This window comes from Streptomyces sp. NPDC006743, assembly GCF_040703815.1.
GTDB lineage: Bacteria > Actinomycetota > Actinomycetes > Streptomycetales > Streptomycetaceae > Streptomyces.
The window spans coordinates 1-46,016 of record NZ_JBEYJA010000056.1 but is presented as its reverse complement, the minus strand read 5'-3'; the positions used below and the strand labels follow the sequence as shown (position 1 = coordinate 46,016).

Annotated in this window: 37 protein-coding genes, 1 tRNA gene and 2 pseudogenes; 20 read left to right on the top strand and 20 right to left on the bottom strand. The window is 71.4% G+C overall.

The window, feature by feature from the left end:
- Both ABZ719_RS31750 and ABZ719_RS31745 read right to left on the bottom strand, forming a co-directional pair.
- Positions 1-230, bottom strand: a pseudogene (locus tag ABZ719_RS31750) (ATP-dependent helicase); the annotation flags it as partial.
- A gap of 196 nt (positions 231-426) precedes the next feature.
- Entirely contained in the window at positions 427-630 is a 204-nt protein-coding gene (locus ABZ719_RS31745; protein ID WP_366728601.1) for a cold-shock protein, read from the bottom strand.
- A gap of 328 nt (positions 631-958) precedes the next feature.
- On the opposite strand from ABZ719_RS31745, the gene ABZ719_RS31740 reads away from it, so the two are divergent.
- Together ABZ719_RS31740 and ABZ719_RS31735 are read left to right on the top strand one after the other, a co-directional pair.
- Complete coding sequence (locus tag ABZ719_RS31740) at positions 959-1,903, top strand: RNA polymerase sigma-70 factor (protein ID WP_366728600.1); 945 nt, start codon at positions 959-961, stop codon at positions 1,901-1,903.
- 123 nt (positions 1,904-2,026) lie between these two features.
- Positions 2,027-3,265 carry an FAD-dependent oxidoreductase gene (locus ABZ719_RS31735; RefSeq protein ID WP_366728599.1) on the top strand — a complete coding sequence of 413 codons (1,239 nt, stop codon included), beginning with the start codon at positions 2,027-2,029 and terminating at the stop codon, positions 3,263-3,265.
- A gap of 121 nt (positions 3,266-3,386) precedes the next feature.
- Here the strand turns inward: ABZ719_RS31735 and ABZ719_RS31730 are convergent, their stop codons facing one another.
- The 5 genes from ABZ719_RS31730 to map all read right to left on the bottom strand — a co-directional run bounded on the left by ABZ719_RS31730 (position 3,387) and on the right by map (position 11,223).
- A complete protein-coding gene (locus tag ABZ719_RS31730) occupies positions 3,387-4,466 on the bottom strand; it encodes an ABC transporter ATP-binding protein (protein ID WP_366728598.1) in 1,080 nt (359 codons plus the stop codon).
- Positions 4,463-5,311 (bottom strand): molybdate ABC transporter permease subunit, encoded by an 849-nt coding sequence (gene modB / locus ABZ719_RS31725; RefSeq protein ID WP_366728597.1) that lies wholly within the window; start codon positions 5,309-5,311, stop codon positions 4,463-4,465. Before modB ends, ABZ719_RS31730 begins: the two co-directional genes overlap by 4 nt.
- The gene (modA, locus tag ABZ719_RS31720; RefSeq protein WP_366728596.1) at positions 5,308-6,132 is read right to left on the bottom strand and encodes a molybdate ABC transporter substrate-binding protein; all 825 of its coding nucleotides are present in this window, start codon (positions 6,130-6,132) and stop codon (positions 5,308-5,310) included. The genes modB and modA overlap by 4 nt, the downstream gene beginning before the upstream one ends.
- Before the next feature lie 657 nt (positions 6,133-6,789).
- A complete protein-coding gene (locus ABZ719_RS31715; RefSeq protein WP_366728594.1) occupies positions 6,790-10,023 on the bottom strand; it encodes an FG-GAP-like repeat-containing protein in 3,234 nt (1,077 codons plus the stop codon).
- 417 nt (positions 10,024-10,440) lie between these two features.
- A complete protein-coding gene (gene map / locus ABZ719_RS31710; protein ID WP_366728593.1) occupies positions 10,441-11,223 on the bottom strand; it encodes a type I methionyl aminopeptidase in 783 nt (260 codons plus the stop codon).
- A 66-nt stretch (positions 11,224-11,289) separates the two neighbouring features.
- On the opposite strand from map, the gene ABZ719_RS31705 reads away from it, so the two are divergent.
- Positions 11,290-11,592, top strand: a complete 303-nt coding sequence (locus tag ABZ719_RS31705) for a helix-turn-helix transcriptional regulator (RefSeq protein WP_366728592.1) — start codon at positions 11,290-11,292, stop codon at positions 11,590-11,592.
- 547 nt (positions 11,593-12,139) lie between these two features.
- Here ABZ719_RS31705 and ABZ719_RS31700 read toward each other — a convergent pair.
- Positions 12,140-12,361 (bottom strand): hypothetical protein, encoded by a 222-nt coding sequence (locus ABZ719_RS31700; RefSeq protein WP_037850865.1) that lies wholly within the window; start codon positions 12,359-12,361, stop codon positions 12,140-12,142.
- A 535-nt stretch (positions 12,362-12,896) separates the two neighbouring features.
- Here ABZ719_RS31700 and ABZ719_RS31695 point away from each other — a divergent pair.
- Entirely contained in the window at positions 12,897-13,193 is a 297-nt protein-coding gene (locus ABZ719_RS31695; protein WP_366728591.1) for a hypothetical protein, read from the top strand.
- A gap of 268 nt (positions 13,194-13,461) precedes the next feature.
- Here the strand turns inward: ABZ719_RS31695 and ABZ719_RS31690 are convergent, their stop codons facing one another.
- Positions 13,462-14,010 carry a DUF4232 domain-containing protein gene (locus ABZ719_RS31690; RefSeq protein WP_366728590.1) on the bottom strand — a complete coding sequence of 183 codons (549 nt, stop codon included), beginning with the start codon at positions 14,008-14,010 and terminating at the stop codon, positions 13,462-13,464.
- A 419-nt stretch (positions 14,011-14,429) separates the two neighbouring features.
- Complete coding sequence (locus ABZ719_RS31685) at positions 14,430-15,191, bottom strand: MBL fold metallo-hydrolase (RefSeq protein WP_366728588.1); 762 nt, start codon at positions 15,189-15,191, stop codon at positions 14,430-14,432.
- A gap of 723 nt (positions 15,192-15,914) precedes the next feature.
- Between ABZ719_RS31685 and ABZ719_RS31680 the strand changes: the two genes are divergently transcribed.
- Together ABZ719_RS31680 and ABZ719_RS31675 are read left to right on the top strand one after the other, a co-directional pair.
- Positions 15,915-18,221, top strand: coding sequence for an N-6 DNA methylase (locus tag ABZ719_RS31680; protein WP_366728587.1), 2,307 nt, complete (start codon positions 15,915-15,917; stop codon positions 18,219-18,221).
- A 71-nt stretch (positions 18,222-18,292) separates the two neighbouring features.
- Positions 18,293-18,517 (top strand): hypothetical protein, encoded by a 225-nt coding sequence (locus tag ABZ719_RS31675; RefSeq protein ID WP_366728586.1) that lies wholly within the window; start codon positions 18,293-18,295, stop codon positions 18,515-18,517.
- Positions 18,518-18,589: 72 nt separating this feature from the next.
- Here ABZ719_RS31675 and ABZ719_RS31670 read toward each other — a convergent pair.
- Positions 18,590-18,663, bottom strand: a tRNA-Gly gene (locus ABZ719_RS31670).
- Positions 18,664-19,168: 505 nt separating this feature from the next.
- Between ABZ719_RS31670 and dcd the strand changes: the two genes are divergently transcribed.
- Together dcd and ABZ719_RS31660 are read left to right on the top strand one after the other, a co-directional pair.
- Positions 19,169-19,744, top strand: coding sequence for a dCTP deaminase (gene dcd, locus ABZ719_RS31665; RefSeq protein ID WP_037850835.1), 576 nt, complete (start codon positions 19,169-19,171; stop codon positions 19,742-19,744).
- A 17-nt stretch (positions 19,745-19,761) separates the two neighbouring features.
- A complete protein-coding gene (locus ABZ719_RS31660; protein ID WP_366728585.1) occupies positions 19,762-20,271 on the top strand; it encodes a phosphoribosyltransferase in 510 nt (169 codons plus the stop codon).
- 102 nt (positions 20,272-20,373) lie between these two features.
- Here the strand turns inward: ABZ719_RS31660 and ABZ719_RS31655 are convergent, their stop codons facing one another.
- Positions 20,374-20,676 (bottom strand): STAS domain-containing protein, encoded by a 303-nt coding sequence (locus tag ABZ719_RS31655; protein WP_366728584.1) that lies wholly within the window; start codon positions 20,674-20,676, stop codon positions 20,374-20,376.
- 354 nt (positions 20,677-21,030) lie between these two features.
- Here ABZ719_RS31655 and ABZ719_RS31650 point away from each other — a divergent pair, with 354 nt between their 5' ends.
- Positions 21,031-21,360, top strand: a complete 330-nt coding sequence (locus tag ABZ719_RS31650; protein ID WP_366728583.1) for a helix-turn-helix domain-containing protein — start codon at positions 21,031-21,033, stop codon at positions 21,358-21,360.
- Positions 21,361-21,448: 88 nt separating this feature from the next.
- Here ABZ719_RS31650 and ABZ719_RS31645 read toward each other — a convergent pair whose 3' ends face one another.
- The gene (locus tag ABZ719_RS31645; RefSeq protein ID WP_366728582.1) at positions 21,449-22,513 is read right to left on the bottom strand and encodes a YIP1 family protein; all 1,065 of its coding nucleotides are present in this window, start codon (positions 22,511-22,513) and stop codon (positions 21,449-21,451) included.
- Positions 22,514-22,655: 142 nt separating this feature from the next.
- Here ABZ719_RS31645 and ABZ719_RS31640 point away from each other — a divergent pair, with 142 nt between their 5' ends.
- A complete protein-coding gene (locus tag ABZ719_RS31640) occupies positions 22,656-22,997 on the top strand; it encodes an antibiotic biosynthesis monooxygenase (RefSeq protein ID WP_366728581.1) in 342 nt (113 codons plus the stop codon).
- Between the two features lie 273 nt (positions 22,998-23,270).
- On the opposite strand, the gene ABZ719_RS31635 is transcribed toward ABZ719_RS31640, so the two are convergent.
- Positions 23,271-25,559: a (Fe-S)-binding protein gene (locus ABZ719_RS31635; RefSeq protein ID WP_366728580.1), complete on the bottom strand. Its 2,289-nt coding sequence runs from the start codon at positions 25,557-25,559 to the stop codon at positions 23,271-23,273.
- Positions 25,560-25,905: 346 nt separating this feature from the next.
- Between ABZ719_RS31635 and ABZ719_RS31630 the strand changes: the two are divergent.
- The 7 genes and pseudogenes from ABZ719_RS31630 to ABZ719_RS31600 all read left to right on the top strand — a co-directional run.
- A pseudogene (locus ABZ719_RS31630) lies at positions 25,906-26,874 on the top strand (MraY family glycosyltransferase); the annotation flags it as partial.
- A gap of 739 nt (positions 26,875-27,613) precedes the next feature.
- The gene (gene dnaK, locus ABZ719_RS31625) at positions 27,614-29,461 is read left to right on the top strand and encodes a molecular chaperone DnaK (protein WP_037850817.1); all 1,848 of its coding nucleotides are present in this window, start codon (positions 27,614-27,616) and stop codon (positions 29,459-29,461) included.
- Positions 29,458-30,135: a nucleotide exchange factor GrpE gene (gene grpE / locus ABZ719_RS31620; protein WP_037850814.1), complete on the top strand. Its 678-nt coding sequence runs from the start codon at positions 29,458-29,460 to the stop codon at positions 30,133-30,135. The genes dnaK and grpE overlap by 4 nt, the downstream gene beginning before the upstream one ends.
- Positions 30,136-30,174: 39 nt before the next feature.
- On the top strand, positions 30,175-31,356 hold the full coding sequence (dnaJ, locus tag ABZ719_RS31615; protein WP_366728579.1) for a molecular chaperone DnaJ: 1,182 nt from the start codon (positions 30,175-30,177) through the stop codon (positions 31,354-31,356).
- 5 nt (positions 31,357-31,361) lie between these two features.
- Positions 31,362-31,814: a helix-turn-helix domain-containing protein gene (locus tag ABZ719_RS31610; RefSeq protein ID WP_037850809.1), complete on the top strand. Its 453-nt coding sequence runs from the start codon at positions 31,362-31,364 to the stop codon at positions 31,812-31,814.
- Positions 31,815-32,775: 961 nt separating this feature from the next.
- Complete coding sequence (locus ABZ719_RS31605) at positions 32,776-33,882, top strand: substrate-binding domain-containing protein (protein ID WP_366728603.1); 1,107 nt, start codon at positions 32,776-32,778, stop codon at positions 33,880-33,882.
- Positions 33,883-34,218: 336 nt separating this feature from the next.
- Positions 34,219-35,136 carry a helix-turn-helix transcriptional regulator gene (locus ABZ719_RS31600; protein WP_234438337.1) on the top strand — a complete coding sequence of 306 codons (918 nt, stop codon included), beginning with the start codon at positions 34,219-34,221 and terminating at the stop codon, positions 35,134-35,136.
- A gap of 107 nt (positions 35,137-35,243) precedes the next feature.
- Here ABZ719_RS31600 and ABZ719_RS31595 read toward each other — a convergent pair whose 3' ends face one another.
- Positions 35,244-36,188: a hypothetical protein gene (locus ABZ719_RS31595; protein WP_051812196.1), complete on the bottom strand. Its 945-nt coding sequence runs from the start codon at positions 36,186-36,188 to the stop codon at positions 35,244-35,246.
- Between the two features lie 357 nt (positions 36,189-36,545).
- Between ABZ719_RS31595 and ABZ719_RS31590 the strand changes: the two genes are divergently transcribed.
- On the top strand, positions 36,546-36,881 hold the full coding sequence (locus ABZ719_RS31590) for a hypothetical protein (RefSeq protein ID WP_026252727.1): 336 nt from the start codon (positions 36,546-36,548) through the stop codon (positions 36,879-36,881).
- A 192-nt stretch (positions 36,882-37,073) separates the two neighbouring features.
- Here ABZ719_RS31590 and ABZ719_RS31585 read toward each other — a convergent pair whose 3' ends face one another.
- Complete coding sequence (locus tag ABZ719_RS31585) at positions 37,074-37,493, bottom strand: TIGR03618 family F420-dependent PPOX class oxidoreductase (RefSeq protein WP_366728578.1); 420 nt, start codon at positions 37,491-37,493, stop codon at positions 37,074-37,076.
- Between the two features lie 133 nt (positions 37,494-37,626).
- Between ABZ719_RS31585 and clpB the strand changes: the two genes are divergently transcribed.
- Entirely contained in the window at positions 37,627-40,224 is a 2,598-nt protein-coding gene (gene clpB / locus ABZ719_RS31580) for an ATP-dependent chaperone ClpB (protein ID WP_366728577.1), read from the top strand.
- A gap of 31 nt (positions 40,225-40,255) precedes the next feature.
- Here the strand turns inward: clpB and ABZ719_RS31575 are convergent, their stop codons facing one another.
- Entirely contained in the window at positions 40,256-40,795 is a 540-nt protein-coding gene (locus tag ABZ719_RS31575) for a hypothetical protein (RefSeq protein WP_366728576.1), read from the bottom strand.
- A gap of 138 nt (positions 40,796-40,933) precedes the next feature.
- Between ABZ719_RS31575 and ABZ719_RS31570 the strand changes: the two genes are divergently transcribed.
- Positions 40,934-41,470, top strand: coding sequence for a YbjN domain-containing protein (locus ABZ719_RS31570; RefSeq protein ID WP_366728575.1), 537 nt, complete (start codon positions 40,934-40,936; stop codon positions 41,468-41,470).
- 21 nt (positions 41,471-41,491) lie between these two features.
- Here the strand turns inward: ABZ719_RS31570 and ABZ719_RS31565 are convergent, their stop codons facing one another.
- From ABZ719_RS31565 to ABZ719_RS31555, 3 genes are all read right to left on the bottom strand, one after another.
- The gene (locus tag ABZ719_RS31565; RefSeq protein WP_366728602.1) at positions 41,492-42,550 is read right to left on the bottom strand and encodes a hypothetical protein; all 1,059 of its coding nucleotides are present in this window, start codon (positions 42,548-42,550) and stop codon (positions 41,492-41,494) included.
- Between the two features lie 212 nt (positions 42,551-42,762).
- Positions 42,763-43,950 carry a pyridoxal phosphate-dependent aminotransferase gene (locus ABZ719_RS31560; protein WP_366728574.1) on the bottom strand — a complete coding sequence of 396 codons (1,188 nt, stop codon included), beginning with the start codon at positions 43,948-43,950 and terminating at the stop codon, positions 42,763-42,765.
- A 525-nt stretch (positions 43,951-44,475) separates the two neighbouring features.
- Entirely contained in the window at positions 44,476-45,390 is a 915-nt protein-coding gene (locus ABZ719_RS31555; RefSeq protein ID WP_366728573.1) for an HNH endonuclease signature motif containing protein, read from the bottom strand.
- Between the last annotated feature and the right edge of the window lie 626 nt (positions 45,391-46,016).

Below are 46,016 nucleotides of genomic sequence, written 5' to 3'. Positions count from 1 at the left end.
CCGAGGGTGGCCAGCAGCGGTGCGGGCAGCGCGAGGTCGGCGAACGACTCCACGGCCGGCAACGCGGGCGTCACCGTCTCCGGCAACGCGAACTCCCCCTGGACAGCGGCGGCCTGCTTGCGCCCGCTCGACGAGGAGCGGGGCGGGCGGCGCGGAGCGGTGGAGCGGCCGGCGGCGAAGTCGCCGGAGCGGCCGTGGGCGCGGGGGGTGCGGGCACGGTCACGATTCATGCGGATCCTTCCTTGATGCGACGCGTATCAAGGAATTCCCGCAGTGATCGAACAGCGCAGAGAATCGCGAGAACGAGCCGGAGAGTCCTGTTCGGTCGGCAATTCCGGCCTGGCCGGGGCCCTGAAAAGCGGCGAGCTGGGGCCCGCACCCAAGGTGCGGGCCCCAGCCGAGAATGTGCGCCGGTGTGGGTCGGCGTCAGGCGGGAACGATGTTCTCCGCCGTCGGGCCCTTCTGGCCCTGACCGATGTCGAAGGACACCTTCTGACCCTCCAGCAGCTCACGGAAGCCCTGGGTGGCGATGTTCGAGTAGTGGGCGAAGACGTCGGGGCCGCCGCCGTCCTGCTCGATGAAGCCGAAGCCCTTTTCCGAGTTGAACCACTTCACGGTGCCGGTAGCCATTTTCTTCTCCTTCGGGACGGTGCACGGAGGCCGCCCTGTGCGGACTCCGGTCGCCGCGATGATCACCCCGACGGAAAAAATCCCAGGCAACCACAACTGCAACTGACGTCGACCCTAGCACGCCGGGATCGGAGCTGCGGGGTGAATAATTTTCGTACCGGCCCCCGGCCAGGGAATATTCCCGCCGGGACGTACGGATTTTCCCCGCCGTACCACGGAAATTCTCCCCCGCGCACGGGGGCGAGGCGCGCATGCGGGCAGGCGGGCAGGCGGGGACGGGCCCGCCGGCCGGGGTGGAACGGGGGCGGCAGGGCCTAGGATCCGGGCCATGGCCCTGACCATGAAGGACGTGGAACGGTTCGAGGCGTCCAGGCCGCGCCTGGAAGCCATCGCCTACCGCCTCCTCGGCTCCGCGAGCGAGGCCGAGGACGCCGTGCAGGACACGTTCCTGCGCTGGCAGGCGGCCGACGTCACCCAGGTCGAGGTGCCCGAGGCCTGGTTGACGAAAGTCCTCACCAACCTGTGCCTGAACCAGCTCGCTTCGGCCCGCGTCCGGCGGGAGACCTACGTCGGTCAGTGGCTCCCCGAGCCGCTGCTCGCCGGGGACCCGATGCTCGGGCCGGCCGACACCGCCGAACAGCGCGAGTCCGTCTCGTACGCGGTGCTCGCCGTGCTGGAGCGGCTCACGCCGGCCGAGCGGGCGGTGTACGTCCTGCGGGAGGCCTTCGGCTATCCGCACCGGGAGATCGCCGAGATCCTCGGCATCAGCGAGGCCGCGGGCCAGCAGCTCTACCACCGTGCCAGGAAACACGTCGCGGACGGCAGGGCCCGTACGGAGGTCGACGAGGCCGCCGCCCGGCGGGTGGTCGAGGAGTTCCTCGCCGCCGCCACCAGCGGCCGGACCGAGCCGCTGGTGCGGCTGCTCACGCAGGACGCCGTCGCGGTCGGCGACGGCGGCGGGAAGGTCCCCGCCCGCACCAAGGCGTTCGAGGGCGCCCGCGCCGTCGCGACGTTCATGCGCGGTCTGTTCAAGCCCGGCAGGAGCAGGCGTGCCCTGGTCGGCGGCTCGCCCGGGATCTACGCGGCGACCGCCAACGGCGGACCGGCCGTCGTCGCGGTCCTCGACGGCCGCGTCGTCGGCATCCTGTGTCTGGAGCTCACGGACGGGGGCATCGCCGCGTTCCGCGCCCAGGCCAACCCCGACAAGCTCGTCCGCGCGAGCCGGCGGTGGGCGTCCGAGGACCACGGCGAGCCGCTCTTCCACGCCTTCTGAGGCGAGGCGGGCGAGGCGGCGAGGCACGGGACCGGGTGTGAGGTGCTTCACACCCGGGTTCTGTCAGGAAACGGCGGGCCGTCCGGTTCAAGGTGCGAACCCGCTCAAGACAGGAGCCAGGAGATGCAGCACCGCATCATCGTCCTCGGAGCCGGATACACCGGAGCCGTCGCCGCCGGACGCCTCGCCAGGCGGCTGCACCGCGAGGACGCCGCCATCACCCTCGTCAACGCCGAACCCGACTTCGTCGAGCGCGTCCGCCTGCACCAGCTCGCGGCCGGCGGCCACCTCGCGCCCCGCCTCTTCAGCGAGATGTTCGCGGGGACCGGCGTCGTCCTCAAGCACGCGCAGGTCACCGGCATCGACGCCGACCGCAGGACCGTCACCGTCCGCACCGCCGCCGGCACCGACGGCGGGCGGCGCACGGACCCCTCCATCGGCACCGACGGCACCGAGGAACTGGAGTACGACACCCTCGTCTACGCCCTCGGCAGCGGCTGGGACACCCAGGGCGTCCCCGGCGCTGCCGAGCACGCCCACGAGATCGCGAGCCGTCCCGGGGCGCTCCGGCTGCGCGAGCGCCTGGCCCGCCTGGACGCCGGAGCGCACGTGCTCGTGGTCGGCGGCGGCCTCACCGGCCTGGAGGCCGCCACCGAGATCGCGGAGTCCCGCCCGGACCTCGACGTCGCCCTCGCCGTCCGCGGTGACCTCGGCGACCGGCTCTCGCCCAAGGGCCGCCGGCACCTGCGGAAGGTCCTCGGCCGGCTCGGCGTCACCGTGCACGAGCACACCGCCGTCACCGGTGTCGGGGCCGACCACGTCAGCACCGCCGACGGCACCCGCCTGCCGGCCGACGTCACCGTGTGGACCACCGGTTTCGCGGTGCACCCGATCGCGCGGGCCACCACGCTGGAGGTCACCGGCACGGGCCGGATCGTGGTCGACCGCACCATGCGCTCGCTCTCGCACCCGGACGTGTACGCCATCGGCGACGCGGCCATGGCGGCGGGCCCCGGCGGCAAGCCGCTGCGCATGTCGTGCGCCTCGGGCATCCCCACCGCCTGGCAGGCCGCCGACGCCCTCGCGGCCCGGCTGACCGGCCAGAAGATCCCGGCCGTCCCGCTGCGCTACTTCAACCAGTGCGTCTCGCTGGGCCGCAGGGACGGCCTGATCCAGTACGTCACCGCCGACGACCGCGCGGTCCGGGCGGCCCTGACGGGCCGGTTCGCCGCCCTCTACAAGGAGGTCGTCTGCAAGGGCGCGGCCTGGGGCGCAGCGAACCCGACGCTCGGGATCCCGTCCCGGCGCCGCCGCATCGTGCGCGAGCGGTCCCGTCCGAGCGAGTCGGTCGCGGCCGTCTGACGGCACATCCCGGCCGCACCACCTCACCGGTAGCGCCCGACCGGTCCGCAGGGGAGGAAGGGGCCCGCCGCCGTCCCTCCCGCCGGGACAGGAGGATGCCCGCTCCGTCCCCTCCCCGCTCTCAGGCCAGGTACGCGTGCGTCTGGGTGGCCTTGACCGTCGCCCATGCCGTGGCCCCGGGGTGGAGTCCGAGTTCGGCGGCGGCGATCGTCGTCAGGTCGGCGGTCAGGGGGAGTTCGCCGGTGAGGTCGGCGCGGACCAGATCGCCGTGGGTCTCCAGGCCGGCCACCTCGCAGCGCCAGAGGTTGCGGGCGCTGGAGCCGGTGGGGCGGTCCCGGTGCAGGGTGACCGCGCTGGGCGGGAAGGCCACGAAGGCCGGGCCGGTGAGGTCCTCGGCGGTCGTGATGCCGACGCCGCCTCGGACGTGCACCGTGTGGCCCTCGGCCCGCCCCTGGTAGAGGTTGAGGCCGACCAGCCGGGCGATGTAGTCGGTCCGCGGGTGGCGGGCGATGCCGGCGGGGGTGCCCTCCTGCACGATGCGGCCGTCCTCGACGACGACGAGCCGGTCGGCCAGGACCATCGCGTCCAGCGGGTCGTGCGTGACGAGTACGGCGACCGCCTCGAAGCCGGCCAGGTGGTGGCGGAGCTGGGCGCGGACGTCGAGGCGGGTGCGCGCGTCCAGGGCGGCGAGCGGTTCGTCCAGGAGCAGCAGGCGCGGCCGGGTGGCCAGGGCGCGGGCGAGGGCGACGCGCTGGGCCTGGCCGCCGGACAGCCGGCGGGGTCTGGCGGACGCGTGCGCGGCCAGGCCCATGCGCTCCAGCAGGGCACCGGCCTGGGCGCGGGCCTCCGCCTTGCCGACGCCGTGGCAGCGCGGCCCGAACGCCACGTTGTCCAGGGCGGACAGGTGCGGGAAGAGCAGGTAGTCCTGGAAGACGACACCGACCGGGCGGGACTCGGGCGGCGTACGGTCCAACTCGGCCCCGTCCAGCCGCAGATGGCCCTCGGTGAGGGGGACGAGTCCGGCGAGGGCGCGCAGGGCGGTGGTCTTGCCGGCGCCGTTGGGGCCGAGGAGCGCGACCACCTCGCCGGGTTCGGCGGTCAGCGCCACGTCGAGGCGGAAGGCGCCACGGTCGACCACCAGGCGGGCGTCGAGCCCCTCCCCGGTGGCGGCGGGCGGCGCGGGGCGCGCGGTGCCGGTCATGAGACGGTCATCCAGCGGTCCCGCAGCCCCGCCAGCACGGCGACCGACACGGCCAGCAGGACCAGGCTGAGGGCGATGGCCGACTCCGGGTCGTTCTGGAGGGCGAGGTAGACGGCCAGCGGCATGGTCTGGGTGCGGCCGGGGAAGTTCCCGGCGAAGGTGATCGTCGCGCCGAACTCGCCGAGCGCGCGGGCCCAGGCCAGTACGGCACCGGCGGCGATGCCCGGGGCGATCAGCGGCAGGGTGACCCGGCGGAACGCGGTGAAGCGGGAGGCGCCCAGGGTCTGGGCGGCCTCCTCGTAGCGCGGGTCGGCGGCCCGCAGCGTGCCCTCGACGCTGATGACGAGGAACGGCATCGCCACGAACGCCTCGGCCAGGATCACGCCCGGGGTGGTGAACGGCAGGGTGATCCCGAACCAGGAGTCCAGCCACTGCCCGACGACGCCGTTGCGCCCCAGCGCCATCAGCAGGGCCACGCCGCCCACCACCGGCGGCAGGACCAGCGGCAGCGTCACCAGGGCACGCACGAGCCCGCGCCCCGGGAACTCGACCCGGGCCAGCAGCCAGGCCAGCGGCACCCCGACCACCAGGCTGACCGCGGTCGCCGCCGTGGCGCAGACCAGGGACAGCTGGAGCGCCTGCCACACCTCGGTGCTGGTCAGCAGGGCGGGCATGCCCCGCCAGGGAGCCCGGACCAGCAGGGCGAGCAGCGGCAGGACCAGGAAGGCCAGGCCGGCCACGGCGGGCAGCAGGAGCGTCAGGGGCGCGCCGCCGCGGACACGGCGGCGCCGCGACCCACCCGTGCGGGGGCGGGCCGCGGCGCCGGGCTCGTCGTGCGCGGTCACGGTTCGAGGAACCCGGCCCGGGTGAGGACCTGCCGCCCTTCGGCGGACCGCACCAGTTCGATGAACGCCTGCGCGGCGCCGGTGTTCTTCGAGCCCTTGAGCAGGGTGATCGGGTAGTCGTTGACGGCCTTGGCCGATTCGGGGAACTCCACGCCGTCCACCTTGCCACCGGCGGCCTTCACATCGGTCTCGTAGACGACCGCGGCGTCGGCCTCCTTCAGGACCACCTTGTTCAGGGCGGACTTGACGTCCTGCTCGTAGGAGACGGGAGTGAGGCCGAGACCGCTGGCGTCCAGCGCCTTCTGCGCGGCGGCGCCGCACGGCACCGTCTTCGCGCACAGGACGACCTTCAGGCCGGACTTCGTGAGGTCCTTCAGGGAGGCGACCTTGTCCGGGTTGCCCGGCAGGGTGGCGATCTCCAGCTGGTTGCGCACGAAGGTGACGGGCGTGCCGGCCGCGTCGCCGTGGTCCGTGACGACCTTCATCGTCCTGGGGCTGGCGGAGGCGAACACGTCAGCCGGGGCGCCGCTGGTGATGCCGGCCGCGAGGGAGTCGCTGCCGCCGAAACTGAAGGTCACCTTCGTGCCGGGGTGCTCCTTCTCGAACTGCCTGCCCAGCGTCGTGAACGACTCCTTGAGCGAGGCCGCGGCGAAGACGGTCACGTCACCGGACACCTTGCCCGCCGCGGAGGCGTCCGGCTTCCCCGAGGAGCCGGCGGAGTCCGAGCCGGAGGACGAACAGGCGCTCAGGGCCAGCAGCGCGGCGGCGCCCGCACCGGTCACCTGAAGCATCCGTCGGGTCCGGCGCGCGGAACGGGTCATCACGGGGCTACTCCCTCAAGGTCCTGAACGGCCGCGTCCACGGCCTCGCGGCCACCGGCCGCACGGCCCGTGGTCTTCCGGCCACCGGTCCGCCGACGGCCACGCCGTTCGATGTACCCGGGGAAGCTGGGATGCTCCGGCGGCCCGTCCCCGGTGGGTGCGCAACGCCGATGATACTGCCGCAGATGCGAGCCATACGTCACTAGTCGCATCGCATCAGCCGGATCATGGATCCGTAAGGCTGGTATGTGCGTTTGTACGGAGGTGCTGCGCGGGTACGGTCCCGGCTTCGGCCGCGCCCCCGTCCTGCTCGCGGTCGCCCTCGACGGCACCCCGCTCCGCAGCACCGGAACCCAGCCGGTCCTGCCGCAGGACCGCTGCGGGGGCCGCTACGTCAGCGGCGTCGCGGCTACAGGGCGTGGTGCGACGGGCCGAGGCACGGCCTGCCCGCCGCGTCGTTCTGGCCGCCTGGCCGCCTGGCCGCCTGCCCGCCTGGCCGCCTGCCCGCCTGTCCTCGTGCCCGCCTGACCCACCGTGCCGACGGCCGTGGGCCGCCGCCGGCACGGTCACCGCACCGACGGCGGCCCACCGCCACCTCACTCGCGGACCGGGCCCGCGACCTCACGCGCGGGCCGGACCCGTCCCCTCACGCGCGGGTCAGAACAGCCCCGTGAAGCCGTTCCAGCCACCCGTGCCGATCAGCACCCGGGAGCTGTAGTTGCCGGTGCCCGTGGAGGAGTACCGCCACAGCTTCCCGGCGGTGTCCCGTGCCACCAGATCGGCGCGGCCGTCACCGGTCAGGTCGCCGGTGCCGACGAGGGCGGAGTACGTGTTCCAGCCGCCGCCGACCCGTGCCCGCGGGGTCACGCCGCCGGTGGCGGTGCCGTAGTACCGCCACAGCACCCCGGCGGAGTCGACGCCGAGCAGGTCGCCGCGCCCGTCCCCGTTCAGGTCACCGGCGCCGACGATCCGCTGGTACAGCTTCCAGTCCGTGCCGATGCGCACCCGGGCCTTCAGCCGGTGGTCGGCCGAACCGGCGTAGAAGTACATGTCCCCGGTCGACGCCTGACGGGCGATCAGGTCGGCGTAGCCGTCCCCGTTCACGTCCCCGGGCGAGGTGAGCCGGTCGTACTGGCCCCAGCCGGTGCCGATCGCCGTGTACGGCGAGGAGGCGCCGACGACCTTCCCGCACCCCGGCCGGTACGCGCGCAGCTGGTCGCCCACCCGTACGAGCACATCGGCGCACCGGTCCCCGTCCACGTCCCCGAAGGGCACGAGCACCGAGCCGGCGGCGAACCTGTCGCCGGACCCGGGGATCCGGGACGACAGCCCGCCGGTCCCGGTGCCCCTGTACAGCGTCACGGCCCCGGCGCTGTCCGTCGCCAGCAGGTCGCCGAACCCGTCGTCACCGGCCAGGTCCCGCCACACGGCGGCACCGCCCGTCACCGGCACCGTCCCGGTGACGGAGAGGTCCGCCTGGACGCCGTCGGCGGGCTTCGCGGTCAGGGTCCAGGTGTACGCCCCGTTGGGGACATACGTCCCGGCCGCGTCCTTGCCGTCCCAGGCCGGTGCGACCAGCCCGCGGGCCTCTCCGCCGGAGAGCGTCCGCACGGTCTTCCCGCTCGCCTTGTTCCGCAGCGTCAGCGACCACGTCGCGGCGGGCTTCGACAGCCACCAACGCGGTGACCACGTCCCGGACTTGAGGTCCAGGGCGGGCGTGTCGGAGTCGATGACGGAGATCGAGGAGGCCGGGACGCCCGACGGGACGATCCGCACCCGGCGGTCCTCGCCCGTGTAGGCGAGGTGGCCGCCGAAGCGGTCGACGGTCCACCCGGAGCGGCGCGCGGTCCGGTCCCCGAGCTGGGCGGCGGTGACGACCACCCGCTGGGGCAGGTCCGCCTCCCCGGCACCGGCCGGGAAGCCGTTGTGCAGGTCGAGGAGGGTGAGGCCGGCCGCGTCCGAGCGGTGGACCAGGTAGCCGTCGCCGAGCAGCGCCTCCTCGCGCCCGAGCTTCAGGGAGCGCTTGGTCTGCCGGTCGTAGACGCCGGCACCCTTGAAGGAGTTCCAGACGGAGTCGTCGCACCGCCAGTACACCCAGCGGCCCACGGCCTGCAGCTCGTCGGGGACGCACCCCGCGTCGAAGGAGTCACCGGCGGCGCCCGTCACCAGGTTCCTGGCCGCCACCCCGGTCGGCCGGCCCGAGGGGCCGGGGCCGAACCGTCCGAGGGCGCTCCACAGGGTGTCGCCCCAGACGGAGGCCGCGACCGGGTCCCGCTCCTGGAGCACCTTGCCGGTGTCCGCGTCCCCGAAGCGCAGGACGGCCTGCTCGTTGAGTGCGGCCGAGTCGACCACGCCGAACCGGCCGGAGAGGTCGACCAGTTGCGGGTTCTGGACTCCGGAGGACACCCGCGGACCCCAGGACGCGGCACCGTTGCGGTAGAGCATGGTGAGGCCCTGCTCGGTGGACGCCTTGCGGCCGTGCTGCCCGTCGCCGCTCGCGAACATGGTCACGCAGTGGACGCCCTCGGCGGGGCTGCAGCCGTCGTCGTCCCGTCCCGACACGAGGCCGTCGGTGGTCGACCTCAGCTCCTCCGGCCGGCCGGAGGTCTTCAGCCAGGTGCTCCGGTAGCCGCCGATGTAGGTGCCGGGGTCGTAGTACTGCGAGTCGTCGGCCGTGGTGAGGATGCCGCTGCCCAGCGCGATGCCGGCCGGCTCGGCCTCCCGGTCCTCGATGTCCGCGAGGCGCTTGCGGGTGACGGTCCCGTCCGCGGCCGGGGTGAAGAGGTAGTACCCCCAGTCCAGTGCGCCGTAGTCGGTGGACTTCTCCGCGCCGGCCACCAGGAGGGAACCGTCGGGCGTGCGGTGCACGGACGGGGAGGCGACGGCCAGCAGGGACTGCCACTTCCCCGAGGCGTCGTGCAGGAAGAGCTGGTTGCCCCGGTAGCCGCCGTCGTTGCCCGGGCTCGGCGGGGTCACCGTGACCAGGCCGCCGGCGAAGGGCCGTACGACGTCCTGGTACGCGGCGATGTCCCGCAGGTCGACGGTGGCCGGCTCGGCGTCGAGGTCGTCGCGGCGGTACACCAGGGCGGAGTCGACGGACGGGGCGCCGGTCTGGAAGACGGTGTCCCGGTCGAAGGAGACGCTCTCCCCGTGGGTGGACAGCGCCTTCACGCTCCCGGTGGCCAGGTCGACGACCCACCACCCCTGGGACATCGTGCTGTCCTCCCATTTGATGCCGCGGACGGCGACGGACCGGGCGTCCCCCTCGCCGACGGCCAGGTTCCACCCCTGCGGCAGCCCCTCCAGCTTCCGGTCCCGCACCTCGCCGTCCTCCACGCGCAGCAGGTGCAGGCTCGTCACGGCGTTCTCGGTGCCGGTCCGGGTGACGACGGTGTCGCCGTAGGTCGCGACGTACGTCTGGCCCTCCGGGAGGGCGACCGTGGTCGTCGGTCCGCCGCCGGCCCCCTGCTGGAGCGTCACGTGCGGGGCCGGCGTCTCGGCGTAGAGGGCGACGGTGTCGGAGCCGTGGCCGAAGTCGCCCGGCCGCCGGGTGAACCGGAACTCGTCCACGTCGTAGTCGAGCGGCTCGGGCAGCCGGTGGGCGAGGACGGTCGTCGCACCGGTGGCGTAGTCGGTCCAGCGGAGCCGGTCGTCCCCCTCCTGCGCGGTCAGGAAACCGGTCCGGCCGGCGTTCAGGACGACGGTGGCACGGGGCACGAAGCGTGCGCCGGGGCTGACCACGACGGGATCGGCGGACGTGCCGGGCCCGTCGGCGGTGGCCGTCCCCGCGGCGATGCCGAATCCGGCGGTCACGGCGAGCGTGACGGTGAGGGCGATACGGCCGAGCGCACGCTGGTGACGCCCGGCCCGCCCGTTCAGCGGACGAATCACGAAAAGAGTCCCTCCCCAGGGCAGTCGACGCAGGAGGGGCGCATACGGAACCGCCGCTCGTCCCTGCGCGAGCAGGGCGACAGTAGCAGCCGGGATCACCGTCCGACAGCACGGTTTCGAACCTGTTCAGGAGCCCGGCGGCAGCGCGGGAGAGGCCGGGCGCGAGGGACTGTCCTCACGGCCGCGGCTGTGCGGGGTCGGCAGGGTTGCGCCCTGCCGGCAGCGCGGGAGGCGGCGGCCACGGGCGCGAGTACGGCGCGGCGTCACGCCCCTACGCGCCGGCGCCGGCCGGCACGGCGGCGAGGCCCCGCTCTCACGGCCGCGGCTGGGAGGGTTCCCTGGGGTGTCGCCCTGTCGGCCGCGGCTGTGAGGTTCTGCGGGTTCCGCCTGCCGTGAAGGTCCGGCAGCGTTCCGCCCTTACGGCCGCGGCTGGTTCGGCAGGGTGAGGATCTCGGCGCCGTCGTCGGTGATGGCGATGGTGTGCTCGGTGTGGGCCGTCCGGCACCCCGTCGCACTGCGCAGCGTCCACCCGTCGGCGTCCGTGACGAGGCGGGCGGTGTCCGCCATGACCCACGGCTCCAGCGCCAGCAGCAGCCCGGGGCGCAGCTTGTAGCCACGGCCGGGGCGACCGGTGTTCGGGACGTGCGGGTCCTGGTGCATCGTCGAACCGATGCCATGACCTCCGAACTCGGTGTTGACCGCGTACCCCGCTTCACCGAGGACCGTGCCGATGGCGTGGGCGATGTCGCCGATGCGCGCACCGGGCCGGGCGGCGGCGATCCCCGCGGCCAGCGCGCGTTCGGTCGCACCGATCAGCGCGACGCTCTCCGGGGGCCGCGACTCGCCCACGATGAAGCTGATGGCGGCGTCCGCGGCGACCCCGCCCAGCAGGACGGCGAGGTCGAGCGTCAGCAGATCGCCGTCGGCGAGCGTGTAGTCGTGCGGCCGTCCGTGGAGCACCGCGTCGTTGACGGCCGTGCAGATGTAGTGGCCGAACGGGCCGCGTCCGAAGGACGGGGCGTAGTCGACGTAGCAGGACGTGGCCCCCGCCTCGACGATCAGGTCCTTGGCCCAGCGGTCGATGTCCAGGAGGTTCGTGCCGACCGTACTGCGGCTCTTCAGCTCCTGGAGGATGCCGCCGACCAGGGCGCCCGTGTCCCTTGCCCGGGACAGCAGCGTGGGGTTCAGGATCTCGATCATGCGACGCCCTTCTCAGGTGACCAATAACTATACCGGCCATACTGTACCGGTACTAGAATCGGAGTCATGGTCAGGTTGCCGCTCACTCCCGAAGAGGTCGAACGCGGACAGCGCCTCGGTGCCCTCCTGCGCCGGGCCAGAGGGGAGCGTTCGATGCTCGACGTCGCGCTCGCCGCATGCGTCTCACCGGAGACCCTCCGGAAGATCGAGACGGGCCGCGTGGCCACCCCCGCCTTCCCCACCATCGCGGCGATCGCCGACGTCCTGGGGCTCTCCCTCGACGCGGTCTGGACGGAGATCAGCCGCCCGGAACCGGCCACCGTCCCGGCGCGCCCCGGCGCTCGCGCACCGGAGCGGCTGGCGTCGTAGGCCCTGGGCGGGCGTGGGGGCGGCCCGGCACTCCGGAGGAGACCGCGACCCCGCGGCGGCCCAGGGGCACGGGCGAGACCTGAGCCCGCGGCGACCCGGGCCGGACGGGCCGCCTCACCGCACCCCGGGAGACATCCGGCGGCCGGTGGAAGGCGGCGGCAGGCGCGACGCGGCGCGTGGCGGGCCTGCCGGCCTCACCGTCGTCAGCAGCGGAACGGGCCGGCCTCATGGCCGGCGGAACAGGGCGGCCTCGTCGGCTGAACGGTCCTATCCGCGGGACCGGGCACCCTTGCGCCGCGCCGTACGTACGTCCGTGACGGGCTCCTGCACGTCTTCGGGCAGCAGGGTCTCGTCCTCCCCGAAATCAGGGGCCTGGAAGGGTTGCGTGGCCGGAGGCGGCGATGCCGCCGCGGAACGGCGGGGTTGCCCTTCCGGCGCGGAGAACAGCGACGTCAGATCGATGAGAGAACTCTTTTCCGTGACAGGCCCCTGAACGGGGCCTGGGGTGCCATCACCGGGCACAGCGGTCCTGTCGGCCCTGGTGGCCCTACAGCTTGGTCATCTTGGCGTACGGGCTGAGGACCCGCACTTGCTCCGAGCCGAAATCCACGAGCGCCGCGATCCCGTCCTCGACACCGACGACGCGGCCGAGGCCGTACATGTCGTGCGTGACCTGGTCGCCCACGGCGAAGTGCTTGGGGACCGGTGTGACCGGGGCCTTGAAGGGGCTGGTGGGCAGATGACGCTTCGGCGCAGCAGGCTTTGTCATGACTCAGTATGCGCCTTCGCAGGCCCGCCCCGCTGTGGCCGTCGGCACAGATCCAGACCGCCCGGCACACGTCCGGGCACATCCGGCGAGCCCGTCTTCCGGGTCTCACCAGGTGAGAGCCCCTGCGAGGCGCCCTCCACCGCCCGACCGAACTCCCGCCGGGGCCACGGAAGGGTCAGTAAAAAGCGCTCAGGTCCGCATGCCCGCATGCCCGCGTCCGCACGCCCGCATTCCGCACTGCCCGCCGGTCGGGTGCGCGTGCGGCGGCGTCGGGTGCAGGCGCACTCGACGCCCCGTGCCTGTGCTCCCCGCGGGCCTCCTGGCAGGATGGCGTCCATGACCGCGTACCGAAAGGCCGATGCCGCGTAGACGGCCTGGCCGGCTCCGTGCCGGCCGACGACCTGACCCGCGAGCCCGGACAGATCCGCCACCGGGCCGGATCCACTGGCTTTCGGCTCGCACCAGCCTGGCGGTACACCGGGTCGAGAGACTCTCGACCGACTACTACGTGTACCCCGGCGCCACGGAACGGGCGTTGAGACGGTACCGGGCGTTCGCGCTGGCACCGGGCCGCCGTCCCCTGTACCCGCAGGACGCGGAGTGCTCGTGCCGCGGCTGCTCCTTCGACGACGTGCGCCACGCCCGGGACGTCCTCGAGGAGGTCCTGCGGCACCTGCCTGTCCGTGCTCGCGAGGAGCTGAGGCGCCGAGTGGCCTGCCTGGACACCGCGTACCTCCGGCGCACCCTTCCGGATCCGTTCGCGGATCAGCGGCGGTGGGGCTCCGGCCGCTGGTGGCGCCGCCGTCTCGCGGGCGGCAGGGAGGGCCCGTGAATCCGGGCCCTCCGCCTCAGCCGGCCTCCGCAGCCGCCGTAGAACGATCACAGGGGGCAGAAGACGTGTGCGCGCGGCCTGGGTCGCCAGTCCGTGCCGACATGCGATCGAGCAGCAAGGTGGGTCCTTCCCCCGTGATCCGGAGGGGCGGGCCGCTGCGGAACGACACCGCCGCCCGCACCGGGGCCCGCCGCCCGCACCGGGGCCCCGGTGAAGGCGGCGGGCCCGGTGCGGCCGGCGGCGGTTGCGGCCTGGGACGCCGGGCGGGTCACCAGTAGAGGGCGTCCGCCGCGTTGTCCTGCCAGTACGTGACGGCGGCAGCGCTGTTGAAGAAGACGCCGCCGTGCGGCAGCTTCAGGGTCTTCTCCTTGCCGGTGGCGCCGCCCTTCCTGTCGGTGAAGTACACGCCCAGGGTCTTCTCCTTGCCGCCGCCCTCGCCGTCGGGGGAGTACGTCAGGATCCCCGCGTAGGCGGACTGGCCGGGCTTGAGCGTCACCACGGCCTGCGGCGTGGTCTCCCGCGCCCACGGCAGCGGGGCCTGGGCGTCGGCGCCGGCCCGCAGGAAGGGGGCGCTGTACGCGTAGCAGGGCTTGGTCCCGGTGTTGGTGGCCTTGAGCAGCAGGTGGTTGACCGGACGCGACACCTCGGTGACGGTCAGCTTCGTGTTCGCCGCGGTGCAGGTGACGGCCGTGGGCGCCTGCCTCGGTGCGGCGGAGGCGGTCTGCCCGGCGGCCTGGATGCCGACGAGCGCGAGGGCGGCGGCGACGACCACGGAGGAGGCGGCCGGACGGGAGAGGAGACGAGTGGCGATACGCATGGCGGGCTGCTTTCTCTGAGTACCAGGAAGACGGCTTCCTGCTGGTGAACCGTGTCGGTCGGTGCGGTCCCGACCGTGCTGCCCGGGGCGCGGGTGGGCGCACCGGAGCACGGTCATGAGAGGGGAGTTGAGCAGGGCGGGGCACCGTGTCCGGCGAGCCGCCGTGCTGCGATGACTCAACCCTGTGCCGGCGGGCGTCCCGCCCGCCACTCCTTCGGGAATCGCGGGACGCTGGGATGCGCGAATGGCCTCCCACCTGCGACGACGTGCCCTTCCTGGGACGCCGGACGGAATGGTGGAAGGGGGAACGGGGCGGGAGAGGGGGGAGCCGGGACGCCCGGCGGGACCGGGGAGAGCGGCCGCGGATCCCCCCGATGCGTACGAGGGGCACGGCGGGCCTTCGGGGGGGCGAGGGCCGGTCAGGGCTTCAGGGGGAGCCAGGTGCCGTGTTCGGCGATGCGCAGGACGCCGGTCAGACCCGCGTCGTCGAAGGCGTGCTCGATGACCTCGCGGCCCTCGGTGAAGTGGGTCCAACCGCTGTAGTGGGCCGGGATGTTGACGGGGGCGCCGAGGACCGCGGCGGCCGCGGCGGCACGGACGCTGTCGAGACTGACCGGACGTCCGCGGAACTTGCCCGGGACGCGGGCGGCACCGGCGTGGAGGACGGCCGCGTCGATACGCGGGATGCGGCGGGCGATCTCGGCGACGGTGCGCAGGGAGGCGTTGTCGCCGCTGATGTACACGGTGGGCAGCCCGCCCCCGGCGAGGACGAAGCCGACGACCTGGCAGTTGACCTCGCCGTCCGGGCCGCGCTCGCCGTCCTCGGGACCGTGGACGGCCGGCACGGCGGTGACGGTCAGCTCGCCGCCGTCCGGGCGGGTGAGCGTGTGGGAGTCCCAGGCGGCCAGACCCTGCGCGGGAGCACCGAGCCGGCCGGCGCCGCTGGTCGTGGTGAGCAGCAGCGGGGCGGCCAGCGCGAAGGCACGGCCCCGGTCGTCGAGGTTGTCCGCGTGGTTGTCGTGACTGACCAGGACCAGGTCGACGTCGGCGAGCCGGTCCTCGGCGAGAGCCGGCCCCTCGGTCTTGGTCAGGTAGCCGTACGGACCCGGGTCGTCGAACGTCGGGTCGGAGACGATGCGGAGCCCGCCGAGGTCGAGGACGGTCGTCGGCCCGCCGACCACCAGGGCCGAACCGTCGTGACGGGGAAGAAGAGGGGGGGCGACGCCATGCTGCTTCAGCTCCTTGCTCAGGACAGGTAAGGGAGGGCGCTGGGGGCGCCGGGTGATCCGGGACCGCCCGGTGCCGCGCCGTCGACGTTAGGGAGCCGACGGGCGCGAACGGAAGTGCCGATCCGGCCGCCACCGTGCCTTGCCTCTGACTCGCCGCGGCCGGTCCTGACCCGCTGTGCGCGAGGGTCAGGACGCTCGCCGACGCGCTGAGGTCCGCTGAGGTCGGCGTCTTCCGCAACGCCGGACACGATGGGTCGGCGGCGTCTGGTCGGAGCGAACGCGTTGACTGCGGCCGCCGCGCCGAGCGGGCCCTCGTCCCGGACGTGCCCAGCGCACGTCTTCCCGGCGTCTTCACCCGCCGGGTCGAGAAGCTCGCCGAGCCCCTTGGCATCACCCAGCTCTCGAAGCCTCGGAACAGCGCGCGAGGAACCACCTGAGACTTCTGTTAAGCCCCATAATCGTTGGCTCCAAGCGGGGAGTCCGGTCGCAGGAACATCAAGGACCCGCTTCCACATGCTTTTTTCGTCTTTGCCGCGGTCGTGGCAGGGCGAGCTGCCCACTGTCCGGACGGGGCGGAGTAAGCGAGCACTGTGAATGCGCACTTGGATCACACCTCCCTCTCCTCGTACGGTCCTCGCATGGGAAGCACGACCGCCCCAACCATGAGGAGACGAAGTGCAGTTGGCGCACGATGAACAAACCGGCCTGGTCACCCGGAACCAGATCGCTGAGCGTGCGGGCGTGAAGCGTCCGGCTGTGTCGAACTGGGCCCGGCGGCACAAAGACTTTCCCACTCCTGTGCGCTCCGGCGACACGGAGCTCTTCCACGAGGCCGAGATCACGCGGTGGCTGATGAACCGCATCGTTCCCCAGTCGCAGTTACTCGAAGGGGAGCAGGCGGGAACCACCTACGCCGACCGATTCCTCCGGACCAGTGGTGACCGCCCCTCTGCGGAATCGGAGGCCGTGGAGCGCACTCAGCGCATCGGGGCCGAGGACGAGAAGGCCGTCGATCAGCTGATGGGCCGGCTCGCGGACCGCGTCCGAGGCCCGGCGACGATGGCGGACTTCGTGAATCTCTGTCTCATCGTGATGTACGTACGACATGCGGAACCGGGGCGATGGCGCCGCATCGAGCATGCCATGTCGGCAGGCCAAGGGGTCCGAGACGTGCAATCGCTGCTCCGTTGCCTGGGCGACATGGCGCAGGACGCGCTGCGCCGGAACGGCGACCGCACCGACATGCGCAGCAGCTTGCTGCAACTGGAACCACGGAGCTGGGATGACCTCACCACGGCAGTGCGGACGGCAGCAGGCACAGGCGCCGGCGCGTTCCAACTGGTGTGGGAGTCCTTCAGCGCCCGGGAAGGGCTGCAGAGTTCGGAGTTCTGCAGCCCGGTGGGCCTGGCCTCGTTGTCCGCAGCACTTGTACTGACCCCGGGGCAGAGGACCTCGGTGCTCGACCCTTATATGAGAGGGGGAGAGATGCTGGCGGCTGCGCACCGCCACATCGGAGGCGCGCGGGGGACCGTGTACGGCGAGACCCTTGACGGCCGGCTGCAAGCAGTCGCGAGCCTGTACCTTCTCCACCTCGGCGTCCGGCCGAAGCTGACCAGCACCCGGTCCGACCGGTGGCCAACGAACCGCGGACACGGTGTCGACGTGGTCCTGACGAACCCCCCGTTCAACATGAGCGACGCACCCGGCCCCGGACGCCGGACAGGAGACTGGCCGTACGGATCACCACCACAGGGCAACGACAACTTCGCCTGGGTGCAGTACGCCCTCGGGGCGCTGGTACCCGGTGGTCGCGCAGTGGTGGTCATGCCGGTCAAGGCGGGCAACTCGGTCAACACCGCCGAGCGCGAGATCCGCCGCGCCCTGGTCCGTGGAGGGGCCGTGGAGTGCGTCATCACCGTGCCGTCCCATCTGTTCTCCGCGACGCCCGTGCCGGTGTCCCTGTGGGTGCTGCGACGAGCGGAGCATCCGGCGAGGGAAGGCATCCTGTTCGTCGACGCCCAGGAGCTGGGGGCGAAGGTGCGGCGTCGACGCGTACTGCGGGACACGGATCGCGAAGCGATCACGGCCGTGGTCCGTCCATGGCTCGACGGGGAGCGGTGCCCGGACGGCGAGTACGCGGTGCGTGCGACTGCGAGAGGCTTCTCTGCTGTCGTCGTTTCCCGCCAGGTCGTCGCCGGAGAAGGGTGCTCACTGCGCCCTGCCGACTACCTGGGGAGCGGAAAGTACGGCGCTGCTCCCGTCACGGCCCGGCTGCGCGAAGCCGGTGAGGTGGTGGGGCATAAGGACAAGCTGCTTCTGCTGGAGCGGCGGGCGAGGGAACCGGAAAGCGGCTATCGCCCGGGTTCGGGACCCGGCGGCTGGAACGAGGCAGTACTCAAGGACCTGTGCGAAATCCGACCCGGGCCGTCGTACACCCGCCTGCCGGCAGCGGCACGTACGGCGAACGCCGGCGTTCCGCTTGTCTTCCCGCAGGATCTCGTCGACGGGAGGATCGCGGACGAGACCCGGGACCGCGTGCCCTGGGAGACGGCCGAGCGCTTCAAGAGGTTCGAGTTGCTCCCGAACGACATCGTCTGCGTACGCACGGGTGCGCAGCAACGACCCGCGCTGGTCTCCGGCACGCAGACCGGATGGCTGCTCAGCTCGAACGTGACGCGGCTGCGCGTACGTCCGGATGCCGAGATCGACCCTCAGTACCTCCATGCCTACCTGGGCCTCCGGTACTCGCGCGAGTGGATGTCCCACCGCGCGGCGGCCACGGCGGCCCCGTCACTGAGCTCTGCTGCTCTGGGCCACCTTCCGGTGCGCTTTCCGCCGATCGGGCAGCAGCGGCGGAGCGTGCGTCTCCTCGATGAGCTCGGCCGACGCGCCGACGCGTATGCCTCGTACGTCTCGGCACTTGGCCGGCTGCGGGCCGAACTCGCCGAACACCTGCTGCACGGCTCGGTCGAGCCGCTGTGAGGGCTTGCCACCGCTGAGCCCCTCGCGCGTCCCCTCTCCCTCCCGCCCGTATCTCGAAAGGATCTACGTTCATGCCCGAAGCGACAGGCCGTTCCGCACGTACGTGGCAACTGTGGCTGGCACTGTACGTTGCCTGTTCCACGGTGGTCGGCCTCTTCGTCAGCCTGTTGGTGATGCGGTCAGGCGTTGGTTCCACCGATGCCGTTCTGGCAGGGGGAGGAGGCTTCGCGACCTCCTTCGCCCTGTGCCTCGCACTGCCCGCGGCGGTACGCGAGCTCAAACAACAGAACAACTGACCCGGACCGATCGTCCGCGCGGCCGAGCCTGGCCGACAAAAAGGCCCAGGTCTCTGACCTGGGCCTTAAGCATGGAGCGGGTGACGAGAATCGAACTCGCGCTCTCAGCTTGGGAAGCTGATGTTCTACCATTAAACTACACCCGCGTAAGACGCCGACGGAGTCGGTGTCCAGTGCTCGCTCACTGTACCTCATCCCTGGCCCCCGGTGCTCAAGCCCCGGGGGCCAGGGATGTCTGCGGGGTGGGGAGGAGGGCTGTGGGGGGCCGGAGTTGGGCGTACGGTGGAGAGGGTGCGGAGGGTCCCGGCGGGGCCGGAGTGCCGCCTGGAGGGTCGCCTCTTTGATCCCGTAGTGTGGCTTTTGTCGTCAGGCGGCAGAAGGCCAGGCGGGGTTCTGGGGAAGGGACTTGAGGGCTTGATGGAGCGCACCGTCGTCCGTTGTGCCGAGGGGCACGTGTTCAGCACCGCTTCGTTCCCGATGCAGCAGGCCGAGCGGCTCGGCCCCGGTCGGCTCGTGCGGTGTCCCCGGTGTGCCCGGCTCCGCAGTGCGGTGCCGGTGGTGCTGGAGAAGCGGTAGGTCCGCGAAGCGGCACAGGCGCGCGGGGTCCGTCCTGATTGTGGGGGCTCCGCGCGTCTTGCGTATCCTCGGGGCGTGCTTCTCTCAGACAAGGACATCCGGGCCGAGATCGACGCCGGCCGGGTGCGGATCGATCCGTACGACGAATCCATGGTGCAGCCGTCGAGCATCGACGTGCGGCTCGACCGCTACTTCCGGGTGTTCGAGAATCACCGCTACCCCCACATCGACCCCTCGGTCGAGCAGCCGGACCTCACCCGGCTCGTGGAACCGGAGGGGGAGGAGCCGTTCATCCTCCACCCCGGGGAGTTCGTCCTCGCCAGTACGTACGAGGTCATCAGCCTGCCCGACGACCTCGCCTCCCGGCTGGAGGGGAAGAGCTCGCTGGGGCGACTCGGGCTCGTCACCCACTCCACCGCCGGGTTCATCGACCCCGGATTCTCCGGGCACGTGACGCTGGAGCTGTCGAATCTCGCCACCCTGCCGATCAAGCTGTGGCCCGGGATGAAGATCGGACAGCTGTGCATGTTCCGGCTCACCTCGCCCGCCGAGGCCCCGTACGGCAGTGAACGCTACGGGTCCCGTTACCAGGGGCAGCGTGGGCCCACGGCCTCCCGCTCCTACCTCAACTTCCACCGGACCCAGGTCTGACCGAGGGGCACCACCACATGAGCGACGTACGAGAAAACCTCACCTACGAGCTGTTCGGCACGGCCGTCCGCGAACTCGCGCAGACCATCGCCGACGACGGGTTCGAGCCGGACATAGTGCTGAGCATCGCGCGCGGCGGCGTCTTCGTCGCCGGCGGCCTCGCCTACGCCCTCGACTGCAAGAACATCCACCTGGTGAACGTCGAGTTCTACACCGGCGTGGGGACGACCCTCGAGATGCCCGTCATGCTCGCGCCCGTGCCCAACGTGATCGACTTCTCCGACAAGAAGGTCCTGATCACCGACGACGTCGCCGACACCGGCAAGACGCTCAAGCTGGTCCGCGACTTCTGCCTGGACACCGTGGCCGAGGTGCGCAGCGCGGTCGTCTATGAGAAGTCCCACTCGCTCGTGAAGTGCGAGTACGTCTGGAAGCGCACCGACGACTGGATCAACTTCCCGTGGAGTGTCCTGCCTCCGGTGCACAAGTCGGGTGAGACGCCCAAGGAGAACAAGGAAGCGCTCTGACCCGGGGCCGTTTCCCGGCCGGCGTCCGTACGAGAGCCCCCCGACGACCGTCGGGGGGCTCTCGCGCGCACGGGAGAGTTCCGGCGGCCGTGGTCCGTACGCCTAGGAGGCGACGGCGTCCTCGATCGTCGCCCGGACCTCCAGGACGGTGTCGGTTCCGGTGATCTCGAGGAGCCGTCGCAGCTGCCGCGCCGGTGAGGTCACCCGCAAGGCGGTCGCCAGGTGGGTGCGCACCAGCAGGTTCAGCAGCGACGAGTCCGCGAAGGTGATGGCCGAGGCGTCCAGGACCACCTTCTGCCGCCTGGCGGCCGCGGCGTCCAGCGCGTTCGCCAGCGGGGTGATCGACTGCATGTCGTAGGCGCCGCGTGCGATGACGACCCAGGCGCCGCCGTACTCGCGCCCCATCACCTTCGGCCCGTCGGGCAGGGCCGACCCGTCACGTGAGCCTGCCCCGCCGGACGGGACGGACCCGTCGCGTGAGCCTGCCCCGCCGGACGGGGCCGACCCGTCGGACGGAGCCGACCCGTCGTGCGGGCCGATTCCGCCGGAGGGGGTGGTCCCGCCGGACGGGGCGGATCCGGCGAGCGGGGTGATCGGCTGTTCGCCGCTTCCGGCGGCCTCGCACGTGCGCCCTGGCGGGACCGCCTCGTTCCAAGACACTCCTGTGTCCCTCCTGTCCCACCGCCAAACGTCTTCTGTTACGCGAAAAGTATGTCATGTATCTGGGGTCAGGCAAGCGAGTCCCCTAAAATGCGGGGCATGGTCGGAGTGCCTGAATCCCACATCGGATGGACGTTCATCACCAACCACGCGCGTGTCCTGGCAGCCATTGCCGACAATCCGAACGTCCGGATCCGCGACATCGCCGCGCACTGCCGGCTGACGGAACGCGCCGTCCAGCGGATCATCTCCGACCTGGAGCAGGACGGTTACCTGTCGCACACCCGCGAAGGGCGTACGAACACCTACCGCATCCAGGCCGACAAGGTGCTGCGCCACCCGGCGGAGGCCGGGCTGTCCGTCGCCTCCCTGCTCTCCCTGCTGGTGCAGGACGAGACCGACCGCGTCAGGAAACCGGTCGCCCGGTAGCCGCGCCCGCGCGTCCCGCCGGGACACGCGGAAGGGCCCGGCTCGACGGCCGGGCCCCTGCGACGTGCGTGCGGTGTGTCCGCCTTCCCTAGAACGTGCCCAGCTTCACGATCGACAGCAGGGCGATCAGCTGGATCGCCGAGGCGCCCAGTGCCTTCGGCCAGAGCAGGTCGTGGGAGCGGCTGACCATGAGGGTCAGCAGCGCGCCGCCGGCCACCCAGGTGGCCCACCCCAGGATCTGCACGAAGCCGGCGTCGCCGCCCAGGAACATGGCGAAGACCAGACGCGGCGCGTCCGTGAGGGACATGATCAGCATGGACAGGCCGACCGTGGGCTGCCAGGCGCCGTCGCCGCCGAGCTGGCGGGCCAGCGTGTGGGTGACCACACCCAGGACGAACGCGCTGATCACCATCGCCACGGCCGTGATCAGCACGATCGGGACCGCGTTGGAGAGGGTGGCGTGGATCGCGTCCTTGCGGGCGCCGTCGAAGCCGAAGACCGCCAGCAGTCCGTAGAGGAACGTCACGACGAGGGCGGGGCCCCACATCGTGTAGTCGCGCATCTGGAGGAACGTCTGGTTCGGCGCGAGGACGATGCCGCGCAGCAGGTCCTTCCAGTGCAGGCGGGGACCGAGGGGACCGGCCGGGGCCGAGCCCGCGCGGTAGGTCTCGCCCTGCGAGTACGGGTCCTCGCCGATCGCGAAGGCCTGGGTGTGGCCCGGGTTGTCGGCCGCGTACCGGTCGGGGCCGCCCTGCGGGTGGGCGGCGCCGTCACCGAAGTACTCCGGCTCGCCGTGCCCCCCGTAGCCGCCGTCCGCCGCCTGGGGCCACTGGGCCGCTCCCGCTCCGCCGGCGCCGTACTGCGGCCGGCCGGGCTGGGGACGCCCCTGCGGCGGCCGGCCCTGCGGCGGGCGGCCGTAGTGCGGTTGCTGCTGCGGGTACGGCTGTGGCGCCGACGGGTAGCCGTGCGACGGCGCCCGGGGCGGCGTCCGCTGTCCGTACGGGGGTTGTTGGGGGCGCGCTTGCGGGGCACGGTCGTCCCGGCCGCCGCGTCCGATCCTGAATCCAGCCACGTCGTCGAACGTACCCGCTCCCGCTGGGTGACGTGCGGGCCCCGGGCGTCCGGGCCCGGCTTTGCGGCCGAGCTGTGACATCCCCTAGGGGAGGCGCCGGACGGTTCTCAGGGGCGGTCTCAGGACCGCGCCGCCCGCTGGTTCTCCTGCGTCTTCCGGCGTTCGGTGAGCACATCGGGGGGTGCTCCCGGCGGTTGCGGCGGTCCGGGGGCAGGATGGATCCATGAGCGTAGTCAAGATCAACGTACTGACCGTGCCCGCCGAACAGCGGGAGACGCTGGAGAAGCGGTTCGCCTCGCGGGCGCACGCCGTCGAGAACTCCGACGGGTTCGAGTGGTTCGAGCTGCTGCGTCCCGTCGAGGGGACCGACACGTACCTGGTGTACACCCGCTGGCGGGACGAGGCGGCGTTCCAGGCCTGGATGGAGGGGCCGATGAAGTCCGCCCACCGGGGCACCGGCGCCGGTGAGGGCGAGGGCGGGCAGCAGCAGCCGAAGCCCGCGGCCACCGGCTCCACCCTGTGGTCCTTCGAGGTCGTGCAGCAGGCCGAGCCGAAGAACGCGTAGGCGCCCGGGGCGCCTGGCCGCCCACGGACGCGCGGGCGCCCCGGAACGAGCAGGACCCGCCCACGGATGCGCAGGCCCCGGGACGAGCAGGACCCGCCCACGGATGCGCAGGCGCGCCCCGGGACGCCCAGCGCCCGTCCCCGAGCGCCGCCGCCGCCTTCCCCGTGTCCGGCCCCCGCGCGTGCCCGACGACGCCCCCTTGCGCGAGGACGCCCCCAGGTCCGTACGTACGGACCTGGGGGCGTCGTCGTCAGGTGCGGGGCGCCGCGGTGCTCACTTCACCGGCTCCGGCTCCGGCGCGTCCTCGCTCTCCGACGCGCCCGCCGGGGGCTCCTCCGCCGGGGTCTTGACGGAGTCCAGCAGGAGCTGGGCGACGTCGACGACCTGGATCGACTCCTTGGCCGCGCCCTCGTTCTTCTTGCCGTTGACCGAGTCGGTCAGCATGACCAGGCAGAACGGGCAGGCCGTGGACACGATGTCCGGGTTGAGGGACAGGGCCTCGTCGACGCGCTCGTTGTTGATGCGCTTGCCGATCCGCTCCTCCATCCACATCCGCGCGCCACCCGCGCCGCAGCAGAAGCCGCGCTCCTTGTGGCGGTGCATCTCCTCGTTCCTGAGACCGGGGACCTTGCCGATGATCTCGCGCGGAGGCGTGTAGATCTTGTTGTGGCGGCCCAGGTAGCAGGGGTCGTGGTAGGTGATGATGCCCTCGACCGGGGTGACCGGGACCAGCTTGCCCTCGTCGACGAGGTGCTGGAGCAGCTGGGTGTGGTGGATGACCTCGTAGTCGCCGCCGAGCTGCGGGTACTCGTTGCCGAGGGTGTTGAGGCAGTGCGGGCAGGTGGCGACGATCTTCTTCGCCGACCTCGGCTTCGCCGACTCGGGCGTGACCTTGCCGTCGTCGTCCATCTCCTCGCCGAAGGCGGCGTTGAGGGACATGACGTTCTCCATGCCCAGTTCCTGGAACAGCGGCTCGTTGCCGAGGCGGCGGGCCGAGTCACCGGTGCACTTCTCGTCGCCGCCCATGATCGCGAACTTCACGCCCGCGATGTGGAGGAGTTCGGCGAAGGCCTTCGTCGTCTTCTTGGCGCGGTCCTCCAGCGCGCCCGCGCAGCCGACCCAGTACAGGTACTCGACCTCGGAGAGGTCCTCGATGTCCTTGCCGACGACCGGGACCTCGAAGTCGACCTCCTTGGTCCACTCCAGGCGCTGCTTCTTCGCCAGGCCCCAGGGGTTGCCCTTCTTCTCCAGGTTCTTGAGCATCGTGCCCGCCTCGGACGGGAACGCGGACTCGATCATCACCTGGTAGCGGCGCATGTCGACGATGTGGTCGACGTGCTCGATGTCGACCGGGCACTGCTCGACGCAGGCGCCGCAGGTGGTGCAGGACCACAGGACGTCCGGGTCGATGACGCCGTTCTCCTCGACCGTGCCGATCAGCGGGCGCTCGGCCTCCGCGAGGGCCGACGCCGGGACACCGGCGAGCTGCTCCTCGGACGCCTTCTCCTCGCCCTCCATGCTCTTGCCGCCGCCGGCCAGCAGGTAGGGGGCCTTGGCGTGCGCGTGGTCGCGCAGCGACATGATCAGCAGCTTGGGGGAGAGCGGCTTGCCGGTGTTCCAGGCCGGGCACTGCGACTGGCAGCGGCCGCACTCGGTGCAGGTGGAGAAGTCCAGCAGGCCCTTCCAGGAGAAGTGCTCGACCTGGGAGACGCCGAAGACGTCGTCGTCGCCCGGGTCGGTGAAGTCGATCGCCTTGCCGCCGGAGGTCATCGGCTGGAGCGCGCCCAGCGCCGTGGAGCCGTCGGCCTCCCGCTTGAACCAGATGTTCGGGAACGCCAGGAAGCGGTGCCAGGCCACACCCATGTCGGTCTTCAGCGCGACCGTGATCATCCAGATGAAGGAGGTCGCGATCTTCAGGCCGGCGAAGAAGTAGGTGAGGTTCTGCAGCGTGGAGACGTCCATGCCGCGCAGCCAGGAGACCACCGGGTACGAGACGAAGAACGAGGCCTCGTAGCCGTCCACGTGGTGCTGGGCGCCCTCCAGGGCGTGCAGCATGAAGATGCAGACGCCGACGATGAGGATGACGGCCTCGACGAAGTACGCCTGGCCGAAGTTGGAGCCGGCGAAGCGGGACTTGCGGCCCGGCTTGTCCGGCTTGCTCAGCTGGCGGATGGCGATCAGGACGAGGATGCCGAGCGTCGTCATCGTGCCGAGGAACTCGACGAAGACGTTGTACGGCGCCCAGTCGCCGATGACCGGCAGGATCCAGTCGGCCTTGAAGAGCTGGCCGATCGCGTTGACGATCGTCAGCAGCAGGGAGAAGAAGCCCACCGCCACGAACCAGTGCGCCACGCCCACGATGCCCCAGCGGTTCATCCGGGTGTGGCCCAGGAACTCCTTGACCACGGTGGCGGTACGCCGCGCGGGCTCGTCGGTCCGGGTACCGGCGGGTACGGACTGGCCGAGCCGCATGTGGGCGTAGAGCTGCAGGACGGCGCGGCCGAACAGTGCCACGCCGACCACGATCAGGACCAGCGACACGATGATCGCGGCGAGTTGCATTGGGGCTCCTGTGAGGCGGCCTCGAAATTACTAAGCGGTAACTTATGCAGTCCGTCTGAGACTACCCTCATCCTCCTTCGCAATGTAGCCGGGCGTGGGGTGATCTGGGTCGCTGAGGGTCGCCTGAGAGGGCCCGGGGTCTGGCTCCGGGGGGTGCCCCTCCGCGGGCGTCCGGGGTGGCCGTTCCGCGGGGCGTGCGGGGTGGCCGCTCCGCCGCGCGGGGGCGGTCCCGTGCGGCGGGGCCGGGGCTCCCGGGGAGGGTGGCGGGGGATCCGGTGGGGATCCGATTCTGTTCTGATCGTGTTATTCACACCCGATCGACCGATATGCACCTAATTTAAGAACCGTGCTCTACGGGATCGCCACCGCCACCGCCGCCCTGTTCCTCGCCGCCGTGCTCTCGGCCCTGCTGCGGGTGCCCGCGCTGCGGCTCGGGCTGGTCGACCGGCGGCGGGTGCGGCCGGTGCCGCTGCTGGGCGGGGCCGCGGTGGTGGGCAGCACCTGCCTGGTCGCCGCGGCGGGCGGCTGGACGGGCGCGGCTCCGCTGAGCGACGGCGTGGGCAGGCTGCTGGCGGCGGGCGCCGGGGTCGCCGTGCTCGGGCTGGTCGCGGACGTGTGGCGGCTGAAGACGTGGCTGCTGCTGGTGGGGTCGGTCGTCGCGGCGGCGTTCGTGGTGCCCTACGACGAGACCGGGGTGCCCGCGGGGATCGCCGCCGTGGTCTGGATCGCCTGCGCCGCCGTCGCCTTCCGGGGGCTCGACCACGTCGACGGCCTGGCCGGCACGGTGGGCGTGCTCGTCGCGTTCGGCGCGGGCGTCTGCGCGGCGGCCGAGGTGATGGACGACCTGGCGGTGCTGCTGAGCGTGCTCGCCGCCGCCCTCACCGGTTTCCTCATGCACAACTGGCATCCCGCGCGGATCGCGTTCGGCGCCTGCGGCTCCCTGTTCACCGGGTTCGTGCTCGCCGCGTCCGCCGTGCTGGTCCGTACGGGGTACGACGCCGGGTCGACGGCCGCCGTCCTGTTCGCGCTCACCGCCACGGCGACCGCCGACGCGGTGCTCGTCGTGCTCTCCCGGCGGCTGGCCGGGCGGTCGGTGGCGCGCCGGGGCCCCGACCACCTCGCCCACCGCCTGCGCAAGCTGGGGCTCACCCCGCCGGGCGCGACGGTCCTGCTCGGCACCGTCACCTTCGGCGCCGTGCTCGTCGGCGTCCTGGTGCACACGGGGTGGCTCGCGCCGGTCGGCGCGCTGTGGACGGCCGGGGTGCTGCTGCCGGCCGTCCTCGGGCTGCTGCGCGTCCGGGTGTACGGCCCGCGCCGCCCGGCGGGACAGGCCGGCCACACCGGCCGGCACGGCGGCCACACCAGCCGTACCAGGACGTACGTCACCGGCACGCGGACCTCGCCGGCCCTTGCGGCCGCGCCGGCCGCCTCGCTCTCCCCGGGCACCTCCGCGGGTGTCTGCGCCCCCCGGGCGCGGGCGGAGGCGGGCGCGGACGGGGGCGCGCGGAGGAAGGGGAGCGCGGTCGCCGGCCGGAGCGGGGGTACGCGCCGGAGCGGGCGTGCGGAGAGGAGCGCGAAGGGGGCGAGCGCGGCCCTGGGAGCCCTTCGCGCCCTGGGTGGTGTGCGGGGGCGGCCGCCGCGGGTCCCCGGAGCCGGGCCGGGTACCCGCGCCCCGGCGGCCGGCGTGCGCGGCCCGCGCACCGAGGCGCCGTTCGCCGGTGACCTGCGCGGTCCAGGCACCGAGGCGCCCTCCGCCGGTGATCCGGGTCCCGCTCCCCGCTCCCGGGGGCGGTACGAAGAGGGGTACGGGGACGAGTACGGGACCGGGGCCCTGCCCGGGTTCGGATACGGGTACGGACCCGAGGGAGCCTCGCGTTCCCCTTTCGGGTACCCCTCGCCTCCGCCGCAGCAGATGGCGTCACCGCAGGTCAGAGAGGCCTTGCGTGTAAGGGATGGATAAGAGTTGAGCCCGCTTGACTCAGGTCTGTTGACCCCGGCGCCGCCGTCGTGCACACTTGAGTCCGTTGCACTCAAGTCAGCTGGAGGAACTCACCATGGCACGTGCGGTCGGCATCGACCTGGGCACGACTAACTCCGTCGTCAGCGTTCTGGAGGGCGGCGAGCCCACCGTCATCACCAACGCCGAGGGCGCCAGGACCACGCCGTCCGTCGTCGCCTTCGCCAAGAACGGCGAGGTGCTGGTCGGCGAGGTGGCCAAGCGCCAGGCGGTCACCAACGTCGACAGGACCATCCGGTCGGTCAAGCGCCACATGGGCACCGACTGGAAGATCAACCTGGACGGCAAGGACTTCAACCCGCAGCAGATCAGCGCCTTCGTGCTGCAGAAGCTGAAGCGGGACGCCGAGGCCTACCTGGGCGAGAAGGTGACCGACGCGGTCATCACCGTCCCGGCGTACTTCAACGACGCCGAGCGCCAGGCCACCAAGGAGGCCGGTGAGATCGCCGGTCTGAACGTCCTGCGCATCGTCAACGAGCCGACCGCCGCCGCCCTGGCGTACGGCCTCGACAAGGACGACCAGACGATCCTCGTCTTCGACCTCGGCGGCGGCACGTTCGACGTCTCGCTGCTGGAGATCGGCGACGGCGTCGTCGAGGTGAAGGCCACCAACGGTGACAACCACCTCGGTGGTGACGACTGGGACCAGCGCGTCGTCGACTACCTGGTCAAGCAGTTCCAGTCCGGCCACGGCGTGGACCTCTCCAAGGACAAGATGGCCCTCCAGCGCCTGCGCGAGGCGGCGGAGAAGGCCAAGATCGAGCTGTCCTCGTCCACCGAGACCTCGATCAACCTGCCCTACATCACCGCGTCCGCCGAGGGCCCGCTGCACCTGGACGAGAAGCTCACCCGCGCCCAGTTCCAGCAGCTGACCGCGGACCTGCTGGAGCGCTGCAAGACGCCGTTCCACAACGTCATCAAGGACGCCGGCATCTCGATCAACGAGATCGACCACGTCGTCCTGGTCGGCGGCTCCACCCGTATGCCCGCCGTCGCCGAACTGGTCAAGGAGCTGACCGGCGGCAAGGAGGCCAACAAGGGTGTGAACCCGGACGAGGTCGTCGCCATCGGTGCCTCGCTCCAGGCCGGTGTCCTCAAGGGCGAGGTCAAGGACGTCCTGCTCCTCGACGTCACCCCGCTGTCCCTCGGCATCGAGACCAAGGGCGGCATCATGACCAAGCTGATCGAGCGCAACACCACGATCCCGACCAAGCGTTCGGAGATCTTCACGACGGCCGAGGACAACCAGCCGTCGGTGCAGATCCAGGTCTACCAGGGCGAGCGCGAGATCGCGGCGTACAACAAGAAGCTCGGCATGTTCGAGCTGACCGGTCTGCCGCCGGCGCCGCGCGGCGTCCCGCAGATCGAGGTGTCCTTCGACATCGACGCCAACGGCATCATGCACGTGACCGCCAAGGACCTGGGCACGGGCAAGGAGCAGAAGATGACCGTCACCGGCGGCTCCTCGCTGCCGAAGGACGAGGTCGACCGCATGCGCCAGGAGGCCGAGCAGTACGCGGAGGAGGACCACCGCCGCCGCGAGGCCGCCGAGACCCGCAACCAGGGCGAGCAGCTCGTCTACCAGACGGAGAAGTTCCTCAAGGACAACGAGGACAAGGTCCCGGGCGAGGTCAAGACCGAGGTCGAGGAGGCCGTCGCCGAGCTGAAGGAGAAGCTCAAGGGCGAGGACACCGCCGAGATCCGCACCGCCACGGAGAAGGTCGCCGCCGTCTCCCAGAAGCTGGGCCAGGCGATGTACGCCGACGCCCAGGGCGCGCAGGCCGCGGGCGGTGCCGGTGAGGCCGGTGCCTCCCAGGCGAAGGCCGACGACGACGTGGTGGACGCCGAGATCGTCGACGACGAGCGCAAGGACGGTGCCGCGTGACGGAGGAGACCCCGGGCTTCGACGAGCAGCAGCCCGACGTCCCCTCCGGCGCCACCTCCGACGACGCCGAGCCGAAGGCCGCCTCCTCCGCCAAGGAGGAGGGGGCGGCCCCGGCCGGGGACGCCGCTCAGTCGGCCGGTCTGACGGCCCAGCTGGACCAGGTGCGCACCGCGCTCGGTGAGCGCACGGCGGACCTCCAGCGGCTGCAGGCCGAGTACCAGAACTACCGGCGCCGGGTCGAGCGGGACCGGGTCGCGGTCAAGGAGATCGCCATCGCGAACCTCCTGACCGAGCTGCTGCCCGTGCTCGACGACATCGGGCGCGCGCGGGAACACGGCGAACTGGTGGGCGGTTTCAAGTCCGTCGCCGAGTCGCTGGAGACCGTGGCGGCCAAGATGGGGCTGCAGCAGTTCGGCAAGGAGGGCGAGCCCTTCGACCCGACGATCCACGAAGCCCTGATGCACAGTTACGCGCCGGACGTCACCGAGACGACCTGCGTGGCGATCCTGCAGCCCGGGTACCGGATCGGCGAGCGCACCATCCGCCCCGCGCGGGTGGCGGTGGCCGAGCCCCAGCCCGGCGCGCAGACGGTCAAGGCGGCCGACGAGTCCGGCAAGGACAAGGGCGCCGAGCAGGCCGACGACAAGGACAGCGGTGGCCCGGAGGAGGGCTGACGTAATAGGCAACGACGCAGGAGAGGAGGGACGTCGGGGATGAGCACCAAGGACTTCATCGAGAAGGACTTCTACAAGGTCCTCGGCGTCCCCAAGGACGCCACCGAAGCCGAGATCAAGAAGGCGTACCGCAAGCTCGCCCGGGAGTACCACCCGGACGCCAACAAGGGCAACGCCAAGGCCGAGGAGCGCTTCAAGGAGATCTCCGAGGCGAACGACGTCCTCGGCGACCCCAAGAAGCGCAAGGAGTACGACGACGCCCGCGCCCTGTTCGGGGGCGGCGGCTTCCGGCCCGGTCCCGGCGCGGGCGGCGGCTCGTTCAACTTCGACCTGGGCGACCTCTTCGGAGGCGGCGCCCAGGGGGGCGGCGCGTCCGGCGGCTTCGGCGGCGGGATCGGTGATGTCTTCGGGGGCCTGTTCAACCGGGGCGGCGCCGGAGCGGGCACGCGCACCCAGCCGCGGCGCGGCCAGGACATCGAGTCCGAGGTCACGCTGAGCTTCACGGAGGCCATCGAGGGCGCCACGGTCCCGCTGCGGATGTCCTCGCAGGCGCCGTGCAAGGCCTGTTCGGGCACCGGCGACAAGAACGGCACACCGCGGGTGTGCCCGACCTGTGTCGGCACCGGGCAGGTGGCGCGCGGCTCCGGCGGCGGGTTCTCCCTGACCGACCCGTGCCCCGACTGCAAGGGCCGCGGACTGATCGCGGAGAACCCGTGCGAGGTCTGCAACGGCTCCGGGCGCGCCAAGTCGTCCCGGACGATGCAGGTCCGCATCCCGGCCGGGGTGTCGGACGGGCAGCGGATCCGGCTGCGCGGCAAGGGCACGCCGGGCGAGCGCGGTGGTCCGGCGGGCGACCTGTACGTGGTGGTGCACGTCGGTGACCACCCGGTCTTCGGGCGCAAGGGCGACAACCTCACCGTCACCGTGCCGGTCACCTTCGACGAGGCGGCACTCGGCGGCGAGGTGCGGGTGCCCACGCTGGGCGGGCCGCCGGTGACGCTCAAGCTGCCCCCGGGCACGCCCAACGGGCGGACCATGCGGGCCCGCGGCAAGGGCGCGGTCCGCAAGGACGGCACCCGCGGGGACCTCCTGGTCACCGTCGAGGTGAGTGTTCCCAAGGACGTGTCGGGGAAGGCTCGTGACGCGCTGGAGGCGTATCGCGAGGCGAGAGCGGGCGAGGACCCGCGGGCCGAGCTGTTCGAGGCCGCGAAGGGAGCATGAGGGAGATGGACGGCCGCCGCCGCAACCCGTACGAACTGACGGAAGACACACCGGTGTACGTCATCTCCGTGGCGGCGCAGCTGTCCGGACTGCACCCGCAGACGCTCCGTCAGTACGACCGGCTGGGCCTGGTGTCCCCGGACCGCACCGCGGGCCGGGGCCGCCGCTACTCGGCCCGCGACATCGAACTGCTCCGTCAGGTGCAGCAGTTGTCGCAGGACGAGGGCATCAACCTGGCAGGCATCAAGCGGATCATCGAACTGGAGAACCAGGTCGCCGCGCTGCAGTCCCGTGTCGCGGAGCTGCAGTCGGCCCTGGAGGGCGCCGCGGCCACGATGCGCCAGCGCGAGGCCGCCGTCCACGCCTCCTACCGCCGGGACCTCGTCCCGTACCAGGAGGTGCAGCAGACCAGCGCGCTGGTGGTGTGGCGGCCCAAGCGGCAGCAGTCCCCGGACTGACGTCCACCCGCCACGGCGGACCGTCCCGCGCACGCGCCCGGCCGGACGCGTGCGCCGCCCGGACACACGCACGGCCGAGAGGGGCCCGGAGAGATCCGGGCCCCTCTCGGCTGTCGGCCGCGGGTCAGCCGCGGGCCGCGCGGCGGCGGGCGCCGAGCCAGGCGGCGGCGCCGCCCAGGGCGACCAGGACGCCGGCGAGGGCGCCGTACAGGCCCGTGGACGGTCGCACCACCGCGCTCCAGCGGACCGTCGGGGACCGGCGCGCCGAGGGTCATCCGCAGCGGAGCGGTCCCCGGCTGCTCGGCGGCGCCGGCGGTGGCCGGGACGAACACGGCGCCTGCGACGGCGGCGACGACGGTGACGGCGGCCGGCGTGCGGAGGCGGCGGGCGGTGGCGGAACGAGCGGACATGTGGGACTTCCCCCCCCCGGGAGTCTGCGGAGCGCACGGCACGACGAGCGGCAGTGCGCCGGATGAAAGAGCGAAGAGAGATGAGAGAGGTGCCGCCGGCCCGGCCGGTCCTGCGTTCCCCCCGGCGGCTGGCGGTGTGTTCATCTTCACTCTTTGTTCGTTCGCGGTCGATCTTCACTTCGTCACCGCTTCGCTACAGCGGTGGCAAATCCCCCGCCGCGCCCCCGGCCGCCCCGCTGACCGCTCCCGGCTGCCCCCGCCGCTCCCCGCCGCCCGCCCGGCCGGCCGCTGACTCTTTGCCCTTCGATGGCCCCTCGATGAGCCGTTCCTGAACCGCCCCGCGGCGCACGCCGGGTGGAGAGCCGGTAAAGGGTGTTTGGAGAAGATTCCGCAAGCGTCCGCAAAGCCGCCACACAGGAAGCGGAGCGTGGTGTTGTCATCTCGTTAAGTGGTTCCGCTTGACGCCGGTAGGGGCTGACGCGTTGGCTTTTCAGGCACCTGGGCCGCAATGCTGCGCCCGCGTCCGGAAGGCACCAGAAGTGAGCACCTCGATGCGTCGTATCGCCATGGCCGTGGCCGCCACCACGCTGTCCTTCCCGCTGGCCGCCTGCGGGGCGATCGGGGGGTCGGGGAGCAGCAGCAAGGCGAGCCCGACCAAGGGCAACGACCTGACGGTGGGTCTGCTCCTGCCGGAGACGGCGAACACGCGCTACGACCGGTTCGACGCGCCCGCCGTCAAGAACAAGGTCGCCGAACTGACCCACCGCCAGGGCAGGGTCGAGTACGCCAACGCCGGTGCCAGCGCGAGCCGGCAGGCGAGCCAGATGGAGAAGATGATCGGCGACAAGGTCGACGTCATCCTGCTCGACGCCGTCGACGCGCACCGGATCGCCGTGCAGGTGAAGAAGGCCAAGGCGGCCGGCATTCCGGTCATCGCCTACGACCGGCTCGCCGAGGGCCCCATCGACGCGTACATCTCCTTCGACAACGAACTGGTCGGCGAGGTGCAGGGCCGTTCGCTGCTGGAGGCGCTGGGTTCGCAGGTGTCCAGCTCGGCCCAGGTCGTCATGATCAACGGCTCGCCGACCGACCCGAACGCCAAGCAGTTCAAGGCAGGCGCCCTCGCCCAGCTGAACGGCAAGGTGACGATCGCCAGGTCCTACGACATCAAGGACTGGAAGGCGGAGATCGCCCGCAGTCAGATGGCCAAGGCGATCAGCGCGCTCGGCAAGAACGGCGTCGCCGCCGTCTACTCCGCCAACGACGGCATGGCGGGCGGGGCCATCGAGGCGCTCAAGGCGGCGGGCGTGACCAAGCTGCCGCCGGTCACCGGCCAGGACGCCGAACTCGCCGCCGTGCAGCGGATCGTGAGCGGTGACCAGTACATGAGCGTGTACAAGCCCTACCCGACCGAGGCCGAGAACGCGGCCGAGATGGCGGTCGCCAAGGTCCAGGGCAAGGACATCCAGTTCGACTCGCTCACCCGCGACAAGGTGGACAGCCCGACCACGAAGAACATCCCGTCGCAGATGGTCTCCGTCGTCGCGATGACCAGGAGCAACATCAAGGACACGGTCATCGCCGACGGCATCTACAAGGTGTCCGACATCTGCACGGCCAAGTACAGCGCGGACTGCGCGCAGGCCGGCCTCGAGTAGCCGGGGGGCCACGGCGGCCGGGGTCCCCCGTACGGGTCGGGCCGAGGGCGCGAGGCTGCCGCCGGCTTGCCGCACAGGTCGGGGCAAGGGCCGTACATACCGGGTGGGAACGGTGTTTTCCGGTGTCCGGGCCGCCAGGAGCCGTGTTGCACAGCCGGTCCGGGCCGCGCATAGTTGCGCTGCGGAACCACGCGGAAACCGGGGGTGTGATGGGCCATGGCCGGGCACGGGGCGCAGGAGCATCCTCACGGCGCCGACCGACTGTGCGAAGCCGGGGATCGGGTGTACTCCCGGGCCGTACGGCGCGGCCGGGTGCCGCGCGGCGACGCCGATCCGGTGCCCTGTCTGCTTGAACTGGCCCTGCTGCACCCGGACCCCGACGACATGGACTTCCTGGTGCCCACCGCACCGCAGGAGGTCATGACGCGTCTGCTGCGCGGGATGTACGACGAGGTCAGCGAGAGCCACCGGCGGGTGGGTTCGGCGGTGGCGGCCTTCGAGCGGTACGCGGGCCTGGGCCGCCAGGTGCGGGTGCCCGCCGCCGGCGCCGAGGGCAGCGCCATCCGGGTCCTGGACGGCCTGAACCGCATCCAGGCGGCGATGGACGAGGCGACCCAGGTGTGCACGCGGGAGGTGCTGACCGTGCAGCCCGGCGGGATCCGCCGCGAGCACGAGCTGTCGGAGGGGCTCCCCCGGGCGCTGGCGCTGCGCGCCCGCGGGGTGCGCATGCGCGACCTGTACACGCACGTGGCCCGGCACGGCCAGGGTCTGCTCAACTACATGGAGCTGATGGGCGACGCGGCCGAGGCGCGCACGCTGGACGAGGTGATCGACCGGCTGATCCTCTTCGACCGCACGGTGGCCTTCATCCCCGCCAACGCCGACCACACGATGGCGCTGGAGCTGCGTCACCCGGCGCTCGTGGAGTACCTGGTGACGGTCTTCGAGCGGCAGTGGCGGCTGGCGATCCCGCTCACGGCGCCGCTGCCGGACACCGGAATCGAGGGCATCTCCCACCGCGAGCAGTCGATCGCGGCGCTGCTGGCGGAGGGTCACCAGGACGCGGTGATCGCCGAGCGGCTGGGCATCAGCGTGCGCACCTGCCGCGCGCACATCGCCCGGCTGTCGGAGACGCTGGGCGCGGCCAGCCGTACGCAGCTGGGGGTGCGGATCGCGCAGGCGGGGCTGGACGGGCCGCCGCGCAGGGGCGGTGTCCCCGCGGCGCCCGGCCGGGGAGCCGCGGCCGCCCGGTGAGGTGCCCGGCTCCGTCCGCAGCTCTCAGGGCGCCGGCCGGCGAGGTGCGGGCCGGGAGCTTCGGGTGGCGAGGCGCGGTCCGGGGCTTTCGGTGGCGGCCGGCGGGTTCAGGGCTCCTGCTTGAGGATGCCGGACTGGGCGATGAGGTAGCCGAGCTGGGCGCGGCTGCCGCTGCCCAGGGCGGTGGCCAGCTTGGCGATGTGGGCGCGGCAGGTGCGGACGTTCATGCCGAGGCGGCGGGCTATGGCCTCGTCCACGTGGCCCTCGACGAGGAGTTTGGCGATGGAGTGCTGGATCTCGGTGATGCCGTCGGGCGCGGTCTCGTAGGGTGTGCCCGCGCTCAGCGGGACGGCGCGGCTCCACATGAACTCGAAGACCTTGATCAGGTAGCGGACCAGGCCGGGGTGGCGCAGTTCCAGCGCGACCTGCTGGTCGTCCCTGGTGGGGATGAAGGCGACCGTCTCGTCGCAGACGATGAGGCGCTCCACCAGTTCGTCGATGGAGCGGTACTCCACCTTGCCGTCGGCGAGATGGGCGGCGTAGGCGAGCTTCTCCTGGCTGTACCGTGCGGTGTGCTGGTACAGGGTGCGGATCCGGACGCCGCGCTCGATCAGCGGGCGGTCGCGTTCCAGGCCGCGCAGTACGCTGCGCTCGGAGACCCGGTCGCTGGGCTGGACGGTGAGCATCTCGGTACGGCACTGGGCCGTGGCGAGGTTGAGCGCGGTGTTGATCCGCTCGCCGCCCTCCAGGACGGTGATCGAGTCGCCGCCGGAGGTGGACTGGGCGCTCAGGGCCATGAACGGCTCAAAGATGTCTGCGAGGTCGGTGGCCGCCCGGCGGCGTTCGGTGATCTCCCGCTCGATGGGGTTGAGCCGCTGGGCGAGGGCGAGGGCGGGGGAGACGGGACGCAGCCAGTCCGGGTCGTCCGGATCGGGATGGAGCAGGGCGAACTCCATCAGGCAGGGTGCCGGTTCCACCTCCGTGCGGGCGATACGTCCCGCACGCAGGGCCGCCGCGTACAGGCGGCTGCCGTCCCCGCACAGCTCGCTCATCGCATGGGGATGTGTCGGATTTATGTGATTCGTACTCAAATCTCCACCCCCCAGGGTCCTGAACATGCAGGAACATGATGCACCGATTGTGTGGCCATGACGTGCCCGAATGAGCCATCGTCGTACGTGACGGGGGAAAAGGGGACCTTCAAGTGAGGACGAAGCCGATTATGGGTAACAAACTGCTTCGCTCGGTGCTTGTCGCCGCCTTCTCCGCCGTTGTGGCCCTCGGCGCGCTGAGTGGCATCCACGGTGCGAAGAGTGATGTTCAGGCGAACAGCACCTGGCCGGCCGTGGCCGTGAACTCCACCACCTCGGGCAATGGCACCGCTGCGACAGATGGAGCCGGGAGTTGATGTGACCACACCACCCGACGACCGTTCCTTCCGCCGTGAAATGGCCACCGCCTACCGCTCCGGCTGGCACTTCATCGACCTGGTCACCGCCATCCCCCACAGTGGTGACTCGCTGATGGTGACCGTCTTCGGAGAGCCGGTCGTCGTGACGCGGGACGAGGACGGTGACGTACGGGCCTACCGGTGCCTGCGACGTCCTCGGGGGGCGCCGCAGCCCGTACGGTGTGCCATCCGATACGGAATGATCTTCGTGAACCTGGACCAGCGGGACCACCGGCAGGTGGCGCCGGAGCCCGCCGACATCAGGACCATCTCAGCCACCCCCCGCAGTGCCTGACGCGATTCCCCCGTCGTAACAGATCGCTCAGGTGCTTCCCCCCGCAGCGGCGTCACCGTGACCTGAACACGGTGACGCCGCTGCAGTTTCAGGTGGATTTCCACGGTTACCACCGTGTTTCTGCTCTGGCCGGAAAAGGCCCTTGCCCGCGCCCCGGCCGTGACCGCGCCCCCCTGCGCGCTCCGGCCGCGCTCAGCCGCGGCCCAGCGCCCGGGTCAGCTCGATCTCGATCACCACGCGCAGCGGGTTCTCCCGCGGGGTGCGCTGGTAGCGCTCGGTGTAGCGGCGCTCCGCCTCCGCGACCCGCTCCGGCTCGGTGCGGACACGGGCGCGGCCCTCCAGCGTGGCCCACCGCCGGCCCTCCACCTGGCACACCGCCACGGGCATGCCCTCCTCGCCGGCCGCCAGCACGTTCTTCGCCTTCGTGCTCGTCCTGCTCGTGATCACCCGCGCCAGCCGCGCCTCGGGGTCGTAGGTCACGCCGACCGGTACGACGTGCGGGGTGCCGTCGGGGCGCAGGGTGGTCAGTGTGCACACGTGCCGCTCCCGCCAGAAGCTGAGGTACGGCGCGTCGGGAGCCCCCGGGTCGAGGGTGTATCTGGTGGTGGCCATGGCAAGAATGTAGGCGCCGAGCGGCCTTGAGTGGAATAGACTCAACTTTGTGTACGTTGACTGAGTCAGTAGTGGGAGACGTGGCAGACCGCTGAGGCGAGGACCGCTGACGCCAAGGAGGAGAGAAGCGACCGTGGACGCCGAGCTGACCAACAGGAGCCGGGACGCCATTCAGGCGGCCGGCAACCGGGCCGTGACCGGGGGACACCCGGACCTGACCCCCGCCCACCTGCTCCTCGCGCTGCTCGAGGGCCAGGACAACGAGAACATCATCGACCTGCTGTCGGCCGTCGACGCCGACCAGGCGTCCGTCCGCGCGGGCGCCGAGCGCGTCCTCGCGTCGCTGCCGAGTGTGACCGGTTCCACCGTGGCGCCGCCGCAGCCCAATCGCGAGCTGCTGGCGGTGATCGCGGACGCGCAGAACCGCGCGAAGGAGCTGGGCGACGACTTCCTGTCCACCGAGCACCTGCTCGTCGGCATCGCCGCGAAGGGCGGCGCCGCCGGCGAGGTGCTGGCCGGGCAGGGTGCCAGTGCGAAGAAGCTGCAAGAGGCGTTCCAGAAGGCGAGGGGAGGGCGCCGGGTGACCACACCCGACCCCGAGGGCCAGTACAAGGCCCTGGAGAAGTTCGGCACCGACTTCACGGCCGCGGCGCGTGAGGGCAAGCTGGACCCGGTCATCGGCCGGGACCAGGAGATCCGCCGTGTCGTGCAGGTGCTGTCACGGCGTACGAAGAACAACCCGGTCCTCATCGGTGAGCCCGGCGTCGGCAAGACCGCCGTCGTCGAGGGGCTCGCCCAGCGGATCGTCAAGGGAGACGTGCCCGAGTCCCTCAAGGACAAGCGGCTGGTAGCCCTGGACCTCGGGGCGATGGTGGCGGGCGCCAAGTACCGCGGCGAGTTCGAGGAGCGGCTGAAGACCGTCCTCGCGGAGATCAAGGACTCCGACGGGCAGATCATCACCTTCATCGACGAGCTGCACACCGTCGTCGGCGCGGGCGCCGGCGGCGACTCCGCCATGGACGCGGGCAACATGCTCAAGCCGATGCTGGCCCGCGGCGAGCTGCGCATGGTCGGCGCCACCACGCTCGACGAGTACCGCGAGCGGATCGAGAAGGACCCGGCGCTGGAGCGGCGCTTCCAGCAGGTGCTGGTCGCCGAGCCCAGCGTCGAGGACTCCATCGCGATCCTGCGCGGACTCAAGGGCCGCTACGAGGCCCACCACAAGGTGCAGATCAACGACTCCGCGCTGGTGGCCGCCGCGACCCTGTCCGACCGCTACATCACCTCCCGCTTCCTGCCCGACAAGGCCATCGACCTCGTCGACGAGGCCGCCTCCCGGCTCCGTATGGAGATCGACTCCTCGCCCGTCGAGATCGACGAGCTCCAGCGCGCCGTCGACCGGCTGCGCATGGAGGAGCTGGCCCTGGACAAGGAGACCGACGCGGCCTCGCGCGAGCGGCTGGAGAAGCTGCGCCGCGACCTCGCCGACAAGGAGGAGGAGCTGCGCGGCCTGACCGCCCGCTGGGAGAAGGAGAAGCAGTCCCTCAACCGGGTCGGTGAGCTGAAGGAGAAGCTGGACGACCTGCGCGGCCAGGCCGAGCGCGCCCAGCGCGACGGCGACTTCGACACCGCCTCCAAGCTGCTGTACGCCGAGATCCCGGAGCTGGAGAAGGAACTGGAGGCCGCCTCGCGCGCCGAGGAGGAGGCCGCCAAGGACACCATGGTCAAGGAGGAGGTCGGCCCCGACGACATCGCCGACGTCGTCGCCTCCTGGACCGGCATCCCGGCCGGCCGCCTGCTGGAGGGCGAGACGCAGAAGCTGCTGCGCATGGAGGACGAGATCGGCAGGCGGCTGATCGGGCAGGGCGAGGCCGTGCGCGCCGTCTCGGACGCGGTGCGCCGCAGCCGTGCCGGCATCGCCGACCCGGACCGGCCCACCGGCTCCTTCCTCTTCCTCGGCCCCACCGGCGTCGGCAAGACGGAACTGGCCAAGGCGCTCGCCGACTTCCTCTTCGACGACGAGCGGGCCATGGTCCGCATCGACATGTCCGAGTACGGCGAGAAGCACAGCGTGGCCCGGCTGGTCGGTGCCCCGCCCGGGTACGTCGGCTACGAGGAGGGCGGCCAGCTCACCGAGGCGGTCCGCCGCCGCCCGTACAGCGTCGTCCTGCTGGACGAGGTGGAGAAGGCGCACCCGGAGGTCTTCGACATCCTGCTCCAGGTGCTCGACGACGGCCGCCTCACCGACGGCCAGGGACGCACGGTCGACTTCCGCAACGTCATCCTGGTGCTGACCTCGAACCTGGGCAGCCAGTTCCTGGTCGACCCGATCACCAGCGAGGCGGAGAAGAAGGAGCAGGTCCTGGAGGTGGTCCGCGCCTCCTTCAAGCCGGAGTTCCTCAACCGCCTGGACGACCTGGTGGTCTTCTCCGCGCTCACCAAGGACGAGCTGAGCCGGATCGCGAAGCTCGCCATCGACCGCCTGGCCAAGCGGCTCGCGGAGCGGCGCCTGACCCTGGACGTCACCCCGGAGGCCCTGGCATGGCTGGCCGAGGAGGGCATGGACCCGGCCTACGGCGCCCGGCCGCTGCGCCGCCTGGTGCAGACCGCCATCGGCGACCGCCTCGCCAAGGAGATCCTCTCCGGCGAGATCAAGGACGGCGACACGGTCCGCGTGGACCGCTTCGGCGGGGGCCTGCTGGTGGGGCCGGCCACCGGGAAGACGCTGTAGGCACCGGCGCCGGACCCCGCCGGGGTCCCGCTCAGACGGTGAACGCCGTGAAGGTGACGAGGGCCTGGTCCGGGCCCTCGTACTTCACGGTGACCTGGACGGCCGACGCGCCGAAGCCGGGGTCGGTGCGGCCGGGGACCCGCCCGGCGCAGTTTCCGTCGCCCTCATTGAGGCCGAGGCCCAGGCAGATGTCCGCGGAGTCCCGGGCGCAGGACGGCGTCCTGGACAGCGGCGCGTTGGGATAGGCGGCGCCCAGCCAGCCGGGCACGTCCGCCCGGGGCATCCGGAAACGGGCCTCGTAGTCGGTGTCCAGCCAGGTCCGCACCGTGCACCGCGCCTCGGAGGCGCCCGCGGGCAGCTTCGCCCCGCCGAAGGCCGGCGCCTCGGCGCACGGCGCCTTGCGGGGGCTGCCGGGCTCGCCCGCGAGCGCCCCGCCCGCCACCTGCGCGACGAGGACGCCCACGGTGGCCGGGGCCACCGCCACCGGCACCGCGAGGACCGCCGCGACCGGCCACCCCAGACGCCTCGGCGCTCCGCCGCGGTCCGTCGCCCCGTCCGCCCTCCGCGCCATTTCGGCCCCCGTTCCCCGTACGGTGTCACCCCGTGGGCCGGATCATGTCAGCCCACGGCTGACAGGCCCCGCCGGGGCTTGCCACCCCCCTCCCCGCATGGGGGAGGATGGCAGGATCCGTACGAAGGGAAAAACACGGTGAGCATCGACCCGTCCTCGATTCCGAACTTCGGGGGCCAGCCCGAGCCGCAGCCCCAAGGACCGGCGGGCCCCGTCGTCCCGGATCAGGATCTCGTGAAGCAGCTCCTGGACCAGATGGAACTCAAGCACCTCGTCGACGAGGAGGGTGACCTCGTCGCGCCGTGGGAGCAGTTCCGCACGTACTTCATGTTCCGCGGCGAGGACGACCAGCAGGTCTTCTCGGTGCGGACGTTCTACGACCGGCCGCACCAGATCGACGAGAAGCCGCAGCTCCTGGAGTCCATCGACGACTGGAACCGGCGCACCCTGTGGCCCAAGGTCTACACCCACACCCACGACGACGGCACCGTCCGCCTCATCGGCGAGGCGCAGATGCTGATCGGCATGGGCGTGAGCATCGAGCACTTCGTCTCCTCGACGGTCAGCTGGGTGCGGGCCGCCCTGGAGTTCGACCGCTGGCTCATCGAGCAGCTCGGCCTGGAGGGTGAGGTCGACGAGGCCGGCAAGCCGGAGGACGGCGACGGCGAGGCGTGAGCCCCGCGGCGTCCCGCCCGCCTACAGCGGCGTGCGCGTGACCGCGAGCAGGTACGCGCCGTAAGCGAACGAGAGCCCGGCCAGGGCGCAGGCCACGACAGCCGCGTGCCAGGGCCGGGCTCTCGCCGTGCGCACCAGGGCCCGCGCGAGCGGCAGCAGCAGCGGGAAGGCGGGCAGCAGGAAGCGCGGCTTGCACTGGAAGAACCCCGCGCCGCCGCAGGCCAGGGCCAGGAGGACGCCGCTGTAGGCCACCAGCGGCAGCGGCGCGCGGTCCAGGACGAGCAGCGCGTACAGCAGCAGGCCCGCGGCCACGACGGTCAGCGCGCCGAAGAACAGGAACGCCTCCTTGTGCAGCAGGAGGTGCTTGACGAAGCGCAGGGCGCCCAGCCCGAAGTCGAAGCGGGAGCCCCACAGCCGTTGCAGCCGGAGGTACCCGCGCAGCGGGTCGCCGGTGCGGTGTCCCGCCCACAGCACGTAGCCGGTCCAGCCCAGCGGGGCGAGCGCGGCGCCCGTCCACAGCCTGTGGGAAACCTGGGCGCGGGCCCGCCCCACCGCCACGGCCGCGGCGGCGAGCACGGCCACCGCGACGGCCACCCCGTTGGGCCGGGCCAGTCCGGCGAGCGCGGCCAGCGCGCCCGCCCGCACCCAGTGCCCGGCGAGCACCGCGTACAGCGCCCAGGCGGCGCAGGCCGTGAGCACCGGCTCGCTGTACCCCATGGACAGCACGACCGAGTGCGGCAGCAGCCCCCACAGCACGGCGAGGGCGGTGCCGACGGCGCGCCCGTGCAGGTGGGCGCCGACCGCGTAGATCCCGCCGGCCGCCACCGCGGCGGCCGACCACGCCACGACCAGCCCCGCGGCGCCCCCGCTCACCGGCAGCAGCAGGTGCACGACGCGGATCAGCGCGGGATAGAGCGGGAAGAACGCCAGGTCGTTGTGGACGACACCGGGCCGGGGACGTTCGACACAGCCGTAGCCGTGGGCGGCGATCCGCAGGTACCACAGGGAGTCCCAGGACCGGCCGAGCAGCGCGAGGGGATGCCTCCCGTGCGTCCACGCCACCCCGGCGGCCACCGCCACCCCGGCGGCCCGCACCGCGGCGAACAGAGCGGCGGCCGTGACCACAGGGCGCAGCAGGACCTTCCGCACGGCGCCCGGCTCGGCGACGGGAGGGGAGGGCGGCAGGGCACTGACACTGGTCACATGGTCATATTGAGGGACGAATGCCCCGTACCCCGTCCAGACCCGGCCCCCCGGACGGAAGACCCCGCCCTTCGGCCGTACCCAGGCGGTCAGGCCGCCAGGACGCGCAGCCGGTCGGCGGCCTCCTGGAGGAGTTCGTCCTTCTTGCAGAAGGCGAAGCGGACCTGGGTGCGGCCCGCGTGCGGGTCGTCGTAGAAGACGGAGTTGGGGACGGCGACCACGCCGCAGCGTTCGGGCAGGGCGCGGCAGAAGGCGTACGCGTCCTTCTCACCGAAGGGGGAGATGTCGGTGGTGATGAAGTACGTGCCCTGGGGCTGGTGGACCTGGAACCCGGCGGCGCGCAGACCGTCGCCGAGCAGGTCCCGCTTGCGGCGCAGGTCGGCGCGCAGGCCGTCGAAGTAGGAGTCCGGCAGGCGCAGCGCCTCGGCGACCGCGTACTGGAACGGGCCCGCGCTGACGTAGGTGAGGAACTGCTTGGCGCTGCGCACGGCGGTGACCAGCGGGGCGGCGGCCGTGACCCAGCCGACCTTCCAGCCGGTGAAGGAGAACGTCTTGCCGCTGGAGGAGATGGAGACGGTGCGCTCGCGCATGCCGGGCAGGGCCGCGAGCGGATGGTGGGCGCCGTCGTAGACCAGGTGCTCGTACACCTCGTCGGTGACCACCAGCAGATCGCGTTCGACGGCCAGTTCGGCGACGGCCGTCAGCTCCTCGCGGGTGAGGACCGTGCCGGTCGGGTTGTGCGGGGTGTTGATCAGCAGCAGCCGGGTGTGCTCCGTCACGGCGGCGCGCAGTTCGTCCAGGTCCAGCCGGAAGGCGCCCTCGTGCGGGCGCAGCGTCACCGCTACCCGGCGGCCGCCCGCCATCGCGATGCAGGCCGCGTAGGAGTCGTAGTACGGCTCCAGCGCGACCACCTCGTCCCCGGGCTCCAGCAGGGCCAGCAGCGTGGCCGCGATGGCCTCGGTGGCGCCCGCCGTGACCAGCACCTCCGTGTCCGGGTCCCAGGCGAGGCCGTAGCGCCGCACCTGGTGGTCGGCGACGGCCGCGCGCAGCTCGGGGACGCCCGGCCCCGGCGGGTACTGGTTGCCCCGTCCCTCGCGCAGCGCCCGCACGGCGGCCTCGCGGATCTCCTCGGGACCGTCGGTGTCGGGGAAGCCCTGCCCCAGGTTGATCGATCCGGTCGAGACGGCCAGGGCGGACATCTCGGCGAAGATCGTCGTCCCGAACTCGGCGAGCCGGCGATTGAGGAACGGGCGTGCGCTGGAGGTCATGCCGGACATCCTGCGCTCAAGCTCTGGAGTTCCTCAACACTGCTTCGCCGATGAGTGCCTGCGCCGGTAGCCGAATCACCGTCTTTGAGCAGGGGAAGGGCTGGCATCGGCTGTCGTCATCTGTCGTCGTCGGCCACCCTCGGACGGCCCACAGACGGCCCGGCGTGGGTCCCTTGTCGATGCGGCGAGTGCCGGCAACTGTGGGAGGCAGGCCGGCGCCCAGGGGGACGTGAGGTTGGGGTTCGATGGCTGGTGCTGAGCTACTGAACAGCCACAACTGATCACGGGCGGCCGTGACCTGCGGCCGTCTAATCGATCACCGCTCTGAACTGCTGTGCCGCTGCCGGCAGTTGTCGGCAGTTGTCGGCGTTGGTCACGAACGAGCGCCCTTCCACGGCCCCAGGACGGCCCGGGAGGGCGCTCGTGCGTGAGCGCGTTGCATTGGGAACTTGACCAGGGAACCGTCTGGGCTCCATCCACGCGGACACGACGACCGGGCACGGTGCGGCCTGCGCGTTCATGTCATGTCGTTTGCTACCTGATATTGATCGGGGGAGCGCCCGAATCGCTCCATACAGCCGCGAGACGGGTGCCCATGGCTGTGAGGCGCCACGTGTCCATCGAGTCCTTTGAGTCATCAAGGCCTGAATCTGTCAGCTCGATATATCCATCGGCTTCAAGGGAATGCAATGAGGCGCGGTCGGTGCTCGGGTGAACGAAATGAGTGCCACTGCGTTTCGAAAATACGCCTAGCCACATAATTTCGGAATCGCTGTAGCGTCCCTGATTCCAGGAGAGGCGGGCTTTGAGGAGCCGGATTTCTTGTTCCGAGAAGCGACCCCTGTCGAACCATGCGTGATGATTAGGGCAGAGGCAGATCAGGTTCCCGAATTTATTCGTACCGCCATTGATAGTGGGAGTGATGTGCGCCAATTCAATTGTTTCGCTTCCGCAGTTCGGTACCGAGCACTTCCCTCCCGCCTCCAATTGAAGGTCCCTTCTGATTCTTGTCGAAATTGCTCGCCTGGCCTTGAAGGTCGGCGTCGGCAGTGTTGCTGCGATGGGTGAAGCTTGCGCGTCTTGATTCGTGAAGATGCTAAGTGGGGGGTCCGTGCTGTCGTTCTTTGTCGTAGACGGGGCCACGACGTTGATCCATAGGGATTGGAATTCCTGAGCGACCTTTCTGGGTTCAGGTCGATTTACATCCAGGGATGCGAGCACGATTACTAGTGACTCCAGTTTGCTCCATCGTGGAATTGATTTCCCGGATAGGATATTGGAAACACCCTGATGGGAAATGATGTCGCAATTGTCATTCAGGCGAGTCGATGCATTGCTGATTGATTTGATCCCGGGGAAACCGGCTCGCCTGTAGAGGTCATGGAGATTGGTCAAAAGGCTTCGATGCGGACCAGAGGGCAAGGCGTCCTCGCTGGGGATCTTGATCATGTCTTCTCCTGGTTAATTGCATCAGCCGGTGGAGGGTCAAGTATGGCAAACCCGGAGGGTAGATCTCCAGGTCAATGGGGGTCAAGTTTGATCAATAACGTTCTACTTGCGTACCGAGACTCCGGGGGGAGTGGACGCTGGTGTGCAGGGTCAAGGAGGCCCGTTCGAGCAAGTGGTGCGGAGGTCAGAAGCATGGGCAAGATCATGTCGCTGGTTAGGATTGTCATCGGTGCTGTCGTGGGGGGCATCGTGAAGGCCTTTGTGGCGGAGAAGCTCGACTCGGAGGAGGAGATTTAGGTACCAAGGTCGGTGGAGCGGCTTTGGGCTGGAGCTGTTTTGGCGCGAGTGATCATGGCCCATTACGCTAGCCAGCGGATCGGGAAGGTTTGTGAGCCTGCCCGTTAGTGCCCGATTTTGGGCCATGATCTTAGAGGCTCGCGCCCAAATGGCTGCCTAAAGCCGTGGAGCCGACCGCCCCAGCCACGACGTACTCTCTATAACCCTGAGTCGCTGATTGCTCTGAGCGCGGCACGGGCGCCGGCCGGGCTGGAGCGGGGCGGAGACAGGAGCGCAGGGCCCCCCCGCCCCCCCGCCGCCCCCCGGTTTCCGGGCCGACCGCCCAGTAT

Bases quoted from the DNA above. Each gene is read 5' to 3' on its own strand.
- ABZ719_RS31690 (WP_366728590.1), bottom strand. From the start codon at position 14,010: ATGCGTATCGCCACTCGTCTCCTCTCCCGTCCGGCCGCCTCCTCCGTG.
- ABZ719_RS31745 (WP_366728601.1), bottom strand. From the start codon at position 630: ATGGCTACCGGCACCGTGAAGTGGTTCAACTCGGAAAAGGGCTTCGGC.
- ABZ719_RS31660 (WP_366728585.1), top strand. From the start codon at position 19,762: ATGAGCGACGTACGAGAAAACCTCACCTACGAGCTGTTCGGCACGGCC.
- ABZ719_RS31675 (WP_366728586.1), top strand. From the start codon at position 18,293: ATGCCCGAAGCGACAGGCCGTTCCGCACGTACGTGGCAACTGTGGCTG.
- ABZ719_RS31585 (WP_366728578.1), bottom strand. From the start codon at position 37,493: ATGGCCACCACCAGATACACCCTCGACCCGGGGGCTCCCGACGCGCCG.
- ABZ719_RS31645 (WP_366728582.1), bottom strand. From the start codon at position 22,513: ATGTCACAGCTCGGCCGCAAAGCCGGGCCCGGACGCCCGGGGCCCGCA.
- ABZ719_RS31560 (WP_366728574.1), bottom strand. From the start codon at position 43,950: ATGTCCGGCATGACCTCCAGCGCACGCCCGTTCCTCAATCGCCGGCTC.
- ABZ719_RS31595 (WP_051812196.1), bottom strand. From the start codon at position 36,188: ATGAGCGAGCTGTGCGGGGACGGCAGCCGCCTGTACGCGGCGGCCCTG.
- ABZ719_RS31640 (WP_366728581.1), top strand. From the start codon at position 22,656: ATGAGCGTAGTCAAGATCAACGTACTGACCGTGCCCGCCGAACAGCGG.
- ABZ719_RS31655 (WP_366728584.1), bottom strand. From the start codon at position 20,676: ATGGGGCGCGAGTACGGCGGCGCCTGGGTCGTCATCGCACGCGGCGCC.
- ABZ719_RS31700 (WP_037850865.1), bottom strand. From the start codon at position 12,361: ATGACAAAGCCTGCTGCGCCGAAGCGTCATCTGCCCACCAGCCCCTTC.
- ABZ719_RS31730 (WP_366728598.1), bottom strand. From the start codon at position 4,466: ATGACCGGCACCGCGCGCCCCGCGCCGCCCGCCGCCACCGGGGAGGGG.
- ABZ719_RS31605 (WP_366728603.1), top strand. From the start codon at position 32,776: ATGCGTCGTATCGCCATGGCCGTGGCCGCCACCACGCTGTCCTTCCCG.
- ABZ719_RS31635 (WP_366728580.1), bottom strand. From the start codon at position 25,559: ATGCAACTCGCCGCGATCATCGTGTCGCTGGTCCTGATCGTGGTCGGC.
- ABZ719_RS31610 (WP_037850809.1), top strand. From the start codon at position 31,362: ATGGACGGCCGCCGCCGCAACCCGTACGAACTGACGGAAGACACACCG.
- dnaJ (WP_366728579.1), top strand. From the start codon at position 30,175: ATGAGCACCAAGGACTTCATCGAGAAGGACTTCTACAAGGTCCTCGGC.
- ABZ719_RS31555 (WP_366728573.1), bottom strand. From the start codon at position 45,390: ATGATCAAGATCCCCAGCGAGGACGCCTTGCCCTCTGGTCCGCATCGA.
- ABZ719_RS31735 (WP_366728599.1), top strand. From the start codon at position 2,027: ATGCAGCACCGCATCATCGTCCTCGGAGCCGGATACACCGGAGCCGTC.
- map (WP_366728593.1), bottom strand. From the start codon at position 11,223: ATGATCGAGATCCTGAACCCCACGCTGCTGTCCCGGGCAAGGGACACG.
- ABZ719_RS31740 (WP_366728600.1), top strand. From the start codon at position 959: ATGGCCCTGACCATGAAGGACGTGGAACGGTTCGAGGCGTCCAGGCCG.
- modA (WP_366728596.1), bottom strand. From the start codon at position 6,132: ATGACCCGTTCCGCGCGCCGGACCCGACGGATGCTTCAGGTGACCGGT.
- ABZ719_RS31705 (WP_366728592.1), top strand. From the start codon at position 11,290: ATGGTCAGGTTGCCGCTCACTCCCGAAGAGGTCGAACGCGGACAGCGC.
- dnaK (WP_037850817.1), top strand. From the start codon at position 27,614: ATGGCACGTGCGGTCGGCATCGACCTGGGCACGACTAACTCCGTCGTC.
- ABZ719_RS31650 (WP_366728583.1), top strand. From the start codon at position 21,031: ATGGTCGGAGTGCCTGAATCCCACATCGGATGGACGTTCATCACCAAC.
- ABZ719_RS31575 (WP_366728576.1), bottom strand. From the start codon at position 40,795: ATGGCGCGGAGGGCGGACGGGGCGACGGACCGCGGCGGAGCGCCGAGG.